Here is a 57,671-nt window from a genome sequence, read left to right on the forward strand (position 1 = left end):
ACAAGGGGGATCTGTAATGGCAAAACAGTGGCTGCGGCTCATGACGGAGCTATCATCGCGCAAGTGGGTGTGCCGGATTGTAGGCTCCTTCGCGCAAAGCGGTGCAAGCCGACTTTTTATCCCCACCTTTATACGTACGTACCAGATCCAGACGCATGAGGCGGAACAGGAATGGAAGGAATACCGTTCCCTAAACGCCTATTTTACACGCAAATTAAAAGCGGGCATGCGCCCGATTGATACGAACGCCGAGGTGATGACCAGTCCGGTGGATGCACGGATTACTTTCACTGGCCCAATTACGTCCGGCACTCTTTTGGATGTCAAAGGGCAGGACTATACGCTGGAAGAGCTTCTTAACCGCTCTCCGCGTCTTGAAAAATATACACACGGCTATGCATTTGTGCTCTATCTCAGCCCGACGGATTATCATCGCATTCACGCACCAGTATCCGGTACACTGGTAGAAAAAGAACATCTGCGCGGCAAGGTATACCCAGTGAATGACTTCGGCTTGCAACATATGCGAGCAGTTCTTAGCCGCAATGAACGACAGATTACGTACATTGCCCATAAATATGGTGAGGTGGCGGTCGTCAAGGTTGGCGCAATGAATGTGAGTAGCATCAAATATACGGATGATAAAGCCGTCTCATGGACAAAAGGAGACGATCTCGCCTATTTCGAATTTGGATCAACTGTCGTTTTGCTAACTGAAAACAGCACGTTTGATCCAGACCCCGCATTGAAGCCGGGGGATGCGGTGAAAATGGGACAACGTCTGGGTTGCTTTCGACATGATCCCAAAGCATAAGTGAATTTATCGTAACCATATTATAGCTACACATATGAGCATCGGGATCGGTTGATGCTAAATTGCTCATAAAAAAAGGACCCGGCGTAACTCCTCGGGTCCTTTTTGGAATTTATCCTTTATATTCGTTATTCGTTATTCCCAATTTGCCTAAATCCGAAACAGCTTGTCCACCGTCCGTAGCATTACCGGATCTCAGACGGACTTTTCCCCGTGTACTGCTTGAATTGGCGGCTGAAAAAAAAGATGTCACGATACCCCAGAGCCTCTGCCACCTCGGTCACATTCATTCCGGCATGTAGTAATAGATGCTGTGCACGCTCAATCCGCATGCTGATAATATGAGATTGCGCGGAAACACCCAGCAGCTCCTTGAATTTAATCGAAAAATAACGCGGTGACAGCCCCGCCCGTGCAGCCAAATCCTCGACGCGATGAGGAAGTCCCGGATGCTGACGCACATAGTTGGCCGTTTCCCGAATGACCTCGGTGAGCTGGTTACTGGCCTGTTGCTCCTGAGGCTCCTTGCGGTCCGCACGCAGCAGATGAATCATCAGTTGTTTCAGGATCAGCTTGCCTTCCTCGTCAGCTCCGTAAGCACGCTCCAGGCGTAGTCGAACGTATCTGGCAAGCATATGCTCTACCTCGAACGTTTCCTCCAACATACGGTAGCTTGCAGGGATAAGCTTTGGCTGTTCGATAAGATCAAAATGAATATAGGTAAGTATGAGCGGCTTTTGCGGGTTATGCGTGGCACGGGTATCATCCCCCGGCTTGAACAGGAAGCAACTCCCCTTGCTTACCGGATACGACGTCCCGTTTAAGACCACTGTTCCTTCTCCGCTCCATACATAAAATAAATCATAGTTTGGCATCGGCTTCTCGCGTACCTGCCACTTCCAGCCCGGCTCACACACAATTTTGGCGAAGGCCGACAACAGGATAAACGATGACGCAGATGTATCCAGCAAAATCTGCACCTCCTTTTGTTAATCTTTGGTTGTCCTTTATCCCGTTAATTTATAATATAAGCTCAGCGCCGTCATTAAGCAAAAAAATGCGTTTTTATGTTCCAGATGCTTTTGCGTGACGCTTACCGTGTGTAATGCTATAATATGTAATCAAAATGACTTGGAAGGATGAAACGGGAATGAATCCACTGGCAGCGCAGTTAAACCAAAACATTCAGACAGGCAACGAGCATGTATATCAAATGCTTTCTCTTTTAGGGAAAGAAATTTATTTCCCAAAAGAAGGGATTTTGAGTCAATCCGCAGAGGCAGGGAAGCTTGCTAAAAAGTACAACGCTACGATTGGCATTGCTACTGAAGGCAATGGTCCTATGCATTTGGAGGTCATTCAGGAGAAGCTGTCCGCTTACAATCCCAAGGATTTATACCCTTACGCTCCCCCTGCGGGCAAACCTGAACTTCGTAGTGTATGGCGTGACAAAATGCTGAAGGAAAACCCTTCATTGGCTGGAAAAAGTTACGGCCAACCCGTAGTTACGAACGCGCTGACCCACGGTTTGAGCATCGTTGCCGACCTGTTCACGGATGAAGGGGACGCTGTCATTTATCCAGACAAAAACTGGGAAAACTATGAGCTGACTTTCGGTATTCGCCGTCATGGACGTTTGGTGAATTTCCCGTTGTTCACAGAGGATCAACGTTTTAATAGTGATGGATTACGCGAGGCGCTACTGGCGCAGAAAGAATACGGCAAAGCGATCGTTGTGCTGAACTTCCCGAATAACCCGACAGGCTACACACCGGGAGTGGAAGAGGGTAAAGCAATTGTTGCTGCCATCCAGGAAGCCGCGGAAGCGGGCATCAATGTCGTAGTTGTGACGGATGACGCTTATTTTGGTCTGTTCTTCGAGGACTCCCTGCATGAATCACTATTCGGTCAGTTAGCTGGACTTCATCCGAGAATTCTACCAGTCAAAATTGACGGAGCTACCAAGGAAGAATTCGTTTGGGGCTTCCGTGTCGGATTTATTACCTTTGCTTCGGAACATCAGGATGTACTGAGCGCACTGGAACAAAAAACATTAGGGATTATCCGGGCAACGATTTCGAGCGGTCCTCACCCATCTCAAACCTTCGTCCTGGATGCCCTCAAGTCAACGGACTTTGAACAACAGAAGAAAGAAAAGTTCCAGATTATGAAGGGACGGGCTAACAAAGTCAAAGCGTTGCTCGATAGTGGAAAATACGGAGATGTATGGAGCTACTATCCTTTCAATTCGGGTTATTTTATGTGCCTCAAGCTGAACGGCTTGTCCGCTGAACGACTGCGCACACATTTGCTGGAACAATATGGGGTAGGAACGATTGCGCTGGGTGAATATGATCTCCGAATCGCATTCTCATGTATCGAGGAAGAGTATCTGGAAGACCTGTATGACATTGTTTACCGTGGCGCACAAGATTTGTTGAACACCTAATATGTAACAGATTAAATATAGCATCATTAGCGGTATGCCGGATGTTGAGGCATACCGCTTTTTAATGGGCTGAACCATTGTGAATCACACTTCGAAAGAAACTATCCTTCAGCAGCGAGCAAAGATTCCTGTGCGAGTGGCAGCAGGATGACTACCTCGGTTCCGACTCCGGGCTCACTCTCATAGTGTATACTTCCGTTCATGGCTTCAATGATTCGAAAGGAGACGACCGTTCCCAGTCCCGTTCCTACCTCTTTGGTTGAAAAAAATAAAGTACCCACTCGCTCCAGATGCTCCTGACTCATGCCTTTTCCCGTATCCCTAATATGCAGACATGCCTTCTCTTCCTGAATCGCCAGTTTTATGTATACCCTGCCTCCATCATCCGCAGCTTCGATCGCATTTTTCGTCACATGTATTAACGCCTGTAACAGCTGATTACGATCTGTATGTACGTATATTTCACTCCTTAGCTCAGTATACAGTCTTACGCCTTGCTTGGTTGCCATCGGTTTCAAAAGCAAAACAATCTGTTGAACCATGCCAGACAGATCCATCAGTTCTGTGTTCCCAATCTGCGGTCTGGATAAGTTCAGATAGTCGCTAATAATTCTTTCGGCCCGGTCGACCTCCGCTAGTGCCAAAGCAATATATCTGCGATTTTTCCCTTCTAGCCCTGACTGAACCATTTGTAGGAACCCTTTAACAACGGTCAACGGATTCCGCACTTCATGAGCCATAGAGGCAGCCAGTTCACCTAACGTATTCAGATGCTCAGCATATTTAACCTTCCTTCTCATTTCTTCCCGTTCCAAACTAAACTCCATCCAGAAAGAGGAGGCTCCAATGCTTAGGAATTGAATCACACCAAACCAGAGTATTGCCCGGATCAGCTCAATCTCATCCTTATCCAGCCTGCCATTGGCCCAGGAATGTATTAATAGAATTATAAGCATGGCAATATTGGTCCATATACTCATTAGCATATTCATGCCCACCCGAAGCAACATACTATTGAGCTGCATAAACTTCTTTCTCACCAAGAGAGGGCCCAAATAACACAACATCATGCTAGGAAATCCTACCACTATAGACTCAGGACCTATATACATACGAGCCATCACCATCAGCGTTATATTCAGAAGCCCTGCCTTAGGACCAAAATATAAAACAGAAAGGATCAGAGGTACATATCGGAGATCCCAATATAATCCATACCAGATGTACGAAAACATAAGGCAAAGCACAGAAGACACACCCAGCACCCCTCCCATAAGCAACGGGGTATGTTTCATATGCCGATGATCTGACAAAGCGCTATATACTAATAATGGTACAAACACAAGAAATATGTTCACGAGCAGCTTATCTACCAGCATCTCGTCTTTCCCACTTTCCAAGTGATAATGACTACGTACTTCTTCTATTCTCGATAATACGTGCCTTTTCCTCTCTCCTCCCCTACATCTGATGAAAAATATAAGGCGATTCGGCAACACAACTGAGCATTGGCCCACGCAATCTGAAAATTCACTTCATAAGATACGATGTATCCTTTATCACAATGACCGAGAGGAGACTGAGCATGGGAGCAGAAGAAACAAGAGGCGGTTACGGTGGTTACAGCGCATTTACAAGCACAGGAACAATTCTGGTACTGTTCATTTTATTAGTTATCATCAGCAAAACGATCTTCATATAAGCAGACGATTATCTGCACCCACGGCTACGATAGCAGTGAGCGTACAAAAAAAGGCTAATTCGCAGACAGCTCTTGCTGCTTGCGAATTAGCCTTTACTTTATTCACATAGATACACATTACACTTCTTCTTCATCCTGACCGTCCAAACGCCATTTTTTGGCTTGAGCGCCTCGTAACAGAAACACTACTGCAACTCCCCCAAGCAGCGTGAGCAGTGTAGACAGTAGATCTTCCTTTCCTTTTGCCAGAAAAGGAAGCCACAGAACCACAGCAGCCGGCAACGTCAACCGAACAACAAAGTCGAGAAAAGACGCACGACGACTATGCGCAGGAATCGGATATAACTGAAGCCATAACGAATCCTTGTGATACTGCCTTAGTGAAGTGACCTGTACACCAATGAGGAATATGAAAAATAAATATACTGCAATACCAATCCAGCTAGCATGGGTGATATATATAATTAACAACCCCAGAATTCCAAGCCGAATGACAATACCTGCTGGCTCTGTACGCAGGAACGTCTTAAACAGCAGGTAACGATACGCTCCCCTTCTGTTCCAAGGTATGTTACCTCCCAACCAGGACAGCCAACGACGTGGCGTCACTCTCTGCGTAAGGGCGGGCACATCGACAAACCAGCCCAAAGTGCGCATCACCCGAGCAGCCTGCATACCCTCTGTGCGAATCAGCTTTTCCCAAGCCACTAGCAGCTTGACCGGAAAACGCAGAACAAGCACGTACACCACACCGACCAATATGATAAATGGTATGCTGTGTAGTGGAGGCTGCCATAGCCATGCGGCTACCATCAGCACAGCCAACACCCACCGAAGCAGACGATAGCCTACACTTCCGCCAATCGATACCATGCGAAGCTCTTGCCAGCCGCCGTAGCTAAATAGCAGCTTTAACAGCACGAACAGTAGCAGGGTCAGTAGCAGCGGCTTAGGCGCGGCATCACTGCGAATATACAGCGGCCACACGATAATAGACAGCAATAGCAAACCGAATATTTTATACACCACACCCCGAATCCGGCTGGCCTTAAAATAATCGTGCATCGCGTGCTCCTGTGGACGGAGGAAAACAATATCCGCCGCGTTTAAATACGTACGAAAGCTCGCATGAGCAATCGGAATAGCCACAATAAGCATGATCCAGCGGATGGGCAAATCCGGTGGAGTATGCATCAGTAGCGACGTGTACCATGCGGCAAAGGCAATCAGTGCAAAGCCGAAGACCACCGCCAGACCGCTCTGAATGACATAGCCCAGATAGGGCAGCACCTGTCCCCAGAACGCTACACGTCTTTCTTTATGCAAACGTTGCAAATCCATGCTCATTCCCTGCCCTGTACCAGCTCATAAAATGCATCTTCCAGCGGCATGCCCGGCTTACCCGCCTGTGCTGTCACTTCGTCCAGCGTACCCTGTGCAATGATGGCACCCTGATGAAGTACAATGAAACGATCACAATAATTTTCAATCGTGGACAAAATATGAGAACTGAGCAGAATGGACGAACCCGAACGCTTCATCTCTAACATAAAGTCAAGCAGGGAACGAATACCAAGCGGGTCCAAACCCAAAAAAGGCTCATCTATGACATACAACGGCGGTCCCGCTAAAAATGCGCACATAATCATCACTTTCTGGCGCATCCCTTTAGACAGATGCATCGACATACTTCCACTTTTATCCCGCATACGGAACAAGTCCAGCATTTGATCACTGCGCGTGCGGAAATCTGCTTCGCTAACTCCATACGCTCTGGCCGTGAATTCCATATGCTCCATCACCGTCATTTCAGGATACAGCTCTGGAGATTCAGGTACAAAAGCAATGGCTCCCTGATACTCCTCGGGATTTTCATCCTGCTTATGACCCTGCACACGAATTTCTCCGGCCTGCGGTGTCATCAGGCCCAAAATATGCTTCATGGTCGTACTTTTCCCGGCCCCGTTCAGACCGATCAATCCTACCATTTCGCCCGGTTTCACATCCAGCGAAATCTGATGCAGCACCGGGCGCTTGGCGCTATATCCGCCGGTCAGTCCGTTAATTTGCAACACAGGCTGTTGTTCCATGGCTCCCCCTCTTCTCCCTTACTCGTTCGGTTTTGATCCTTTTTCCTTCAGCCATCTTGGTGCACCCTTGTTTTTGCGATCACGCTCGCGTTGTGCTTTTCCTGCTTTGGACAAGGCTGCTCCTTTGCTCTTGCCTGGAGCTGAACCGTTCGCGGAATTCCTGCCAGGACGTCCGTTTTCGGTACGAACAGGTGCCTTACGGTTTTCCGTCTGTGCTCCGTCAGATATGGATCTGGCCTCGGATGGTCTTACAGGTGCACGCTTGGCATCCGCCGGACGCGGCACAACTACTCGACCTCCGTGCAACGCACGCTCTGCGATGTCAATGCCCAGTTCACGGGAGAACTTACGCATGATGAACGTTTCACGGTCGGTAACAACCGACGCCACCAATCCTTTGCGTCCCATCCGTCCTGTCCGTCCTGCACGGTGAACATAAGCTTGACTATCCGTAGCCGGGTCAAAATGAATGACCATTTCAAGGCCCTCAATATCCAGACCACGGGCTGCCACATCCGAAGCGACCAGCACCTTGAGCTTGTCCTCGCGGAATCGGGCCAACACGTTGCTACGCGTGACTTTATCCGCATCTCCATACAAGGATGCCGTAGTCAGCCCCATATGCTTGAGCTTGGCTTCAATCTCCCCGATGGCATTGGTTGTATTCACGAACACCAGCGCTTTTCTTGGATTAAAATGACGTACCAGACGGCGCAGCATATCCACCTTATCCCGTTCTTCAGATACAAAGTAATAGTGTTCCAATCCACTGGCTGTCTTCTGGTCGGGATCAATCCCAATTTCTACGTAGTCACGCATCTCCCGTTTCGCCAGCGACTGGATCTCATCGTTCAGCGTCGCGGACAGGAATACCAATTGACGATCACGTTGGGCGGTGCCCAATATGTTTGTTACATCGCCTGCTCCGCCGAGCTGGAACATCTGATCCACCTCATCGATGACAATGGCTGTAATATTGTGCATTTTCAACTTTTTCGAAGCGATGAGTTCCCGTACACGTCCTGGTGTGCCCACGACAAGCTGTGGATGGTCCTTGAGCTTTTCGATTTGACGTTTGATAGCCGCCCCACCAATCAGACCGAGTACACGGATTCCGCGATGCTCTCCGTACCGCTGACCCTCACGTACAATTTGCATGGCCAGTTCCTGGCTTGGAGCTAGTATCAGCTTTTGCGTAGCCTTTTTCTGTGGATCAATCGCTTGCAACAGCGGCAACAAATAAGCCAGTGTCTTGCCTGTGCCAGTTTGTGAACGCGCCAAAACATGCTTTCCCTTCATTATTTCCGGTATAGCCTCTGCCTGAACTGGCGAAGGCTGTGTAATTTCATGCTCAGTCAATTTGTCCAACAGATCTTGTTCAACGCCGAGCGATTCAAAATTCAATGTCATGAAAAGGTCCAACCCCTATACGTAAATTCGTTACTCTCCATTATATGCGAAAATAGCCCTGTTACCAAATCACAAAAATAAAAGATGTCCCTCACCATAGCAAATGGCTTACGGGACATCTTTTATTTCTTATTCATCACACCATGACCCAGCCTGTCGGTTAGTCTGGGAGCTAACTGATACAGCTTGAGAAAAGGAGATACCCACCGTGGCAGATTAACCTCTTCCTTGCCAAGCTCCATCGCTCTTACGATATGCCGTGCTACCTTATCAGGTTTTAGCATAAACCAGCTTACATTGCGAACATATCCTCCTGTAGGATCTGCCAGCTCAAAAAACGGTGTGTCGATCGGCCCCGGATTAATCGTCGTTACAGTCACTCCACTCCCGCGTAGCTCTTGCCGGAGCGCATTGCTGAAACCGAGCAATGCATGCTTCGTCGCCGTGTAAGAAGACGATTTGGCTGTCCCGATTTTCCCAGCCATCGATGCTACATTGACAATCTGTCCATGGCCCCGCTCTGTCATTTGCGGCAGAAACGCCTTGATGCAGCGAACAACACCCATGTAGTTCACGTCCATCATTTGTTCGAACTCCGTCAGGTCGGTTTCATTAAAATATTCAAATTTTCCGTAGCCCGCATTGTTAAGCAATATATCGACCCGTCCGTACTGTTCCAATACTCGTGCAGCAACAGCCTCTACCTGCTCCTGGCGGGTGACGTCCAGTTGGATAAGCTCATGCCTGCCGCTGATTCCCGCAGATACTTGCTTCAGTCGCTCCTGCGAGCGTGCTGTTAAAATAGGAATCGCGCCCTTTTCACTTAACAACTGAGCGCAAAGGGCGCCAATTCCACTAGATGCACCTGTAATCACAACTATCTTGTCCTGTAGTATACTCACGGTCATCCCTCCACATTAAAGAAACTTGCTTCTTTAATATTAAGAGATCATCACCTGAATATCCAGCTCACCGATTCCTTCCACCGTGAGCGGAATATAAAGGGCACGCTGAGGCACAAAAGTGGTCAAGTTTTCTGATTTCATAACCTGCGGAGGCGTAATATCCACGACAATTCCCTGATTGGACAAAATCGTACTGGCATTACCACTAATCATATTGCCCAATTCTGAAATTGCGCTTTTTCCCATCTCATCAATTTCAGTCAACACAAATCCGCCCATCATCGCTGATACCATACGTAGCGCCACCTGTTCATTCAGGCCGAACACAATATTTCCGCTAAGCTGTCCGGTCATCCCGATCATAATCCAGATGTGGTCGTCCACCAGCTCGACATTTTTCACACCAAGATTTCCGGGTGAAGGAGATACTTGGATCAATTGTTCAATGACCCGTCGCGCCGACTCCAAAAAAGGATTTATCACTTCTGCCTTCACGATCAAAGCGCCCCTTTACGATGGGCTTTTAGACATACAACAAAAGTCCCATTTAAATTAGAATTTTTTAATTAAATATTACTGTAAAACACATCGATCCTCAACAAAATGCTCTCTCTATCACTTATCGACAGCTGCCCGGTAATTTTTTATAGCTAAACCACAAAAAATGTGAATAATGTCCTATATCTTTACTTCTTACCGGTTTTAGACTGATTATTTTTGAAGGATATCAGGACTTTAGTCTTTATTTCCCAATATACCATACTTTAAGGTGCTCTGCTTCGATTCATTGCCCTTCCTGCTCGAATAACCTATAATTTAATGAAATAAAGCATAACGACGGTTTTACATATGAACCTATGGATTGGCTAAAAATATTCATTCTATACAGCTGCGACAAGATTAAGAAAAGAGAGGAGGAACTTCATGAACATCAGTCAACTTGAAACACTTATCATGATTTCCAAAACGATGAGCTTCCGCAAAGCCGGAGAACTTCTCAATTTGACGCAGCCGGCGGTGTCCGCCCAAATTAAAAGTCTAGAGGATGAGTTCAAAACCATTCTGATTGACCGCAACCAGCCCGTCACCCTGACCGACCGGGGAGCTGTTTTTTTGGACCACGCCGAGCGCATATTGGAGGTTGTTGAGGAATTAAGACAAAAATTGTACGATCTAAACGAAACACCGCAGGGTCACATTGCGCTGGGTACCACAACATCCATCGCTATTCAAATTTTACCGCGCGTGCTTTCCTACTTTCAGGATCAGTTCCCTCTCATCAAAACCTCCATTCAATCCATGGCTTCCTCAATGATTTATCAGCAGGTGGAGAACGGACTTATTGATGTTGGCATCGGCTATCTGATCGAACGTAATCCCAACTTAAGCACTTCGGTTCTGTACTACGATTCCTTTGAGCTAGTCGTGTCTCCTACTCATCCACTGGCCTCACAACCACATGCTACCATTGAAGCCCTTCGGGAAATTCCGCTGATTCTGCTCTCTCCCGATACGGTGGGACGAAAATTCGTGGATGATGTATTTAAAAAGCACCAAATCGTACCTCATGTCGTGATCGAGTTGTCCAGCAGCGAGGAAGTCAAACGGATGGTCGAAATTAATCTCGGTGCTGCCATTATTTCCAGACTATCGGTCACTTCTGAACTGCGTGCAGGCACATTAAAAATGATCCATATTCCCGAGCTGGAAGTTAGTCATCCGGTAGGAGTGATTTATAAATCCGGCCGATATCTAAACTCAGCCATGCAGCAATTTTTAAGTGATCTGAAGGGGATGCCGGAGACGAATTTCACCAGTTCTGAATAACGTAATTCGCTATGAACACCATACGAAATATAAACCCTGATTACGAAAGGAAGACAGACTATGAAATTTGATCTGCACACCCATCATTTCCGCTGCGGTCATGCAGACGGAAACATTCGGGATTATATTGAAGCAGGTATTCAATCTGGCTTACAGGCTATTGGCATTTCGGATCATTCCCCCTTTCTATGTAGCGAACAGGATCAGGCTTTTCCTAAAATTTATATGGCTAAGTCACAGCTTGCTGAATACGTAGAAGAGGTACAACAGCTTAAAAAGGAATATGAAGGCCGTATTGACGTGCTCCTCGGATTGGAAACGGATTATTTTCCTGATTTTGCTGAATTATATCGTTCCACTCTGGCTCCTTATCCATTTGATTACCTCATTGGGTCGATTCACAATGTCGAAGGGGATAGCATTTTTAACCGTAACCGTTGGAACAAATTAAGCGACGCTCGTAAAATCGAGGTCAAACAAGCCTACTATACGCTCATTCAGGAATCTGCGCGAAGTGGCATGTTTCAGATTTTGGGTCATATTGACGCAATGAAGGGGAACTTCCCTGCCTTTTCAGACATTCCTGCCGATGAAGCCATTGATGAAACCTTGCAGGTAATTGCGGAATCCAATGTGGCGATTGAAATTAACACTTCGGGTAAAACCAAGCTAAGTGGCGGATGGTACCCGTCTGCTTCTATTTTAGAAAGAGCGCACCATTTTGGTGTAGAGGTTACTTTTGGTTCGGATGCCCATAAGCCTTCGCGGGTAGGCGATGATTGGGAAGAAGTAAAGGCAATGCTGAAGGATATCGGCTTCCGGGAATGGGTCTATTTTAAAGAAAAACGTAAAATTCCTGTGGCGCTTTAAAATTTAAGGTGGGTATTGCCGCTCCGCAAATCATTTGATCTTACGAACGCTGCTGCAATGGGATTGTTGGGGATTGTATTTATATGGTGATAATTCCATTGCAAAGGCGAACGCTTAGCAAGATTATGACATCTATGTGTGAGGAGAATTACATATGCACTTGGAAGATCCTATGGACAAGATCAAAAAGCTAAAGCATGACATCACGCGATTTATGCTAATTTATAAATTTGCGCTCGACGAAATGGAAACCAAGATTGAAATATTAAAGCAGGAATTTCAAGCATTACACGATTACAGCCCTATTGAGCATACCAAATCACGCCTTAAATCTCCTGAGAGCATCATGAACAAAATGCTTCGTAAAAATAGCGAGTTATCCCTGGATGCTGTCAAAAATCATATTAAGGATATCGCCGGCTTACGTATTACTTGCTCTTTTATTTCTGACATTTATGATGTCAGTAACATGCTTCAGAGACAGAGTGACTTGAAGGTGCTGGAAATTAAGGATTACATCAAGAATCCCAAGCCGAACGGTTACCAGAGCCTGCATTTGCTGGTTCAAGTTCCTGTATTCATGTCGGATTGTGAGGAGCTAGTCTGCGTAGAGGTGCAAATTCGAACCATTGCGATGGATTTCTGGGCCAGCCTGGAGCATAAAATCTTTTATAAGTACAACCAGTCCGTTCCCGAAAGTCTGACACGTGAATTAAAGAACGCAGCGGATTCCGCTAATGCGCTAGATCTCCAAATGGAGCGTCTACATCGTGAGATCAAGGAAATTAAAGACGCTAGAGGTCAAGAGGACTCCATAGAGGAGCTTCGGAAGATTATGATTAATAATCAGCAAATTACGGTGCCGGCCAATTTCTTGAAGCTTCTAGGAGAGTAAGATTAGGCGGTGCTCCACCGCTATGCGAATAATTTGATCTTATGATCGCTGCTGCAACGGGATTCAAATTCTCCACCCCACCTGCAGGAGACAAATTTATGATCAACGGATTGCATGCTTGTTCAAAAATGAAAGAATAGAATCATTGATTAAGATCGGCTTCTCTCTAAGCATGTGCGGTCGATGACTACAACCCAGAGCAATTAGATAACGTGAGTCTTGGACCCATGAGCAAATTCCAGAAGCTGCTCTTCGGTGGCAAAATCATCATGTTCACCCGCGATAAATAATGCAGGGCACGTAATGCTGCTTAGCTCATTACGTGTCAATTGCGGATATTGGCGCCAATCCTGTGCGCTCTGTCGCATAAATTCTTGCCAATTCCCCTGATGTGCCTCCTCATGCCGTTCCATCATTTGATGGATCATTTCATAACGTTCGTTTTTGATGAGCCACTCCGGTTCAAATTCATCTGCCCTCTCAGGACATGCGACTCCACTACAGCCTATGATCCTCCTCTTTTTACTTAATTGTTAGATGAACTATGTAAATAAACTAAGTATATGATAGATTGCAAAATGGCTCCGCACTAAGAGCACTTCATCAAAGTATGTTAAGCTCTTTTCATTCGCTCTGTACCCTTTACAGTCATTATTTCGTCTACCTTAATATCTGAGGATTTTGCAAAAAACCAATAAGCGACTGGAATCGAATTTTGCAAAATCCTGATCTATGAAAACAAGCTTATAAGGAGTGATAAAGTATGAAAAAGGTACTTGTATTGGGTGGAACGCGCTTTTTTGGCAAGAGACTGGTGGAACGTCTGCTGGAGAGTTCCGAGAACTCCGTTACCATCCTCACACGAGGCCAAACAAGCGATTCGTTTGGTGACCGCGTTCAGCGGATCTGTGCAGACCGTACCGACCCGCAAGCGCTCGCAGAGGCGGTAGGTGGGCAAGTGTGGGACGTTATTTATGATAATATTTGCTTTTCTCCAGATGAAGCCAGCGAAGCCTGCCGGATTTTTGATGCTAAAGCCAAGAGGTATATTGTGACCTCCAGCCTATCCGTCTATGATTCGAGCCCGGAAGTGCTGACAGAGAGCATCCTTGATCCTCAAACTTTCCCGGTTCGCAAGGGTGGGAAAGATGATTTTACATATCAGGAGGCTAAACGGCAGGCAGAAGCAGTTTTTATGCAACAAGCTACATTCCCTGTAGTGGCTGTTCGTTTTCCGATTGTATTGGGAACAGATGATTATACGAAAAGGCTTCATTTTCATATCGAACATGTTCGTGAAGGAACAGAAATCGGAGTACCTAATTCCACAGCACAAATCTCATTTATTCGTTCCGATGAAGCCGCAGATTTTCTACTTTGGCTCGGTCACACTTATTTAACAGGTCCTGTAAATGCTTGCTCCGACGGTACAGTGAGGATTGGAGAGATCATTTCGATGATTGAGCAGGCAACGGGAAAACAAGCTGTGGTGAAAGAAAAAACAGCAGACGAGCACATGTCTCCATTCGGTATTACACAATCGTGGTACATGGATACGTCCAAAGCTCAGTCAGAGGGGTACTCATTTCTCTCCCTAAATGAATGGCTTCCAGAGCTGATAACCAGCCTGAACCGTTCCTAAAATCATAAAAAAAGAGGACCCGAAGCTTCGGGTCCCAGCAATATATATAATTCAAAGGGGGTCATATCTATGTTGTACCCACTCTATGTTAAAGTAACTTTGCAGTTATGTTTCATCTTTGTAACAAAATGAAATGCAAATGAGTCCAGCCAAGGCAAGAAGACCACTCGCCGCCACAGAGGTAGAGAATGCCCTGATATAATCTGACAGATTAGCTTCTGAAAGCGGGTGATTGAGTGAGGAAGAGAACAAGATACCGATCAGAGCGACTCCCAACGAATTAGCCAAGTACATAAAGGTCGTAAACAAGCCTGAACCCGTTCCTGCCTCTTCAGCCGATACAGCACCAAGGACGACATGGGCCAGTGGCGTTGTGGCCATCCCGAGACCCAGACCATATCCCCCTAGTATCATGATATTTTGAATATGACATAAATGGATTGCATCTAGATGTAACGATCCAATGAGCAGAAAGCTACAAATCCCCATGATTAGCATACCTGATTTCAACACCTTGCTCCCCCACCTCTTTACTAGCCTGGACGACCATAATGAGGTGAGAAAAAAGCCAACACCAAGCGGCAAAAAGACCATGCTTGTGGATCGAACATTGTATTTCAAACCGGATTGTACATAATAATTTAAAATAAAGAAGAACGAAAACATACTAAGATAGATGACAATTACCGTCAATATCCCTGCGCCGAATGAACTCTTTCTAAATATAGATAGACGAATAAAAGGCGAGCCTCCCCTCTTTTCTTTTCCCATTTGCGTAACTATAAAAGCAACCAAAACCAGAATGGACAACAGCAGACACCCCCATGTCCATAAAGCCCAGCCCTGCTTTTGCTCGGTTGTCAACGGATAGACAAACAGCAATAAACCAAGAAGCAACAGAAAAGCCCCGCCCCAATCCATGTTTGGCACCGCTCTGCCATAAGACTCCGAAATAATAGGACAAAAGAGTAACACTAACAGCCCAAAGGGGACATTAAAAAAGAAAATGATGCGCCAGCCCAGGCCGAAAAGGTTCCAGTCTACCAAAAATCCACCCAGAATTAAACCAAGTGTAAACCCAACCCCAATGATAGCTCCGTAAATTGCAAATACCAGTCCCTTCTCTTTGGGAAGAAAGCTACTTTGCATGATAGATAGAACCTGGGGTTGAATCATGGCAGCTGATATCCCTTGAAGCACACGAATCATAATGATTAACGTAGGCTGCGATACGATCCCCCCTAACAGAGCCATCAATGTAAATCCCAACACCCCGATATATAATATGCGTCTTCTACCATACATATCTCCAAGTTTGCCGCCTAATATCAAGGCCACAGCCAATCCCAGAGAATATCCCGTAAATATGAGCTGTGCCTCGGAAAAACTGGCATGCAGGTCCACCTGCATCATCGGAAGGGCAACCTGCATCATATAGTTGTTCAGTGAAATTAATAAAGTAGGAAGTAAAATAAGAGCTAATGCGTACCAGCGACGCGAATCTACCTGCTGTACTGCTTGAGGATTAGTCATGGCTATGGCAAATCGATCTTTCATTGTAGTTCCTCCAACTCTATAATCGTCATCTTTAATCTTTTCATTTCTCATCTCAACTGATAACCATTATCATCTATAAAGCAAGGGGTTCTCTACCTGCAAAGGTATTTTCTATCCCTATAGAAGGAGCACCAATAAAAAATCCTCCAAACATGATGGACATGCTTGAAGGATTGTTTCATTAAAATTTATTCGTAAATGTATCTGGATTACGTATTTTTTTGATATATTCGCTAGGATTACAACCATAATACTTTCGAAAGGTTGTCGTAAAATTACTGGCGTTGCTGTACCCGATTGAAAATGCCGTCTCTCCAATGTTTAATTGTTCAACTTCCAAGTACCAGAGAGCTTTTTCCATTCTTTGCTTACGCACCATTTCAAAAATAGTCATTCCGAATAAATGGGGGAATCCTTTCTTTAGCTTGAATTCATTAAGCCCAACCTTTCGGGCCAACGCTTGAATCGACAGGGGGTGCTCAAAATGAAGAATGACGAATTCACGAGCCTTATGGAGCTTTGAAATATCTTCACTACTTATAAAATGGCTTGTCCCCCTTGTTACATGTCCATCCATCTCCCCAAACAATGCAATAAACTCCATTGCCTTACTTTCCATGTATAACCGTTTCATCGTCCCATTATAGTTACAATGTATCATGTCATAAACACACTTGTGCATGGCGGGCGTATCCGCGTAGGCGTCAATATTCCCTTTGTAACGCTGTAACCATGTTTCTATGCTATGCTTTTCTGCAATATCTCCGGCGTAAGAAAATAGCTCTTGTGGAGAACACCTTATTTCCACCATTTGGTGGTGAACGCCTGCCTTCTTTTCCTCATAAACCAGTTCATCCTCTAAATATAAAACATTCCCGGTCAACCGATTAGTATGACTTTCTTTGCCGTTCCATTCACAGTATATTTCACCGTTTAAGCAATAGCTGAGTTCAAAGAGCGGACAAGCCTCCTGAATATGAAGCTTCATATTCTGTTCAAAGGTGAGATCCGTGACCACGATTTCCATACCTGGACGAATCCGTGTGCGAGTCATACTTCCCTTACCCATATGCGGGGGAATCGTGAGTTGTTGCTCCGATTTTTTATGATGAATATGACCATCCACAAGCTCAGTGAATTGGTCAAATAAATGATGAATGTCTGCACTCCAAATATTCAAAGCCAATGACAGCCCTTCTTTCCTGTTCGGTTCTAACTATAGGATAACAAAAAAAGAGGACCCGAATCATCGGGTCCCAGCAACATATATTATTCAAAAGGGGGTCATGTCTGTATTGTACCCGTCCTGTGTTAGAGTTGTTTTGCAGTTATATTTCATCTTTGTAACAAAATATTCCACTGCCATTTCTACGCATAATCCCCTTGGGTCATCGAAAATACCAATACACTCGGTACCTCGCCTGAGGGATCATAAGCACCAATTGTACGCAGCAGGCGCATCTTATTTTTAATAAGCACGCGCATGGAAGCCTGATTATCCTCTTGGCAACGACTTTCGATCCGCTTGAGCTTCAAAGATCCGAAACCAAAATTCAGCATTTCTCCTACCACTTCTGTAGCCAGCCCCTGTCCCCAAAAAGGACGATCCAGAATATAGCCCAATTGCGCCTCACCCGTTCTTTCATTCCATTGCTGAAAAGAGACGATACCAAGCAACGGTGAGGAGGTAAGCTCATTGGATTCACCAAGTAGATTGCTTTCTCCTGTATTTCTCTGATGCCATTCCACCGCAAAATGCAGGGAATCTAGTGAATCAGCAGATATTTTAATTTGCGCAACCAGACGCCGCATTCGTGTATAGACTGGCTTGCGAATTCGATTCACATATTGGATCACCAATGGATCGGATAGGATCCGTTCCAGCGCGGGATAATCCTCCGCTCTTAGCTGGCGCAATCGGACTCGACGGGCGTAAAGCTCCGGTAGCCCAAGACGAAGCATTTCTCTGGTCAGCACAATGTCCCCTCCTGCGGATGGATTGGCTTTTAGAAATGAATGTTTCCATACTTAATCCAGGTCCTGAATCCCCCGGTAAATTCCTGTGCGCAGCTCTCGAATATAATACGGCAAAGAAGGCACAGCAGCTTCCTCCGCTTGTTTTACCGCCAGTTCTATATCATAAGGTACACGTACAAAATGAATGGAGAAGGACGTAGGCTGCTCCTCTCCCATCTCCCCCTCTAAAATGCAGTAGGAAGCCTGCGTAACATCCAACGGATTCCCGACACTACCGACGTTAAAAAGTGTTTTCCCCTGAAAATGCTGGATAAAAGCATTGTGCACATCACCATATCCCACAACATCCGGAGTAAAAGCAACTTTTCCATTTTCTTCTGCTAACTGATCGAACATGGCAAGCCGTTTTTCCGGCTCATCCCATGGCTGCACACGGTGATATACACTTTGCGGCGAGGCATGCACCAGACGGATACGGCGTCCGCTCATTCTGAAATCATAATGAAACGGTAACTGTGCCAAATACTGCACTCGTTCTGCCCCCAAGCGTTCGGCTTGCCAGCTAAAATTGAGATCATCCGTAATACTAACCAGCTCATCCCAATTCCCCCGCACGACCACTTCACAACGTTGACGGACAGCATCCAGAACCTCGCACGGGCTAGGCCCTTTGCCGATCAGATCCCCCAAACAAAACACACGGCTAATGCCTCGGGAAGCAATATCCTCCAGCACCGCCTCACAGGCAGGCCAATTGCCATGAATATCTGAAATGACAGCAATACGATCCATCTGAACCTCACTCCTTTGTCCGAAACGACTACATCTCTACACTACATTCAAGCCATCTTTATGTAGTTCCAACATATATGATAAAGATGAAAAAAAGATCATGGCCTATTGGCCGGATTTTAACGTAATGACACTAAGCTCCGGTCTGCACAGCACGCGAATCGGCAGATGTGTCATGCCAATGCCTCGGCTGACATACAGCGGCATTCTCCCCGTTCCCACATGAAATAATCCCTGGATGTACTTGCGTCCACCCGGAGGCGGCATCGGCGCTCCAATGACCGGCAAGCGTACCTGTCCTCCATGCGTATGCCCTGACAGTTGAAGATCAAAGGACATTTGCGCCGCCACATCTGCATAGTCCGGCTCATGCATCAGCAGGAGCTTGCACATCTCATCAGGTAGTCCGTGGATGGCACGCTGCGGATTGGGCTTGCCCATGATGTTATCCTCTAAACCGACCATGGCTACACGCTGTCCCGCAAGCTCTACAATCGCATGCTCGTTTCTCAGCAACGTAAACCCGGTTTTCGGATACAATTCCTGTACTCCGGCTGGTAAGCCTCTATAATCATGATTGCCCAGAATAGCAAATTTGCCAAGTGTGGCGTGCATAGAAGCCATAACTGGAACAGCAGCCTTCATGGATACTGCATAGTCATCCACAATATCGCCTGTAAAACAGAGCAAATCTGGCTTCAGACCTGCTATACGGTCTGCAAGCTCGCGTAGATCCTGCTCATCCATGTGAAAGCCTAAGTGCACATCACTAAAATGTACGACCCTGATTCCGTCAAAAGCAGACGGAAGACGAAGGAGAGACAAGTTGAAGCGTGTAATTTCCAAATGATTAGGCTCCCATAAGGAAGCATATCCTCCAGCCAGAAGCGCGGTTCCGGCTGTGGCTAAAGCCGCTTTTTTCAAAAAATGGCGGCGCGAAGGATTGGCTGGTTCATTTGAAATGGAACGCCGCGAAGAACCGGGAGGGATAGCGGACCCCTTATGCGGGCCATCCTGACTCTCGCGGCGGGTGTGCGGCGTCTTCTCCATATGCATTCCCCCTTGCAATCTATTCCTTGATCTCACTTTTCAGAAATTCTTAATGTCCAGAAGCTTTAGCGGTAGTTGGACAACCACTGCTCCGCATAGTCTACCAAATCACGTTGCCTCGCGAAAAAACATGAAGCCTCCCCAATGTTCACCTGCGTAAAAGCTGAGGGACAGTCCCGTTCAAAATCAAGTCCCAGCTTCTCAAAGTCATCTGAGGTAATATTAAAATCGTGAAAAGATACCCACGCTTTTGCTCCATCCACCATCATAGGAGCTTGATGCATGATCACTTCTCGTCCATTATAGGCTGTTCGATATTCCGCCAAATGCAAGGACGTGTTGCTGTCATGTCCGCAGCCCAACAGCAGTACATAGGCATCTGTCTCATACAGCTTTGCCAAGGGAGAATGCTCACCCAGCCCAAAATCAAGCTCATGCGCCTCCAGCAAGTCTGAAGCAGCAGGTCCACGTGCCGCCAGAGAAACATGCGGATGTCCGCTACGCTTGGTTCCCGGCAGACCGCGGAACGTTTCTACAATGACGCCCATCCCTCCGGTCAGCGTCCAGGCCGCATCATAAGCGGGCATTTCCTCGCGTACCAGTTCCCACCATGACTCATCCAGAGGCGGGTTCATCCAAGTCGAGGGATCAGTCAAGTCATGAGACTGTGTCGGCATTACCAGCGTCCCTTCCGGGCCAACCGCTTCGGTTAGCGCGGCAAGAATGGTCGAGGCCCCGCCTGGAACAAAGCGTCCAAAGCTGCGCATCGACGAGTGAACAAGCAATGTCATGCCGCTCCGAACTCCCAGATCCTTTAATCCCTTCATTACATCCGACCTAGTGACAGGTCGATTCGTTATCGGTTGCACAGTCACCTGTCCAGCCTCCTTTTCACCAAAAACGATACACAATACCATAATTATACCATAACTGCTATCCCGCGCTCCTTTCTCCATGTTACCCTCCATCATTCCTGAGCGCAAAAAAACAGGCTTTCTCCAGTTTGAGAAAAAGCCTGTTTGGGCATAACCTATACGCTGTCCAGTGCTATACAGTCAGCCAGCGCTTGAACATATGCTTGGTCGTTTCCTTGTTCATTTCGGCAATAGAAGTTGTCAACGGAATGCCTTTCGGGCAAGAACGTACGCAGTTTTGCGAGTTCCCGCACCCTTCCAGCCCGTCGTCCGTCATCAACGCCTCCAGCCGCTCTTCCTGATTCATTTCCCCTGTCGGATGGCTGTTGAACAGGCGAACCTGAGATATCGCCGCAGGTCCGATGAACGTCGTCTTCTCGTTGACGTTCGGGCAAGCTTCCAGACAGACACCGCAGGTCATGCACTTGGACAGCTCATACGCCCACTGACGCTTTTTCTCTGCCATTCTAGGACCAGGACCCAGATCGTAGGTACCGTCAATCGGAATCCACGCTTTGACCTTCTTGAGCGCATTAAACATCCGGCTGCGGTCGATGACCAAATCCCGAACTACCGGGAACGTGCTCATCGGCGCGATCGTAATCGGCTGCTCCAGCTTATCAACGAGCGCTGCACAGGCCTGACGCGGCTTGCCGTTAATCACCATGGAGCATGCTCCGCATACTTCCTCCAGGCAATTCGACTCCCAGCACACCGGAGCCGTCTCTTTACCGTGGCTGTCCACCGGGTTACGCTGAATTTCCATCAGCGCGCTAATCACATTCATCCCCGGACGATAAGCCAATTCAAATTCTTCCGTATAGGAACTGGCTTTAGGATCAGCTTGACGGGTCACAACGAACTTCACTGTTTTATTCGACTTCACTGCTTGCTCCGACATCTAAATACACTCCCTTCCGTTATTTGTTCTTGGAATAATCCCGAATACGCGGCTTGATCAGCGAAACATCCACCGCTTCATACGAGATTTGTGGTCCTTCCGGTGTCCAGTACGCAATCGTCGTTTTCAGGAAATCCTCATCGTTGCGATCCGGGAAGTCTGGTTTGTAATGGGCCCCGCGGCTTTCGTTGCGTAGTAGCGCACCTTTGGTCATCGCTTCGGCCAGCTCCATCATATTCCACAGTTGCCGTGTAAACGCCGCACCCGCATTGTTCCAGCGCGAAGCGTCATTGATGTTAATGTTAGAGTAACGCTCCTTCAGCTCCTTGATCTTGTGGATCGTAGCTTCCAGCTTGTCATTATAACGAACCACAGTCATGTTGTTCGTCATCCACTCGCCCAGCTCTTTATGAAGAACATAAGCATTTTCTTTTCCGTCCATATGCAAAATACGCTCATACTTCTCCGTCTGCTGATTAACTGCCGCATCAAATACGGAAGTAGCTATATCCTGTGCAGATTTTTTCAAGCCTTTGATATATTCCACAGCCTTAGGTCCAGCTACCATCCCGCCGTAAATGGCTGACAGCAACGAGTTCGCACCCAAACGGTTCGCTCCGTGATATTGGAATTCACACTCACCAGCCGCGAACAAGCCCGGTATATTCGTCATCTGATTGTAGTCGACCCACATGCCGCCCATTGAATAATGAACAGCCGGGAATATTTTCATCGGGATTTTGCGCGGATCGTCACCGACGAATTTTTCATAGATTTCAATAATGCCGCCCAGCTTTACATCCAGCTCTTTCGGGTCCTTGTGGGACAGATCGAGGTAGACCATGTTCTCGCCATTAATACCCAGTCCATCATCAACGCATACACTGAATATTTCACGTGTCGCAATATCGCGAGGAACCAAATTTCCATAAGCCGGATATTTTTCTTCGAGGAAATACCATGGCTTACCGTCCTTATACGTCCAAATACGACCGCCCTCTCCCCGTGCCGACTCGGACATGAGACGCAACTTGTCATCCCCTGGTATAGCCGTCGGATGAATCTGGATAAACTCACCGTTCGCATAGCGTACGCCTTGCTGATACACCGCACCAGCAGCTGTGCCCGTATTAATGACGGAATTCGTGGTTTTACCGAAAATAATCCCGGGGCCACCAGACGCCAAAATAACTGCATCCGCCGCAAAAGTCTTCACTTCCATCGTACGCAAATCCTGCCCGCAAATCCCTCGACAGATGCCTTCATCATCCAGTACAGCCTGTAAAAACTCCCAGTTTTCATACTTGGTCACCAAACCAGCAGATTCCCAGCGCCGTACCTGCTCATCGAGAGCGTACAGAAGCTGCTGTCCTGTCGTTGCACCAGCAAAGGCGGTCCGATGATGCTGGGTACCGCCGAAGCGGCGGAAGTCCAGCAGTCCTTCCGGTGTCCGGTTAAACATGACGCCCATGCGGTCCATGAGATGAATAATCCCCGGAGCCGCTTCGCACATCGCTTTTACCGGAGGCTGGTTGGCCAGAAAGTCCCCGCCATAGACCGAATCATCAAAGTGAATCCAGGGTGAGTCTCCCTCACCCTTGGTATTTACCGCACCATTGATGCCGCCTTGAGCACAAACGGAGTGGGACCTTTTGACCGGAACCAAAGAAAATAAATGAACGTGAACTCCCGCCTCTGCCGCCTTGATCGTAGCCATTAGACCTGCCAGACCGCCGCCCACGACGATAATGTTGGATGCTGCCATTTCTGCTCACTCCTTTTTTTCAGGATTTTAACCAAATCCCCTTTTACGTTTAAAAATAGAATCTCAACACGATGTATAATGGGTATGACTCATTTACAGTAGCTGTTTAAAAGCGCTGCATTGCACCAAGGCAGTTGCCGTTTCCTGAAATTCCGCGCTGCGGAATGCAAGCAGGGAAGCGATGAAGCCGATAGACACCACCACGAACAGGGTCATACAGATATAAGAAGATACTTTTTGCGCACGTGGTCCCACAGTAATCCCCCAACTGACCATAAATGCCCACAGTCCGTTAGCAAAGTGAAAGGATGCCGAAACGACACTGATTAAATACAAAATAAAATAAACCGGGTTCGTCACGATGCCATGCATGACACCGCCTAGCTCCTCATGGGTTACTTTACCCAGAGCCACCTGAAAACGTGTGTCGTATACGTGCCAGATAATAAATACAAATGTAATGACGCCAGAAATACGCTGGAACAGAAAGCGCCAGTTACGTGAATAGCCGAACCTTTTGACATTCGGGTCAGCCTGATAAGCGATATACAAGCCATAAATTCCGTGGAACAGTAATGGCAAGTAGATGAATAACGTTTCTAGCACAATAACCAGCGGCAAACCATTCAGGAAGGCCACGCTGCGATTAAATCCTTCCTTGCCGCCCTCCACCGCTGTGAAGTTCGTCACCAAATGCTCAACAAAAAATAGAGCCAACGGAATGACGCCAAGAAGCGAATGCAGCTTTCTGGAATAAAATCCTCTCATATAGGTCATGCTCCCTTCTCCCAATAATAGCGTTTTCAATAGTAATATAACATATAAAATGACAGTTCCCGACAGGAAATGTCCAACAAGGTGTCCCTTATAAGGAAAAACAAAAGTGTGAACATCTTGTGTCGCTTTCATGTTACTCCTTTTCGGCTTATAATGGAATTGCAATATACGTATTAATTATTATGTCTTTTTTGCATATAGAGAGGAAGTGGATGATTTGTTTGAGGATTTGAACGCTTTTGCCGTCATTGTCGAGCAGTCCAGCCTGAATAAAGCCTCCAAACTGCTGAATCTGTCCCAACCTGCCCTGTCTCGCAAAATTGCCAAGCTGGAGGAAGAGCTGGGTGTGAATCTTTTTGATCGTCGGGGCAAACGGCTCGAAATTACGTCCACTGGCCGATTTGTTTATACATTCGCGCTAGAGCAACGGCAACGACAGCTTCGCTTCTTACAAAAGCTGTCCCAGCACAAAAATGAAGCCCAGAGTATGCTTACACTCGGCGCAAGCCTCACGACACTCCAAACGACGCTGCCTACCCTCGTCGAAGCTTTCATGAGCAAGCATCCTCAAACCGAGCTGAAGCTGCTCACCGGTAAAACCCATGAAATCGTCGCCTTTGTACGTGATAAAAAAGCAGACGCCGGTATTGTCGGGTCTGCCATTCATGAAGCCGGACTGCGTTGCATTCCGCTATTTGATGATCATTTGGAGCTTGTTGTTCCCATTGGACATGAATTAACCGTCAAGACAGAAACGGCCTCGATGAAAGAACTACAAGGATTGCCGATGATTATATTCTCCAAAGGAACCTGGTACCGCAGTCTGACGGATGACTTGTTCCAGCGCAGCGGCATCATGCCGGATATCCGCATGGAAATCGACTCCTTCGAGGCAATTGTACGCCTGCTTCCAACCTGTAAGGCTTCTGCCTTGCTACCCAAATCCTATTTGCGCAGCGAACTGCTGCGGGATAATGGACTCACTGCATTGTACTTGCCCGATTTGAAGGAGACACGCCGAACGACCTCCCTCATTTACTCGGAGACGACCGATCTCGGTCCGACAGCACGACGCTGGATTAGCGAGACACGTGCGTCGTTTGCAGGCTACCGTATGGTGTAGAGGGTTAACCCTCTTCATTAACATTAACAACCTCATCCTCAAAGCGACCGATATTGTCATTCGAGCCGATGATAACCATAATATCGTCTGCTTTTAGCCGATCCATAGCCGTCGGTGCGATCAGGATACCGTTCGCCGTATGAAGCGCTACGACACTACAACCAAAGCGAGTACGGGCATTTAGCTCTGCTAGCGTTTTGCCATTCAGACATGCAGGTACATTGAGTTCCACAATACTGTATTCTTTGGACAACTCCAAATAATCGAGCAAATTAGGCGTGACTAGCTGATGAGCTACCCGGATACCCATATCCCGTTCTGGATAAATAATCCGGTCCACACCGAGCTTCTCTAACGCACGCCCGTGCAGCACAGATATGGCTTTGGCTACGACTTTTTTCACACCCAGCTCCTTCAGCAAAATGGCGGTCAGGATGCTTACTTGAATGTCATCACCAATAGCAACAATGCCGCAATCGAAATTCCGGATGCCCAGTGATCGCAATGAGTCTTCATCAGTAGCGTCCGCCACGACAGTATGTGTCAACATCTCACTCATACTGTCCACAACATCCTCATTCCGGTCAATGCCTAGCACCTCGCACCCCATATCCACCAATTGCAAAGCCAGGCTTGAGCCAAACCGCCCCAAGCCAATAACTACAAACTGCTGCGTTTTCATATCTACTCGAAAACTCCCTTATCTGAATCAATTTCATAAATGAGGATTTTGCAAAAATCCCATAAGCGACTTCCAATGAACAAGATATAGATCGAAATGGTTTAGTTCGTCTATATCTTGCACTTCGGAGCGACTGGTATCGAATTTTGCAAAATCCTGAAATGATTAAACCAACGAAATGTATACTACATATCATGAAATGATTCATCCTATAATCATTTTGCCTTCCGGATGACGATATAATTCTTTACCCTTTTTCGGCCCCAGTGCATAAGCTAGCGTGAGTGGCCCCAGTCTACCTGCAAACATCGTCAGGGTAATCACCAGCTTGCCTATGACTGTCAAATCAGGTGTAAGCCCTATCGACAGCCCCACCGTACCAAACGCAGACACTGTCTCGAACAAGATCATCAAAAAATGATGATCTTCGGTTGCCGACAAAATCATGGTCACCCCGATCACGAACAGCAGCCCCAGCAATGTAATGGTCAAAGCCTTGTAAATTCGTCCCTGCGCAAGTCGGTACCTGAACAGCACAATATCTTCACGTCCCCGCAGCATCGAAATCACGGCTCCAATGAGCAGCGCGAATGTTGTGGTCTTAATCCCGCCTCCAGTAGAGCCAGGAGAAGCGCCGATAAACATGAGTATGATGATAAAAAACTGCGTAGCCTGCCGCAAGCCTGCAATGTCCAGTGTATTGGCACCTGCGGTACGAGGGGTAACGGACTGGAATAAAGATCCCAGCAGTTTACCACCCCAATCAAGCGAGCCAAGAGTCTTTGGATTCGTAAATTCAAATACAAAAATCACGAGCGTGCCGACTACAATCAGAGCGCCCGTCATGCTGAGTACCACCTTAGTATGCAAGGACAGTCTCTTGCGCTTGCGATATTCTGCCAGGTCCGACATCACTACAAAACCAATGCCGCCTGAAATAATCAGGAACATAGCTGTAAAATTAACAATCGGATCATATACATAACCTGTCAGGCTGCGAAAGTGCCCGAATAAGTCAAAACCAGCATTGTTAAACATGGAGATGGCATGCCAAATCCCAAAATAAATCGCCCTGCCTACAGGCATATCAAACGACCAGCGAATCGCAAATATTGCAGCACATACGCCCTCAATGACCAGCGAGTACAGCAGCACCTTACGAATCAATCCGACAATTCCTTCGACAGAGGTCTGATTCATCGCTTCCTGTAAAATGAGGCGCTCCCGTAAGGAAATCCGACGTTTGAACACCAGCGCGATCAAGGTAGCCATAGTCATAAAGCCCAGGCCGCCGATCTGAATGAGCGCAGCGATAACAACTTGACCAAAGGTTGTAAAAAAGGTCCCCGTATCCTTTACGACAAGCCCTGTAACACAGGTCGCGGAAGCGGCAGTAAACAAAGCGTCTATAAACGCAAGTGGCTTTCCTGTTGTATTGGAGATCGGCAGCATTAACAATAAACTACCTATTAGAATGATAATGGCAAAGCCCGCAACGAATATCTGCGGTGGAGAAAGCCGGAGCCAGCTTGCATTGGGATTCATCTATTCATCACTTCTCTCCTACTTGGTGAATTATGAGCATGGAGATCGCTCCGGGTGCAGATTGTTCTTCCGATTGCTGTTACCCCCGGATACTTTTGCCTTTCAATACTCAATACTTCATACCTCACTACCTAATGAAACGTTTGGTGACTTTAAGGCAGGCAGCAGCGCAGCGGTCCATTTGAATCTGGAGAAGCGGTAGCGCTCGCCTTTGAGTCTGAATTTTAACCTTATTAGGGTTTCCTAATTCAATAAAATTCAGAGTCAACAGCGATCGGAAGATCAAATGGAACGCGCAGCGACTTAACTCAGCAAACTTTTACACGCACATATACGCACAAAAAAAGACACCGGAAAACCGAGTGCCTGACTTGGTTCCTGCTCACAGCCTACGAGGTTAGCTGACGGATTCGGGCAGCACAGTATGCCCTATTTACACTTCCGATCCACCAGGATCGGCTGTAAAATTCACCCCAGTAACATGGTTCCCCCGTTTTCCCATAGAAATTCGGCTCAACTGTATATCATTACCTATGTATTTCATAGGCATTGCCTCAAGATTATAATCCTTCTCTATCCAGATCACAAAACCGATTTCGCCGAAAAAACGTGAAATTGGCTTTATTTTGCGAATGGGCATCGTTTAATCGCAGCTTATCTTATTTTATTGGAACTTTAAAGTGCTTTCACTCTATTTTCATGAATATCGCTGGTCTGTTGGCGGGAACCTGTGCAGTATGATATCTTTAATGGATGTTCTTATTTACAGATTAAGGAGGAAACTCATGAATCCTATCGGGAAACCGGTCGTGCTCACGGCCAACTTCAAAAAATTAGGCTTGCTGGGCGGGATTGGCCTGATTTGCTTTTTTATCTTTCAATTGCTTATTCCCTCGCTTAGCAATCCGAGTCCAGAATCAGTAATGAACGCAAAGGTCATCAGCAAACAAGAAGCGGTCATACACGCATTGGACTTTGCCCGCTCCGAGTTGGGCTATACTGAATCACAGCCAGAGGAGCCTGTCGTGACCTATCAGGCCGAAACAGATTTGTACGGTTATTTATCTAGAGAAAAACTGCTTCAACAGTACGACCGTACATGGAAGAAAAATTACCCTTACGAAACCTTTCGGGTCGATCTGCCTGAATCCTCAGCGAAGAGCAAACTGCAAATTCATGTGGATTTATCCACTGGGAAGGTCGTTAGCTTTAAACGGATCACCTCCAGTACCAATTACACACAGGCTGATATTTCTACGGATGAACAAGCACGTAACAGGCTTGTACGTGTGGCTGAGGACGGCATGACGCTCGAAGCCAAGGAGCAGACAGCCGCAGTATGGGTCAAGCGCTTTGGCTTTAAGCCGTCGGATTTGAAGCTCGCGACCACTGAAAAAGAAGGCGGATTAAAGTATACCGTAGACGATAAAAAAATCGGCGCCTCGGTACTTACACTGGCTTTTACTTTCGAAGACGGTGATGTTCGCTCCTTCTCTCAAAGCTTTTCGGCCCCGTCGTCCTATACCGATTATATCGAAAAGCAAACATTTTGGGCGAATTGGATGACCTATGCGGGTTATGCCCTATTTAGTTTTGTGCTGGGTGTACTTGCCATTGTGTATGCGTCACTCACCCGACGACATACTTCATTTGTACGCGGCATTGTTCTGTCAATTATATACTTCATTGCTAGTATAGCTGGGACAATGAACATGCTGCCTTTATTGCAAGCAGAAGCAGGCGGTAAGGGCATGCTTATATTTCTTATGGTGTTCCAGATTGGTGTTACCTTCTTCATGGCGGTAGCGCTCTACTTCTCCTTGGTCGGCGGTGACGGACTTATGCGTCAGGTTGGACTGAATGCATGGCCGCGTGCGAAAGAGCCAGGCTACGGGCTGTATGTGCTTCGCAGTATGTATGTTGGCTACTTGTGGGCCTTTATTTTACTCGGGGTACAATCCATCTTATTCTTTATACTGGAGCGCACATTTAATACATTCTCCACAACAGATGCCACGCAATCCCCTTACAATATGGCTTATCCATGGTTACTGCCGATTATGGCCTGGATGGCAGGTATTGGAGAAGAGACTGTCTACCGTCTGTTTGGTATTCCGATGGTCAAAAAAATAGTAAAAAACACTTTTGTTGCTTGTCTGATCACCACGCTGATTTGGGCACTGGGACATACACTTTATCCGATCTATCCGGTGATTTCTAGACCTATTGAGCTGACTTTTCTTGGTTTACTGTTCAGTTTTGTGTTCCTGCGTTACGGCTTTATTGCCGCCATGTTCAGCCACGTTATTTTTGACAGCATTCTAATGGGGCTTAGTGTGATGAGTCTGGGAGACACTGTGAATGTGAGCGCTGGTCTATTCTGGATCTTACTTCCAGCCATTGTGGGTTACATCATTTATTGGTTTAGTCCTAAAAAGCCAAATCGAATTATGTTTGAACCTATTAAAAAAGAGGAGCCGTATTCTACGACTCCTCCTCCCGAAGGGCAGCTATAATCTGACGCGCAAGCTTATCCCCAATAGAGAGAGGCCGGAATTCTTCGACGCTGGCCTCTCTTATTTTTTTGAGTGATCCAAAATGCTTAAGCAGTAACTTACGCCGTTTCTCGCCGATGCCTGGAATAGAGTCCAGCCGGGAAGTTACCATAGATTTGCCGCGTTGCTCGCGGTGGAACGTGATGGCAAAACGGTGAACCTCGTCCTGAATCCGTTGCAGCAGATAAAATTCTTCACTATTGCGTGCAAGTGTCACGGCCTCAGAGGACTCTCCCACTAATAGTTGGGAAGTTCTATGTTTGGCATCCTTCACCAGACCACACACAGGAATGAACAAACCCAGCTCATTTTGCAGTACATCGGTCGCCGCCTTAATTTGTCCACGTCCACCATCCACAACGATCAAGTCGGGACGTTCCAGATTTTCCTTAAGCACACGTTCATATCTACGCCGAATAACCTCACGCATCGTTTCATAATCATCTGGTCCCTGCACAGAACGGATCTTATATTTTCGATACTCCTTCTTGGCAGGCTTGCCATCAATAAACACGATCATGGCGGAGACTGGATCGGAACCCTGGATGTTGGAGTTATCAAATGCCTCCACCCGGTGCAAGCTATCCAGCCCAATGGCACGTCCGAGATTGCTTGCAGCTTTGGATGTCCGTTCCTCATCCCGCTCGATCAGCTTAAACTTCTCATCCAAAGCAACACGTGCATTTTCCGTCGCCATGCCTGTCATTTGCTTTTTCAGTCCACGCTGCGGCACGAGTACCTTTACATCCAGCCATTCAGCCAGAGCGAGAGCCGCCGTAGACGGGTCCTCCAGTCCACCGGATAGTTGGGTTTCTGTTTCCTTTATTCCGGCATCTTGGTCACCAACTTGGCCTTGATTCGTTGCTGCTGCATAAGTTGCTCGTTCTTCAGCCACCAGCAGTGAGTCAGCAGAATGCTCTAACGAATATTGTACGTTTGACGCATCTGGTGCTATTTCCGTTTGTATCGCTTTGTCATCTGTCTGTCCGGTAACATCGGCTGTAGGTGCACTGTGGAGTGCAGTTTCTGCCGCAACCGGTTGATCGACATTGACCTGTTCCGCCTGCATCAGCTTAGGAGAATCTGGCAGCAATATTTCTTGCGGCACTGCCGGGTTGTCACTATAATATTGCGTCACATAGGACATAAAATCACTGTAAGCCTCACCGTAGAAAGGAAAAGTCGACATATGGCGCTCGATCATTTTACCTTTACGGACATATAGGATTTGTACACACATCCAGCCCTTATCTACTGAAAAACCGAATACATCTCGATCTTTCGCATCCGATGTGGTGATTTTCTGCTTTTCCATCATCGCGTCGATGCTGATAATCTGATCTCGCAGCTCCTTGGCCCGCTCAAAGTACAATTCATCTGCGGCCTCCTGCATTTTACGCTGAAGATCCTTTTTAATTTCCTCATGTCCCCCGCTCAAAAAGGAACCAATCTCCTGACCAATCTGGTCATACGTTTCCTTCTCGACCTCTTTCACACAAGGCCCCAAACATTGATGCATGTGATAATACAGACACACTTCCTTGGGCATCACACCACACTTGCGTAACGGATACATACGATCCAGCAGCTTCTTCGTCTGATGCGCCGCGTAGGAATTGGGGTACGGTCCAAAATATTTTGCTTTATCCTTCAGAACGCGACGGGTCACCTCCAGCTTGGGGTGTGCCTCGTTCGTAATTTTCAAATACGGAAAGGTTTTATCATCCTTCAATAGCACGTTATAGCGCGGCTGGTACTTTTTAATGAGGTTGCACTCCAAAATGAGCGCCTCCATATTACTGCCTGTAACGATATATTCAAAATCACGGATATCGGAAACCAGTCGCTGCGTCTTGCCGTTATGGCTACCTGTAAAATAGGAACGGACCCGGTTTTTCAACACTTTGGCCTTGCCGACATAAATAATGGTGCCTTCGCTATTCTTCATCAGGTAACAGCCTGATGCATCCGGCAGTAACGCTAATTTGTGCCGTATGTTCTCCAGCGCCTTCTCCTGATTCTGCAAGTCCTCCGCATAAGGTTTCATTCGCCCGGTTCCTCCTTCCATTCTTAATGATTACTCAACTAACTACTTATAATATATAGGAATAATACACAAAAACGCCCCCGGTATTTACAACCGGAGGCATTGACCTTTCATGGCCGCTCCACCAAGCCCCCGCAGGAGCATGGGTCACATGCGATGATTATTGGTGTTTAGTAAGCATGCTTTTCAGCGCTTCTTTGGAGTTCAGACCTACCACTTTATCAACAGGCTGTCCGTCTTTGAAAACGATCAGGGTAGGAATGCTCATCACGCCGAAACGGGAAGCAGACTCTGGATTTTCATCCACGTTCACCTTCGCGATTTTGACGCTGTCGCCAACTTCTGTGGACAGATCCTCCAGAATAGGAGCGATCATTTTGCAAGGACCGCACCATGGCGCCCAAAAATCAACCAAAACGGTTCCTGTGCCTTCGACTTCTGCGTTGAAGGATTGATCGGACACGTTAACAATTGCCATTGTATGTTCCTCCTTTATAGAAAAGTCAAGATTATTATAACCTGTAATGTCTGTTTCGACACCTTTTAATTATATCACAATAGTCTTTTAATTGTAAGATATCAAAATAGCAGACGGAAAAACGCTTACCCCCGCTGATTTTTTCCCTTTACGGTAATGACATCCACAAAAGGACGAATCCGGTCCATCAAGCGTTGTCCTTTGTACATTTCCTCTCCGTCCTTGCTCGTAAAGCTAAGATGCTTCTCCAGCCCCTGCAACGAATAATTGGAGGTATAAAAAGTAGGTTTGCGGTTCATTCGGTAATTCAATATAGAACCCATCACATGGTCCCGTACCCACGGGCTTAAATTTTCGGCACCAATATCGTCAAATACGAGCAGATCACAATTTTTGAGCATTTCGGTCGTTTCCTTCAGCTTCTGCCCGTCCTGAATCATGGACTTTAAGTCCTCCACAAAATCAGGCATATACACGATCACACCGTTCAGACCTGACAGAGCCAACTCGTGCAATAGATAGCCCATCAAAAAAGTTTTACCCGTACCAAACGTACCTTCCAGATACAGTCCTTTTTTGGATAGACCCTGACTTTTCGTTTCTTCAATGTAGCGGAATAGCTGTGTGACGGCAGGCATACGTTGTGAATCTTTGCGTGCAATTTCAAGAGCGTTATATCCCTCCAGAAGTGCGCGTTCATCCACATAAAAGCTTTTAATTCTCTGACGCACCTGTTGTTCATGTTGGGAAGCAACCAGCTTCGCACATGGGGTCCGAATGTCCACGATTTCGGCTGTTCCATTCGGATATTCCACGCCCAGCTTACAAAAGTGGCCCTGAAAATCGTTAGGACACCGTTCCAGCCCCGGACAATTGTCGCAATTTCGACGATCCCGGGCATACTGAAAGAGCATGCTCATGTTGAGTCGCAATTGTGTTTCGTCCACATCAGGATGCGCAGCACAAAACTCCTGCACGAGCGGATCATTTAGAACTTGATCGGCTACATTGCGAGTGCGCTGGCGAAACGAAGGGTTCTGCATCTGCTGTAGCAAATCGCCCAGTGATTCCAAGAACGCTCCTCCTTTCTAAAATGTGCAGAGTTATGGAGGGAGACGACGCTACGCGTGCAGATTGTTCTTCCGATTGCTGTTATCTCCGGATTTCTGAATTATAATTTCAAAAGTTGAAATCCGGGGATAAAGGCAAACGCTTCGCTTCTTCAGAACAATTCTGCCCGCTCCGCTGCCGACCGCCATAAAGTCGACATCTATTTGAATTGGCTTCGCTTAATAGTTTTATAAAACCTAAAATTCACTAGACTTTTTTCTGTTTTCCGGATTGCATTCGTTCGGCCAGACGCAGCAGTTCATCCAATTCTTCCTCAGATACAGACTCCTCGGAAGGGTGATCCTGAACGATTGGAATGGATGGCTTGGCTGGCCCGTTATTTTTGGCATATGCGCGGGATCGGCCGCCGGAAGGAGAAGCAGAGGACTGTTTTCCTTTTACCTTGGCTTGATCCCTTATATATTGAACGGCTTTTTCGTAAGTGTTTACCTGCTTAAGCAGCATGTTGGAAGCAACGGCCTCGACAAAGTTTCGGTTAATCCGCTGATCGCTCCCAGATACGAGCAGTGACATCAAATAATGGATCAGCACGTTGATGACTTCACCGGGCAGCTTATAGCTGATATCAATTTTCTCGAATATATCCAGCAGGTTACCGGGAACCGTGCCGGGGAAAAAGGTTTGCAGCAAACGACGATAAGGCTCGTTGCGCAACATCATATTATATTGGTGAATGTCACATTTGGCTGTGAATTGTGGTGGAACCTCCACATAAAATTCCATTTCCACAGCCTGTTCTGCAGGCGGCTCTTCAGATGTGGAAGTTTCCCTCTGGCGCAAGGCGACCACTTTGGCGGCCTGTACCTGCTGTTCCTCCTGACGCTTCCGATCCTGTCTGGAGTGCTGACTAGCCCGAAGCTGAAGCTCGTCAAGCAACAAATCGCCTGCTTCGGTAAAAATACCATCCTCATCCAGCAAGCGACTAATATCCTGTACAGAAAGGTCAAATTTGCGAACAACGTAATTGACCATGCCTAACTGCTCGTGCTCAAACCGGAGACGCTCCACATGCTTGCGATTGGCAGATTCACGCGGAAAACGGAGAATAATATCTGCATAATTCAATGCTTCCTCCGATTCTGACGCTAGTGGTCCAGTCTGACGGCTAGTGGACACCTCGGACAGCGCCTGTTCCAGTTCATAATCTATAACATGGGTATTCAATTCAAATAACTCGTAGAAAGGAATCGAAATATTCTCTTTATTATAGGAAGATTGCGACCATTCGCTAGATTCCCTGCTCCACAACGATTCTCTCAGAGAGAGCACTGCAAACTTACCGATCTTGTCTCTCAACAAAAGGGTGAGATGCTGTGTTCTGAAAAATTCAGCAGGTGCGAGCGGCGGCTGCATCTCATATTCATACATATAGTCGTCCGTTTCGGGTGCATACAGCCTGGACGTCTGTAACAGACCGACGGCCTCCAGCTTGGAGGTCTGTTCAATCAAATACTTGCGTCCCTTCTCACTCGGCTCCAGTCCCAGTGTCAGAAAAAGGCGACGCTGCTGTTCCAACGGCGAATAACCGATTTGTCCGACTGGCACATGCTGGAACAACAGTCGATACAGACTGACCGCAAATGCGCCTACCATCGGCTGATAGACGCTTCCCAGCATCAATTCATCCAGTGCGCTCAAGCCAAATTCCCGATAAACGCAGTAGCGGTGGTTCTCAGTATAGTGCAGCAGGTTTTTCATCCGCATTCCAACATTCTTCCTTTCCTGACATAACGGTCTCCAAGATGTTTTTCTATTCTATCATACTTGCCTTCTCGTGGGACCAACAAAATAAGGGCAATTGTTCTCCTTTTTGGCAGCCGTATTCGTCTGAGTTCTACTTTTTTCGAGAATACTAACTATTTTAAGACTTTGTGACCTGTATCATGGTAAAAATAAAATTCTTCACACTTCTTTCATTGGTGAAAAGCTTTACTTTGAGCTACAATATAATGGTTAAGCATCACGTATTGGATACAGGAATGATATAAGGAAGTACACATATTTCGGCTAAGCCGATTATCATTTACAGACGTAAAGGAGTGTAGATCGTGAGTCAACATCAACCTCAACAAACCCCAGCAACTCCCAACGAAGTAGCCTCCACACTGGAAGGCTGGTATGCGCTTCACGATTTCCGGTCCATCAACTGGACAGCATGGAAGACCGCAGACGATGAAGAGCGCGCCGGAGCACTGGACGAGCTTCAAGAGTTTATGAAGGAATGGAACGTTACCGAGGAAGCGGGTCTGGGCAGTTCAGCTGTCTATACTGTTGTCGGACAAAAGGCTGATTTTGTCATGATGCACCTGCGCGAAACGCTGGAAGACCTCAATAAGCTGGAAAATGACTTTAACAAAACAACCTTCGCCAAATATACAACCAAAACCTATTCTTATGTGAGTGTGGTGGAACTAAGTAATTATTTGAGCAAAGATGAAGATCCCATGCAAAATCCACAAATTGTCGCACGCTTGAAGCCCGTATTAAACAAGGCCCGTTATATTTGCTTCTATCCAATGAACAAAAAACGTGACCTGGACGATAACTGGTACATGCTTTCGATGGACGAGCGCCGCACCTTGATGCGCAGCCACGGTTTAATTGGACGCAGCTATGCTGGCAAAGTAAAGCAAATCATTTCCGGTTCCGTCGGCTTTGACGATTGGGAATGGGGCGTAACACTGTTCTCCGATGACGCACTTCAGTTCAAGAAGCTAATCTACGAAATGCGTTTTGATGAAGTCAGCGCCCGTTACGGTGAATTCGGCTCCTTCTATGTCGGCAGCGTGTTGAATGAAGAGACATTTGAAGACATGTTGAAGCTGTAAGACGCAGACCTCAGAACTCTTTACAGAATAAAACCGAGGATTTCGTGAACTCCCACTTTCGGGACGACGGAATCCTTTTTTATATACCTCAATGCGCCAGCTTTCTTTTCTCCAAAGCGATCAGAATAAAGATAATAAGCAGCAAACCACTTAGTAAGATCAAAAAGCCTCCCAACTCGGGAATAAAATATTTTAAGCTCCCACCTTTAAAGCCCATACCTCTCAAAAACTTGAAATGCCAGGTCAATGGAAGGATGTTACTTACATATTGCAGCGATGGAGGCAGCATAGCCACTGGCAATTGAGCGCCGCTCAGTAAAAACGAAGGCAGTATAATTAGCATAAGGCGTGGGGAAGCTTTTCCAGGATTGGCCGCATTCCATCCTAAAGCCATCGCAAACAAACCCAACGTAATCGTGTACAGGAGAAATGGAATACTGAGCTGCCATACATTCGCTTCAAAGCGTAATCCGCCAATTTGCTTAAGTAAACCAATGGACAGGTAAAAGGACACACATCCTACTAACGCATACGGCAACACCCTGAGAATCAACCCATACGAATGCTGAAGCTCCTCTTTTAATCTTCCTTGCTCCCGCAATCGCGGGACAATTGTCAGTACAGTAGCACCAATCAGTGAAATCATGACCGTATTAATGAACCCCATAACCGAGGTCATCAAAGTAGCATTGGTAGGATTATATAACAGGCGCTGCTGAAGCAGCATATTGGAAGTAAGCCCTGTAACCTGACTGTCACTCATTCCCATCCCCTTTAATCCACCACCAGCCAGCATCGCATTTTCCGTCGCCATGATCTCTGTGACTGCCGAGCGTAGATTTCCAGTAGCCTGACCTACCGTATTATCTACATAAAAACCGATGTTGCTTTGAACTCCTTTAATCCTATTTTCCTCCAACCCAGCTGGAAGGTAAATCACCGCAAAAAACTTTTCATTATATAAAAGTAAATTCGGATCGGTTTCGTTCTCTTGCACATGGCGTACATCAATATACTGTGATGCATCTAATTTATTAATAAGCTGTCGGCTATAACTGCTATGATCTAAATCGACTACAGCTACAGAAGCATCGTTAAGCTGATTATTTTTAAAAACAAATCCAAAGGCAACAGCTACCACGATAGGAACGAGCAGCATAATAAAAACCATTTTGCCGCTGATCATCAGCTTCCATTCTTCTATAAACGCCTTCATTTCGTCACAACCTCTACCGTCATTCCAGGCAATAATTCAGATGTTCGCTGGACATCCACCCGTACTTGGAAGGAGCTTATATCCGACAGACCTTTGTCCCGACTCATTCTCATGTTGGTATACTGAGGGGCAGAAGTAATGTACCTCACCTTGCCTTGGACACCTTTATCTAAAGCTACAACGTGCGAAGTCACATTTCCCCCAGCTTTAAATTGTGATATGGAATCCTCGCCCACATAAATATCGTAGTATAGCTGATTGGTTTCAATAACGGCGCCCGTTGCCCCCGTAGAAACGATCTCTCCCATTTTAGGTACAATACGTGCCACCTTACCATCTGTAGATGCCTTCAGCACCATACGTCCGCGCTGCAATTCCAAAGTTTTGAGTTGAACACTCAATGCCTGCTTTTGTTGAGCCAGAAGATCCACATTGTATGCGCTATTCTTAACATCTTTTCGTGTTTGTGAGGTTTGAGTCAAGGCTTCCTTGGCTTTTTCTGTTTTGATACGAGCCTGCTGGCGTTCCTCAGCAGTTGCGCCAGCCTCCATTTTATCCAAAGCGGTTTGCTGCTGAGCGATCCCATTTTTGGCAATGTCCGATTGTTTGCTAGCCGCTGTAATCTGGTTGTTGGCAATTTCAACCTGATCCTTAGCTGTATCTAACGCGATTTGGGCATTATCCAGTTGGTTTTTGGCGTTATCCAGTTCTGCTTTGGTTCCAGCTCCGGCATCATATAACGCTTGGATACGATTGTAATTCACTTTAGCCAAGTCCAGAGCCTGTTGTCTGGATGCTACTGTTTTTTGCGCGATTTCCGCATTTCTTTTGGCTGTCTCTACTCCTGTCAGAGCTGCGTCCAACGATTGCTGTGCTGCTTCAATAGCCAGCTTTTGTCTTACAATGTCCTCCGCACGTGTGCCTTGGTTTAATAAGGACTCTCCCGCTTGTGCGGCTTGAATGTCCAATTGCCCCTGTTTTTCTGAATTCGAAATTTTCTCCGACTGATTTTGCAACCCGTCTTTAGCCTGTTTTATTTTCACATCAGCCTGTGCGATATCCGTTTTTAATTTCTCAATTTGCAAATCAAGGTCTACAGGATCGAGGGTCATGAGCACATCCCCTTTTTTCACCTGTTGTTCTTCCTTCACCTCAATCGTGTTTACTCTTCCCCCTACGCCCTGAAAAGCAACATTCACGGTATCTGCCGTAAGCAGTGTATTTTTTTGTTGGGCTGCCATACTCACAGCATCCTTGCCGCTCATTGCCATTAGCGTACCCCCAGTACCTAACGCGACAACAAGTAATACGTACACGATGATCTTTTTGTTCATTACAATAAACTCTCCTTCATGATGATTTAGCAATAATAGTTAAAAATTAATAGTCGAAAACTAATAAGGAACCTGATAGTACGACGTCTAACTATTTGAGTTGGGAAATTTTTTTATTCCCGTTTTATCTGTTCAAGTCCTGAGGAAAGCTTATTTAATAACGTAGCAAAAAGAATATGATCTTCCTTCGTAAATTCATTCATCAAATCAGCAAAAAGCTGCATAAACAACGGAATTCTTTCCGTCATTAACTGTTTACCTTCATTAGTCAAGGAGATTGCAGTCATACGTCGATCCGTCAGCGTACTTCTCCGGATGATGCCGTCTCGTTCCAGCTTATCAATTACACTGGTTACTGTTGAACGAGTAACTCCTGAATATTCAGCCAGCTCGGATGGAGTCAATGCACGTTCATGAAGAAACAATGGCATTAAAATTTTCAGGTTGCCTACAGATAGCCCATATTCCGACAGTCTGGAAGACACTCCATTGTACACTTCATGCGCTGCCTGCACGAAAAGTACCAACGTATTCAACGATTGGGAGTCCGCATTTGGAAACTTTTCTGCCAATAAATTTATTCTCTTGGGATCAGCATTGATATTAAAATCAGAATTCAATCTGAAGCTCCCCCTCTGTAATTAGTAACCATACTATACGTCGTCAAATAGTTATGAGTCAATACCTTTTTTTGTTCGCCTAAATAAAAAAGGTCTCCATGCTCCCTTTTAGGAGTCAAGGAAACCTTTCTACCTTTAGAAAAACCGTCCTTTTTTCAGTACCAGTGGAATTCCGCCAATGATGAACAGATAGCGGAGATCCACAATTTTTTTCAATTGTGCGGCCACCCAACCTTTTATTTTGCGTTTGCCCACCACGGCGACAGCTTCGCCTTTTCCAAGGGAAGCAACCGTCCCTTTGTTGGAAAATACGAACTTGTGCAGCTCCTTTTTGCGAAGAGTAGCGGCCAGATTTTTGGCACAAAGGACCCCTTGCTGCATCGCAATTTGGGCAGTCGGTGGATAAGGGCGTCCTTCAGGATTAAACATCAGGGAGCTGTCCCCGATAATAAAAATATCATCGTGGCCTGGTGCACGCAGAAAATCGTCGATTTTCACCCTTCCGCGCATCACTTCGAATCCAGCTTTCTCGATTAATCCGTTCCCACGGATCCCTCCCGTCCAGACCACCGTGCAGGCTTCGATTTTCTCACCCTCACCAACGATTACACCATCCTGCAAGCATTCCTTAATCGGAATTCCAATGCGGAAGGTGATCCCTTTATGCTTAAGGACATCCATCGCATACTCCACCAGCTCAGGATCGAACCCTGGCAGTGCCGTAGGAGCTGCCTCGACGTTAATGATTTGAATCCGGTTAAAATCGATGTCATAGGCTCTGGCCAGCTGTGGCAATCGATCCGCCAACTCCGCTACAAACTCAATGCCGCTAAAACCAGCGCCTCCTACGACGAAATTGAGGCGACCTGGTTTACCGTCATTTTTATACAGGGCCAGCTGGTATTCAATATGCTCACGAATTAGGCGAACCGAGTTAATACTGCGAATCGTCAGCGCGAACTTATCCATTCCCGGAATACCGAATGTTTCTGGCTCCCCGCCTAGTCCGATGACCAAATAATCGTAGGATAGCGAGCCATCCTCCAGCACGATTTTTTTCTCCTTTGGTATGATTTCCTTAACCGTTCCTTTGACTAAATCAACCTTGAACTCATCGATTAGCTGGGCAATCGGAATCCTTGAATGCTCAATCGTATCCGTACCTGCCGCAGGCATATGAAGATGTGTCGTAATATAGTGGTAATCATGACGATTGATCAGCGTGACATCCGCCTCATTGTGCTTGAGCTCCTTTTGCAATTGCTGAGCCGTCAATATACCGCCATATCCAGCGCCCACAATGACAATTTTGGGAATACTGCTCATGCTTCTACCCCTTCCGATATACATAATCATTAATTATTCACAGCTGTTCTCTCAAAACGGTTAATTTATACTCATAGAAAAGTCTTCATCAAATATTAATCGCTTTAACTTTGCAAGCGGAACCCAGCAGTTTATAATGATAAACAGTGAATCATGCGTTCGGCGGCTATCTGAACCTCTATGCGGCTGATTCAATATCTACAAATCCCATACTATCCCTTTCGGAGGTGTTTTTAGAGTGACAGCTCAATCCACAGGTGCGGAGATCCGCGATCTGATTATTATCGGAGGCGGTCCAGCCGGTATTTTCGCCGCTTTTTACGGAGGAATGCGTCAGGCATCCGTCACCTTAATTGAAAGTATGCCCCAACTGGGCGGCCAGCTTGCAGCCCTTTATCCTGAAAAATATATTTATGACGTCGCTGGCTTTCCTAAAGTGACTGCACAAGAACTGGTTAACAATTTGGTTCAACAAATGAACCACTTTAATCCAGAGGTGCAGCTAGAAGAGAAAGTCGTATCGTTAGAGAAAAAGGAAGAACGCCACTTCATCGTAAAAACAGACAAAGGTGGCGAGTATCATGGTAAAGCGGTTATTATTACCGCTGGTGTGGGTGCTTTCGAGCCGCGCAGACTGGAGCTTCCAGGTGCCGAACGTTTTGAAAAAACGAACCTGCATTACTTTGTCAGCGATCTGAGCAAATTTGCAGGCCGAAAAGTGCTAATCAGCGGTGGTGGTGACTCTGCTGTAGACTGGGCACTTATGCTGGAACCGATTGCAGAGCAGGTTACATTGATTCACCGCCGTGACAAATTCCGTGCGCATGAACACAGTGTCGAAAACCTCCTCGCTTCCAAAGTAAACGTTATTACACCAACGGAAATTACAGAATTGCATGGAGAAGACACGATTACGAAAGTCACTCTTGCTCATGTAAAAACCAAAGAAACACAGGAAATCGAAGTGGACGATGTGATCGTTAACTTTGGATTTGTATCCACACTTGGCCCGATTGCTGAATGGGGAATTGAAATCGAAAGTAACTCTATCGTGGTCGATTCTCGCCAGGAAACAAATATTCCCGGCATTTTCGCCGCAGGGGACATTACGACCTATCCAGGCAAGCTCAAGCTGATTGCGGTCGGCTTTGGTGAAGCTCCTACGGCAGTCAACAACGCCAAGGTCTATGTAGATCCAGATGCCAAGTTGTCTCCCGGTCACAGCAGTAACATGAAGTTGTAGTCTAGTTTAGACTATGACAAAAAAGGGTATTTTACTCCAAATTTGAATCTTTGGAGTGAAATACCCTTTTTTACGGTGTGCCTATTCGTTGCAGTGATTGTCCGTAAAATCATTCGAACCCTGAATGACTTTACAGTCGCAGTACGAGAGCTTGTCCGGTCTAATGAAGGACTACGGCTGTATTCATCTCTAGATTTCTTTTGTGAATCTCAGCCAGCAACAGTGCAATGAAGTCACATTCAAGTTTAAGCTCGATTGCCATCTGATAGGAATCCAAAAGCATCTCATCCGTCAGCATAGCCATCCTCGACACAACCTTTCCTTTTATTTCAAAATCTATTCTATCAAAATACCAAAAACGGAACAAGCGTTCTGTTATCCACAGTCAATTGTGGAAATCCTGTGTATAAATTGTTGGTAAGTGTCGTTAACCCATATATGTGACAGGGGATAATGTGGACAATATTTATACACAGAATTTTTACGCTTGAACACAAAAAAAATATTTTTATTATTTATATAAATATATTATATTTAGCGTCTTGTTAATAGATTATATTGGAATTTTTTTAAAGAAATCAGAAATTTATTGAGGTCTTGTATTAACCTCTAAAATCCATACCCGTCCACTCTGATCAAGCCCGTAATCAAATCCCAGTTGTCCGATCCCAGGAAATCTTCTTTCCAGTACAGGAATACAGCGTTGTGTAAGTTGAATGATTTCTCGCCGCTTTTGAATAGCAAGCCGCCGGGGATATATCATCCGAAGCGCCTCTGTTCCCTTCAGCAAAGTTCCCCCTTTGCACAGATTTGTAATGACCAGTCCGGGACGAGCATGACGTGCAACCACCGCACGAAAATCCCATCTCTGCCCTTCCTTCACGACTTTGACTCGATAGTCGACAGGTCTACCTTGAATACTTGCCAGTTGGATGCCTTGTTGAATGAGATATGGACGTTGGATTCGGAGCTTATTGATTCCGAATACAAGTGCTCTAAAATGACTGAACCGATGTGTATGCTCCATACGCGTACAGGCGTATCCTCTACGCTCCTTTGCCACACGCATGACTCCGATTCCTCCGCCTCCTTTTACAGGTTTTATAAATACAAAAGCATGCCGCCGCAGCATCATGCGCAATTGATCTTCACTATATAGACAGGTTTCCGGTATATAAACGGCGGTATGTGGATGGTACAGCAGCGCCTTCGTCTTGAGCCATTTGCTTGCAAGTTGCCTCATCTAACCCTCTCCTTTCGCCGTCAGGTATACTTATACATACTCAACAGGAATGTTCTATTCTTGGATGATTGTCGGCGGCATGTGTCTATTTCGACAAGATCATGGCGAACGGTAGCATGCACCGAACATCACTGGTACAATGACAATAATCTACTACCATTTGCACGGAGCAGCGGAAATTACCGGCAAATCGTTTGTTCAACAAGGAGGTCAACTCATGAATAGCAAAATTGGCATCATGGACATTGGCTCAAACTCCATACGTCTGGTGATCTATGAAATGACAGAGACAGGAGCCTATCGAATTGTGCAGGAATGCAAAGAAGCTGCCCGACTGAGCGAAAAGGTTGGGGCCAACGGCCGTATGGAACGAGAGGCGATTCGAAGCATCGCTCCATTGCTGCGCCAATTTATGGCGGTATGCCATATGCACGGGGTTGTCCGTATGCGTGCAGCAGCAACAGCAGCCATCCGCAATGCCACGAATTCGGACGAAATCGTCCAATGGATCGCGGAGGAGACAAATTTAACACTGGAAATACTGAGCGGAGAGCAAGAAGGCTATGCCGGTTTTCTGGGCGTAGTGAACACTATGAATGTGAGTGACGGAATCATTATTGATATCGGGGGTGGCAGTACCGAAATTACGTTGTTCCGTGATCGAAAGCGACTGCATACCGTTTCATTTCCCTTTGGCGCCGTCAATATGAATTGGCGCTTTGGACGTGAGGTCAAGAATGGCGAATGGTCTCCTCAGCAGATTGAGGAAATGGAGAGCTTTGTCCGTTCTTCCCTGCAAAATCATGATTGGATCTTCTCCAATCCGGGTCTGCCATTCATCGGGCTAGGTGGAACCCTGCGTACTTTGGCTAAAATCAATCAGAAACGATTGGATTACTCACTTCCTGTGACGCACCATTACGAAATGACGATAGAAGATGTCAATTACTTCTATGGAAGTCTGCCCCATCTGCCCTATGAAAAACGCAAAAAAACAGCCGGCCTGTCCAAGGACAGAGCCGACATCATTGTACCGGGTCTTATTATATTGAAAACGATATTTGAAGCTGCTCAAGGCTCCGCGTATTTGGTCAGTGGAGCGGGTCTGCGAGACGGCCTATTTCATGAGCTGGTCAACGCTGAACAGCCCGTGGTAGCTAATCCGCTTATCACATCCATTCGCAATATCCTTTCGTTTGCTGTCCCGGTTAGCGAAGCGCATGTCAAGCGAGTTAACGAGTACGCCGTCCGGCTCTATGACACATTAGCTAGCGGAACCTCAGCTGCTATGGACAAACGCTTGTTACTGACCGCAGCAACTCTTTACAAAACGGGAGCTGCCTTGAATTACTATCATTTCCGCCAGAATTCCGTATTCTGGATCTTACATGCAGGCATTGGCGGTTTATCCCATAGGGAAACGGTACTAGCCGCGTTGATCGCGGATTACCATCCCAAGAACCGGACACCCCGTTTGCTACGCACACATGCGGATATTTTGGAGCCTTCCGACGAGGAACGTGTACATCGGCTCGGCTCGCTGCTCCAGCTCGCGATTGGCATGGATCGGAGTGAGTCCGGAATGATTAGCAGCATCAATCCCACTACAGGGGATGATGCACTGCATCTTCGTCTGGAAAGCAAGAGTGAACCCATATTAGAACAACGGGAGCTAGAATCGGTTGCCAAAGATTTCCAAAAGGCATGGAATCTTACATTGTCGTGGTCCATTCTACCTTCTTCCAATTTCTAACCTTCATCGCTTCAGATTGGCTCCTGATGGGAGCCTCTTTGTCGTTTCTGGACACAAATTGATAGCTGCCGTTAGGCAAAAGCTGGCGCGCCTTCACATTATCTCTTAACGATAAATGCAGAATATCTGCCAGCATTTCTTTGATCCCGTCATCATAAATCGGGCACATCAGTTCAATTCGGCGGGTCAAATTGCGCGTCATCCAATCCGCGCTGGACAGAAACAACTCGGAATTGCCTCCATTTTCAAAATAAAACAATCTGGAATGCTCCAGGAAGCGGTCTACAATACTGATGACACGTATGTTCTCGCTGAATCCTTCCACACCCGGACGCAAACAGCAGACCCCTCTAATGATAAGATCAATCTTCACACCTGCTTGGGAAGCCGCATATAGTTCATCGATCATCTCCTGATTGGATAAGGAGTTGATCTTGGCAATAATCCGGGCGGGCTTACCTGCCAATGCTTGCTCAGCTTCCCTACGGATGAGTTCAAACAGCTTGTTCTTCATTCCCGTTGGAGCCACCGTAAAAGCTTGCAAAGTCTTGAGCGCAGAGAATCCGGTAATTTCATTAAACAGTTCAGAGGCATCCTCGCCAAGTACCGGATCCGACGTAAACAATCCGATATCCGTATACACGCGCGCCGTGCTTTCATTATAATTGCCTGTGCCTACGTGCACATATCGTTTGAGTGCGTTGCGCTCATGGCGTATAACAAGAATGATTTTGGCGTGCGTCTTCAAGCCAACCAGCCCATACACTACGTGACAGCCTGCTTTTTCAAGCGTACGCGCCCAGGCAATATTACGTTCCTCATCAAAACGGGCTTTCAGCTCCACCACCACCGTTACCTGCTTACCCGATTCGGCCGCACGTGCCAATGCCGGAATCAGCTTCGATTCCCCGTTGACACGGTACAGGGTCATTTTGATTGCCATCACATCCGGGTCCTCTGATGCCTCAATGATAAAATCAGTTACCGCATCGAATGATTCATACGGATGGTACACGAGCACGTCCCGTTTGCGAAGCACGTTGAAAATATCCTCTTGCGGGGGTAGTTCTTCCGGATACAGTGGTTTGATTGCCGGAAATTTCAAATGCGAATACCCCTCCAAATGATCGGCAAAAGACGACAAAAACGTCAGATCCAACGGCCCGTCCATCTCAAACACATGATCGAACAGCTTGAATTCGCGTTGAAGCTCCATCAGGGCATAGGGATGAATCCCTTTTTCTACTTCCAGTCTTACCGGCGCCCCCCGTCGTCTTCGACGCAGCTCTTTTTCAATCTCTTCGAGCAAATCTTCGATCTCTTCTTCATTAATGGACAAATCGGAGTTACGCGTAACACGAAAGGCATGAACCGCCTCTGGAACATATCCGGTGAACAGCGTTTGAATGTGATGCTTGATTAGTTCCTCAATTAAAATAAATGATTTCTTCTTGCTGTTCGACCGCAAAGGCACCGTAACAACACGTGGAATATTCGAAGGCACCTGCACAATGGCAAAAAGTGGTTTATCCTCCTCTGTATCCCCGGGACGTCTCAAGACGACCGCTAAATATACGTATTTATTGTGAACGAGTGGAAAAGGACGGCTCTGATCGACCGCCATCGGCGTGAGCACCGGAAATATAATTTCATGAAAATATGCATCCAGCGACTTGCGCTGTGTCGTATTTAAGTCTTCATATTCGAACAGTAAAAGACCCTTTTTCGTCAAGAGGCGAGAAATATCACGATAGGTCCGGTATTGTTCCGATACCATTGAGACGGTACGCTTGATCAGGCGTTTGTACAAACCGGAGGGGGTATATCCCGTAAAATCCTTTTGCATAAAACCCGCCTTGATCTTCTCGCGCGTCTCTGCAACACGAACAGCCATAAACTCATCCAAATTGCTAGATACAATCGCCAAAAATTTGGCTCTCTCCAGCAACGGTGTATCTGCATCCTGAGCTTCCTGAAGCACACGGCGATTAAATTCAATCCAGCTTAAATCTCGGTTAAAGTAACGTTCTGACCCGGCTTTATCCTTATTCTGACTCTCTATCAACATATGGCCTCCATCAATTCATGCAGTATAGTTACCCTTTATTGTACTATTAGATGAAACGCACTAGCATCACAGCAGTGTAAACGCAATGTAAAATGTGTGTAAACACAAACTGGATGTTTGAAAAGGTCAATCGGATGCTTTACAAAAATAGCATTAAGCGGTACAGTGTTTACGTCTGTTTCATAGAGTAGATTGACGAACCGTTCCTTTTCCAGTTGTTTATGTTCATTATGATGTGTAGTAACCACTTAGTAGCCACGTTCAATTGCTGATTTTCAAATGGCATGATATAGGGAGGATTTACGTTATGGAACCCAAGAAAACGCCACGCGTACTGCAAAAAAACATCGAATTTTTCACCGCGGCGCTGTCTCAACACCTCGTTTCAGTCTGGCAAGAGGACCCTACAGGTGTATACTGTGAGATTGGCTGTGGATATATCGAGTTATTCAGTAGCGAGATGATTCGGGTGCGCAATCAAGATGGAACCCCAAGCCATTATGACCGCAATATTACTATGTTTCAGCTAATCACGAAGGATCAGCCGATATAATTATTATATGCTATGCCTGCGCTGTTCTTCCAGATTAGAATTGCTTTATGTTTACAACTACCGATTTTCATATCTGCTGAATCTTGCAGTTTTTCCAAAAAGCGCCTCAGAGCGCTTTTTTTGTCGACTTTTTTTGAACATCGTTTCGAAAAGCAGTATGATAAGGGAGCATATTACCTAAATTTAAAGGGGAATCAACCGATGGAGCATACAACATCAGATGGGCGCATCCTGGTTATGACCGCGGTTGAAGGCGAACGGGAAGCAGTATTGCGGGGCCTGAAAGGCGACACCCGTTTTGTGGTCGAGCTGGCTGGCGTGGGCGCTCCGTCCGCAGCGGCTTCAACCGCGCTAGCACTGGCTGCGGCTGGTGACTATCGGCTGGTTATCAGCGCCGGAATTGGTGGCGGCTTCGCGGAGGTCGCTGCACTGGAGAGCGTCGTTGTTGCTGACGCGATCATTGCCGCCGACCTGGGGGCAGAGACGACAGAGGGCTTCAGCAGCGTGGACGAGCTGGGTTTCGGCTCAAGCCGAATTGCCGTGAACGTTGCTAACGCGCAGCGATTCGTTCAAGCGTTGCGCGCCGCCGGACAGGCTGCTGTCGCGGGGCCGATCCTGACTGTCTCAACAGCCACCGGCACGGCGGCAACAGCGGAACGGCTGACCAAGCGCGTTCCCGGAGCCGCTGCGGAAGCGATGGAAGGCTACGGCGTAGCCGTGGCGGCAAATAGGCTGGAACTGCCGACGATGGAAATCCGCACGATTTCCAATGCTGTCGGTCCACGTGACCGTGCAGCCTGGCGCATCAAAGAGGCTTTGCAAGCGTTGGAAGCCGCATTTTCTACATTAACGGAGGTTATATAGATGCAAATTGCTTTTTCACCTTGTCCCAACGACACTTTTGTCTTCCATGCCCTGGCGCATGGATTGATTCCGGGCGCACCCGCGCTGGACATTACATTTGCCGATATCGACATCACCAACAATCTGGCGATCACACCAGACGGACTGGATATCATGAAAATTTCGTATGCTGCACTCCCTTGGGTGCTAGATGAATATGCCCTGTTGCCTTGCGGGGGCGCACTGGGCCGGGGTTGTGGGCCGCTCGTGCTGACCAGGGAAGGTTCCACGATCGAAGGCCCGGAAGCCCTGTCTGGCAAGCGTGTAGCCGTTCCGAGTGAACGTTCCACTGCCTATCTGCTGTTCCGCCTGTGGGCAGCCAAGCATGTGCCTGGGGGTGTCGGCGAGATCGTCGTGATGCCGTTCGACCAAATCATGCCTGCTGTCCGTGACGGGGAGATAGATGCCGGACTGGTTATTCATGAAGCACGGTTCACGTATCCGTCCTACGGACTTAGTAAGCAAGTCGATCTGGGGAACTGGTGGGAAGAAGATACAGGGCTGCCGATCCCGCTCGGAGCTATCATTGCCCGCCGTACGCTAGATCTGGATGCGATCACAAACTGGATACGCGCCTCTGTCGAATATGCTTGGAAGCATCCTGAAGCTTCGCGTGAATATGTATTGTCTCATGCGCAGGAACTTTCACCCGATGTCGCCCAATCGCATATCGACCTTTACGTAAACGATTTTACCGCCAATCTGGGAGACAGCGGATATGCCGCCATCGAAGCTTTGCTTGGTCGCGCTGCGCAGGAAGGGCTGGTACCTTCGTTTGATTTAGCCCAACTGCGCCCTACTTTTATAACAACACGTTAAAAGGGACAGACATGCCATGCATGTTTTCATGCTGAATAGAGTAGTTTAAACATATAAAACCTCCCGAACGAGCACATGGCCTAGCCAGGCGCCCCATTCGGGAGGTTTTATCATTTCATATGGCGAATCCTCATTCGGACTCGCTTGATCCTTATTCTTAGTTCTGTTCCTGCTCCACAACCTCGGTCTTAAATACGTTATCCAGTTTGGTACCCAATCTTTTGACCAGCGGCACCTTGATATCCCGGCTCAGCTCCTTGAAAAAAGCGTCCATGTCACAATTAATCTTATCCAACACGACCTTCACGGTACCCTCTTCCAAGATCTGCTCATTCAGATCCTCCGGTACGGTAACCGAGATATCATACTTCTTGCTTAACGTTTTAATGTAGCGGGTAAAGATTTCGATAAGCTCCTCATTGTTGAACTTCTCAACTGCAACTTGCCCTTTGTTAGTAAATTTCAAATTCACTCTCACGTTAGCATTTCCCCTTTTCCTTTTGACCATTTATTTTGGATAAACGTTGAACCTTTCAGAGGCTCTTCAAAGAAAGGGCCTTACCGGTCGTTTTAGACTCTTGTCCTTTGATATACTAAGTATAACACATTAAGGCCGTTTTCATTTCCCAACTTGTCGTTTTATGATAAAAAATGATACAATTTGCGCATTTTCAGCATAAATTCTTTCTTTTCATGCCAATCATTAGAAATAGTTTATACACAAATACACAAAAAAACGCCTATCTCGCAAAAGAAAGACGTTTCCGTATAGATGCCTAAGTGGTATGCATTTACAGAGGTTTCGTACATTCCCAACCGTGTGAACGATACTCACGCACAGCGTCTCGTATATCCTCAATATCATCAGAATGCAGCAAAACGGCAGGTAGAATTACCCAATATTCATTCTCCGCTAGATCAATAAATACGTCCTCGACATCGTAATATTGCATATCGCCAAATGCCGTATCCCTAATTTTCTGTCCAACCAAAGGTGTAAACTGGGAATCAAATGTTTTCATCACCTTCGTATATTCCTTCACGCCCGTTGCCGAGATCTGCTGTGAAATAATGACGCTCAATGCTGTTACCTCCCTGACCTAATAATGCTCATTATACCCTTCTCTCAGACCTTCTACAAAACCTTGTGCAAAAAAAATCATAAAAATCAATAGGCCGATGCCAATAGCTACGGAGCTGATTACGATAATGAAGATACCCTGCGTGTCTCTTTGTTCCATCTTTTTAGTCAAAATTCCGAAAACAAGACCTATGATCCCCAACAAGCCTCCAACGACAAAAAAACTAAATACGAACCCCAAACCTGCAAAAATCCAGCCAAATAGAGCGAGCACCCAGCCCTGCGGCTGTGGCTCACTCTGTTTCATCTGCCAGCGTTCCCTCGCTGTAGGTGTATATCTGTCCATTCCTTAGCTCCCCCGCTCCACTTGCATTCCTTAAGACAAAAATTCGCTCGCCTTCTCCCGATGGACAGGCTTGATATGCATGTCCAACACTTTCAAAGCTGCTAGCACAACCCCCGCATCATCTGTAAAACCCAACATCGGAATAACATCTGATATAGCATCTAATGGAGAAATAAAATACGCTAAGGCTCCGAATGCTACCCCTTTGGCATAAAGAGGCGTTTCAGGATCTATCGCACAATAGTACATAGCCACCGCATCCTTCACAAAGGGAACTTTTCCAGCCGTGGACTTCACCTTGTTGAAAAATCCCTTTTTCACCTGTTCTTCCTGTTTTGGATCATACTTGGCTTTGGTTACGTCAAAATCCTTCATTAGGTTCCTCCTATTGCTGACCGGTGAGTTTGAAAGTGCCACCTTCCCGCTTACCAAGCGGATAATTTTGAACCGTCATTTCCACTTTCGTGTTCTTATCCCATACCGGAAGCTTGTCAGATGTACCGTACCCTTTCATAGCTATGTTTATGACTTCCTCCGCCTTCTTCGTCAATGCAGCAGAGGACATATTATATTTACCATAACCTTGATAAGCACCGCCAAAACCGAGATTAGGTTGATTGTTCACATTCAGTAGTACACCCTTCAACGTGCCATCTTCTGTTACATCAAAAGTCACTTTTTCCAATACAAAATCATCGGTGACGACAGATGTCTGCTCTAACATATGCGTTATGGCTGACAGGTTTGCTGTTAATCTAACTCGTTCCAGTAGCGCCGCTGTATCGTTTTGTTGCTTCGTTAATACTTGTGTTGTCTTATTTAGTGAAGCGTTCGCACTAGTTAAAGTACTTACCTTCGTATTCAGATTATAATTCCATACCCCCAAGGCTATACATCCTAGTACGGCTACTCCTGAAATGACTGTTGCTACAACTGCGAGCTTACGAACAGAATGTGTTTGCGGCTCCACAGACTGAGTATGACTGCTTAATTCTCCCATACCAAACTTCCTCTCTACTTATATAGTCATATTTTACTATCCCCCTCTCTGATAATCTAGTATATTTTTCCTAATTCCATATTTCTATGCATTTGCACAGGAATTCGTTTCATCAGCCTTTGAGCTTCGGTTCTTTCGTTTTCCGGGAGATGCTGTATTTACCAGATACACACTGCCTGCAATCAGCACCAGCCCCACAACAAACGTCAAAGTAAGTGATTCCTTAAGCATTACCATACTAAAGATTGTAGACAGTACCGGAATCATAAACGTATATGAGCCGACGGTTCCCGCATCACCGTTGTCGATCAGTTTAAAATAAATCATCCAGCCCATCGCAATCACAAATATCGAAATAAACAATAAAATTGCGATAAAGGAGGTCGTCCAGTGAATATCGCTCCATTTCTCGGTCGTAAATCCAATCCCATTGAGTATAATTCCTCCCAAAACGAGCTGCATCGTCACCGCCCAAATGGAGTCCAGCTGCTGGCTTTTTTTCTTCATATAAATCGTTCCGAGCGCCCAGCACAGTCCTGAAGCTAGCCCCAACACAATGCCCAGTACCGATAAATGCCCTGCCATCCCACCAGAGCTAATCACGATTACCCCGCCAAAACCCAGTACCAGTCCAATGACCTTCAGGGGAAACATGCGCTCCCCCAACCACATCCAGGAGAATAATCCCAACAAGATCGGCTGAAGGAACACTAAAGTGGAAAATAATCCAGCAGGCAAATAATGCAGCCCTACCGTCTGCAAGCCATAGTAGCCTGCAATATTAAATATGGCCAGCACAAGATAAGTCCACCCATTCTGTCTAAGGCGCAAGGTTTCCCGGCGACGCATAGCGAACAATAGCAGAATCACACCACCCAGTAGGGTACGGATTCCTGAAAAAAATATCGGCGGTGTATCTGGCAAAGCCAGCTTGGTCAACGGCCAGTTGATCCCCCATACCATCACTAATATCAAGACAAGCCACAGTGTAGCTCTAGGTGTTAATTTTTTCATAGATGTCTTCTCTCCCTTAAATTTTCATCGCTCATTGTTACGACTAAAATCTGAATAGCCGTTTGCAAAGTTTTGCTTTACTAGCGTATACTGTGATCACTAATAAATAAAATGAATGTTTTCAATAAGGGAGATAACTTTTCACTTATGACCATTACTCAAATTATGATCTTCGTTCGCGTAGCTGAAACGCTAAGCTTCACCCAAACTGCCCATGAGCTGCATATGACGCAGCCCGCGGTCAGCCATGCCATCGCCAGCATAGAAAACGAGCTGGATGTCCAGCTATTGCTGCGCGACCGAAAAAAAGGAGTGCTGCTGACAGATATCGGGAACAAGGTACTGCTGCAATTCCGTATGATGCTGCAAAGCATGGAAAAGGTACAGCAGCAAGTGGCTGCTGAAAAAGGTCTAGACGTTGGCACGATCACGATCGGTGCCTTTCCTTCTGCCTCAGCCTATTTTCTGCCCCCGATTATTCATCATATTCGTCAGCATTATCCGAACCTTGTTTTCGATCTACATGAAGGCTCCACGAATGAAGTCAAGGAGTGGGTTCATACTAGAGAAATCGAAGCGGGTATCATCCTGTTACCAGACCCTCAGGTAGATGTCATCCCTTTATGTCAGGATGACATGGTTATTCTCCTGCCAGACGGTCACCCCCTACAATCGCACAATAAAATCGCCATTCGAGACTTGAATGAGCAGGATATGATCTTTTGTAAAGGTGGACATGAGGTCGCCATTATGGAAGGTTTTGAACGCGAACAAAGTCAGTTGCAGGCACAGTTCATTACTCATAATATCAGCACCTTGGTCAGCATGGTTCGACAGGGACTAGGTATGGGTATTGTCTCTTCGCTCGCCTTGTCCACGTTCCCCCATGATCTGACCGTCAAGGAGACTTCACCTCTGATCACACGCCAAATCGGTATCGCTGTACCATCCCTGCATGATGCTTCACTTGCTGTACAGTTATTTGTGCGGACCGCGCAGGAGCTATTTACGGATTCGAAGCAGTAGAAGCATTGGATTATGATCATAAGGAGGTCTATTCATATGCAGAGAAATCAAATCATTCGACCAAATAGCTAAATTTATGACCTATTTACGGTGGTTTTAGGTAAGTAAGGAAAAAATATAGCAAGGATTTCGTCGCATACGCAAAGTAGCTGCACAACTACAAGAACGCACAGGCAAGGCTCCAGTTGTTGTATTAGAAGTTGTGGCTGAAATCGGAGTTGCGAGACAATTCGTGGGGCCGAAACAATTGGTTGCCTATACTGGACTACGACAAAGAGCAAATCAAAAATTAAAGGTCTATTAAGAAATGTAAAAGAAAGAAGACAAGCCTTACAAGGTAGCTGGGATCGCCTGCGCCAACAAGCTTATACATAACATATAATACATTAATTCCACTGGTATATTAATCTAGTGCGGCGGGTAACCTATATGCTGAATACCTGCAATTTTTAAACTAGGAGGGTTTTGCATGGACCATCTCGTTATTTTGATCAGAAGTTTTTCTGCATTCGTTATCCTCATGCTAATTGGGAGAATACTGGGGAAGCAAACCCTCTCCAATATGAACTTTCACGAATTCGTGACGGCAGTCATATTAGGGGCTATAGCAGCCAACTTTGCCTTTAACGAAAAAATAGAAGTTGTCCACCTATTAATAGCCCTGTCTGTTTTTACAATTACTTCTTATGTTTTATCCAAGTTTTTTTTGAAATTCAGAAACTTTAAGATGTGGACAGAGGGAGCACCCACCGTTCTCATAGAAGGAGGGTTCATTCTCGAAGATAACTTAAAAAAAAATAATATGACATTAGATTCTTTAAATCAGCAGCTTCGCCAGAAAGAAATTTTTAATATAGAGGAAGTGGAGTACGCCCTCCTTGAGATTAACGGAAAACTATCTGTTCAAAAGAAAAAGGAACTGCAAGCCGTGACATTAAAAGACCTGCAGTTGAATGCAGGTAATGCCACACAGTTCCCAATTGAGCTTGTAATCGACGGACAGCTTTTGCATGGCAATTTAAACTCCAATCATATCCCCGAATCATGGCTGCTGTCTCAACTGAAGGCCCGCGACAAAAAGTTAGAGGACGTATTCTATGCCGTTAAAGGCAGCAACGGCCAACTCTATGTGGATGAATATAAGGATAAAATCCAGCATCCAATTGATGTGGAGTAGTATTGACTTGCGGTCAATAGTTACCTGAGATTCAACGTAATCAGATAATTGTATTTAGCAGCGTGCTTAAGCTCATCCAAAATGATACCGTACACTGTGTCCTTATAGATGCCAGCAGGCAAACCAAACCAGATGTTGCGATACCGTTCCACCGCACCCAACTCTCCCATCAAGGCGCGCTGTAAACCTTCTGTATAGGATTGCACCCTCTCATATTGCTCACTACTGTTGCCTGTAATTTCCTGTCCTGTCAAAGCCCGATACATCTCTCTGAACATTTTATTGTGACCGCGCTCATCATTACGGATGCTTTCAATAATAGCCACCTGCTCTTGTGAGGGGGCCAAATTGATCAATTCATCGTAGAACAACTCATCGTTACGCTCCCCTTGTACCGCTTCCTTTATCATTTGTACTGCTTTCGGAAATCCTGTGTTCCAGATAGGTACAAAATTGGCCCGCATATAGTATGAATTTCCCCAGTAAGAAGGTACTTGATACAAGTTTATCTCCTCCCGATGTTAGTTTTTAGAAAGTATATGCGCATCTGCCCATGTCGGTTCCTAACATTAGGAAAATATACTGATGATAGCTAACACCGGGGAAGAACTCACTAAAAAATCAATTACAATTTGTGTCATAGTTGAAAGCGCTACTTCTATTGCTTCCAGATAATCAAAAGCACCTATTAATGTCCATACTGCTTGTTTCGAGGTGATACGGGTACGCAAGCTATAAGCTACAGAGAAATAGACGCGGGACTCCTTGACAAACATTAGCTGGTTTTCTTGTCTTAATATGGTCTACTAAAAAATAAAAAAAGAGTTTCCCATAAACGGAAAACTCTTTCGCACTTTAAACAATCTGCTTCTATACTTTCTTCAATGTCGGACCAATCCACCAGCCAAATCATCCCATCGCCAAGAAACCTCATGTCCATGGAGATGCAGCCCCCCAAACCACTCGTCGATTCCTTGAACTGCAATGCGGTCCACTGATCCATTCAGTACCTCATTACCCAACTCTGTAAGAATTACCTTTCGGTTCAGAAAATCCGGAATTTGTCTGAAATCCAAGCCGACCTCATCCCCGTCAATGATCAGCAAAGGATGTTCGCCTTGCGCCAAAGCAAGAATAAATTTCCAGTATTCGAGATCACCCATGCCAAGCACATGCAGAACGTCAGTTACCTGACGAAACAATTCCAATGCCGTATTCACTCCATTATGAACGGCCTGAAGCGTGGTCTGTTCCACAATGCCAAGACCATTCTGCTCCGAGGGCAGCCGCTTGAGATGCGCTGTGAAAGCTTCATAGGCAAAAGGCAGGCCGGATGCTGCCAATTCTGCCTTCTTGTCTTCCAGCAGATTAGCCATTTGAACAGGATCAGGAGAAGCATACGCCTGCCAAAGCTCGCTTCCGAGTTCCATTTCTTGTCGCCCAATAGTCCGCCAGGTACCGGATAATGTCTGAAGCTGTGCCGGAGTGAGCTGTCCCAGACCATGAAACCGTTCGATTCCCGGAAACTCCCCAATACAGAGCAGGCTCAGCTTCGTGCGGCCCAGTTTCTGTCTTTTGAACCAGTGGAGCAGATAGGCGAGCATGCTCTGATCAAACAGGTCATGCTCAAACCACAACACGACTTCATCATACTTAATAAATTCACGAAGTTTCTGCTCTTGTTCCTCACAACCCGTAATATATTCGTTGGTCGGAATACCCATCGTTTCTTCCAAGACCCGGGCCCGCAATGCCCGTTCTTCCACCCCCGCTGGATTTGCAAATATCGGTCCTGCCGGATATACCTCTCTCCATACAAGCACATCACCCTGTACAACCCCCTGCTTCAACATCTGGCCTACAACATCACCGTTAACAATATGTAGCATGTTTTGCCCTCCCTCATACAAATGATTGAACACGGAAACGAGGTCAGCTACCGGGAGTGTACCTTTTAACTTTCGGCGGGCATCGTGCAGCCGCTTCTTAAGCGTCGGGACCGGAGTGCCCAGATAATCGGAAATTTCCTGCAGAGAGTAGCCGTAAAAATAAAACAATCGCAGAGGCACGCGCAGCTTGGCAGACAGTGCCTTCACCGATTGTTGCAGAACTTGGCTCTCCTCCCTACGCTCCGCAATTTCTGCTACACCCGGTACTCCTCCGGAAACCTGCACAGCCTCATCCAGAGGAAGCATCGAATGATGCTTACGCCGCAGCATCCGC

At 46.4% G+C, this 57,671-nt stretch carries 57 protein-coding genes and 1 riboswitch (1 of these 58 running past the window's edge); of the genes, 19 read left to right on the plus strand and 38 right to left on the minus strand.

Features of this window, described 5'->3' with window-relative positions; all coding sequences use genetic code 11:
* The first annotated feature begins 16 nt into the window (after nt 1–16).
* A complete protein-coding gene (gene asd, locus KAI36_RS21300; protein ID WP_220025958.1) occupies nt 17–814 on the plus strand; it encodes an archaetidylserine decarboxylase in 798 nt (265 codons plus the stop codon).
* Between the two features lie 185 nt (nt 815–999).
* Here asd and KAI36_RS21305 read toward each other — a convergent pair whose 3' ends face one another.
* Nucleotides 1,000–1,785 carry a helix-turn-helix domain-containing protein gene (locus tag KAI36_RS21305; RefSeq protein ID WP_061830088.1) on the minus strand — a complete coding sequence of 262 codons (786 nt, stop codon included), beginning with the start codon at nt 1,783–1,785 and terminating at the stop codon, nt 1,000–1,002.
* Nucleotides 1,786–1,964: 179 nt separating this feature from the next.
* On the opposite strand from KAI36_RS21305, the gene KAI36_RS21310 reads away from it, so the two are divergent.
* Nucleotides 1,965–3,263: an aminotransferase class I/II-fold pyridoxal phosphate-dependent enzyme gene (locus KAI36_RS21310; RefSeq protein ID WP_025722360.1), complete on the plus strand. Its 1,299-nt coding sequence runs from the start codon at nt 1,965–1,967 to the stop codon at nt 3,261–3,263.
* 101 nt (nt 3,264–3,364) lie between these two features.
* On the opposite strand, the gene KAI36_RS21315 is transcribed toward KAI36_RS21310, so the two are convergent.
* A complete protein-coding gene (locus tag KAI36_RS21315) occupies nt 3,365–4,642 on the minus strand; it encodes a sensor histidine kinase (RefSeq protein WP_025722361.1) in 1,278 nt (425 codons plus the stop codon).
* Nucleotides 4,643–4,848: 206 nt separating this feature from the next.
* On the opposite strand from KAI36_RS21315, the gene KAI36_RS21320 reads away from it, so the two are divergent.
* Entirely contained in the window at nt 4,849–4,965 is a 117-nt protein-coding gene (locus tag KAI36_RS21320) for a YjcZ family sporulation protein (protein WP_220025959.1), read from the plus strand.
* A gap of 117 nt (nt 4,966–5,082) precedes the next feature.
* Here the strand turns inward: KAI36_RS21320 and KAI36_RS21325 are convergent, their stop codons facing one another.
* From KAI36_RS21325 to KAI36_RS21345, 5 genes are all read right to left on the minus strand, one after another.
* Entirely contained in the window at nt 5,083–6,306 is a 1,224-nt protein-coding gene (locus tag KAI36_RS21325) for an ABC transporter permease (RefSeq protein WP_025722362.1), read from the minus strand.
* A 2-nt stretch (nt 6,307–6,308) separates the two neighbouring features.
* Nucleotides 6,309–7,055 carry an ABC transporter ATP-binding protein gene (locus KAI36_RS21330; protein ID WP_013311782.1) on the minus strand — a complete coding sequence of 249 codons (747 nt, stop codon included), beginning with the start codon at nt 7,053–7,055 and terminating at the stop codon, nt 6,309–6,311.
* A gap of 18 nt (nt 7,056–7,073) precedes the next feature.
* Nucleotides 7,074–8,465, minus strand: coding sequence for a DEAD/DEAH box helicase (locus tag KAI36_RS21335; RefSeq protein ID WP_025722363.1), 1,392 nt, complete (start codon nt 8,463–8,465; stop codon nt 7,074–7,076).
* A gap of 122 nt (nt 8,466–8,587) precedes the next feature.
* Nucleotides 8,588–9,367, minus strand: coding sequence for an SDR family NAD(P)-dependent oxidoreductase (locus KAI36_RS21340; RefSeq protein WP_025722364.1), 780 nt, complete (start codon nt 9,365–9,367; stop codon nt 8,588–8,590).
* Between the two features lie 39 nt (nt 9,368–9,406).
* Nucleotides 9,407–9,865, minus strand: coding sequence for a chemotaxis protein CheX (locus tag KAI36_RS21345; RefSeq protein WP_023990131.1), 459 nt, complete (start codon nt 9,863–9,865; stop codon nt 9,407–9,409).
* Nucleotides 9,866–10,294: 429 nt separating this feature from the next.
* On the opposite strand from KAI36_RS21345, the gene KAI36_RS21350 reads away from it, so the two are divergent.
* The 3 genes from KAI36_RS21350 to KAI36_RS21360 all read left to right on the plus strand — a co-directional run bounded on the left by KAI36_RS21350 (nt 10,295) and on the right by KAI36_RS21360 (nt 12,962).
* Nucleotides 10,295–11,197, plus strand: coding sequence for a LysR family transcriptional regulator (locus KAI36_RS21350; protein WP_220025960.1), 903 nt, complete (start codon nt 10,295–10,297; stop codon nt 11,195–11,197).
* 60 nt (nt 11,198–11,257) lie between these two features.
* Entirely contained in the window at nt 11,258–12,067 is an 810-nt protein-coding gene (locus tag KAI36_RS21355) for a histidinol-phosphatase (RefSeq protein WP_220025961.1), read from the plus strand.
* A gap of 154 nt (nt 12,068–12,221) precedes the next feature.
* Entirely contained in the window at nt 12,222–12,962 is a 741-nt protein-coding gene (locus KAI36_RS21360; protein ID WP_025724023.1) for a GTP pyrophosphokinase, read from the plus strand.
* Nucleotides 12,963–13,165: 203 nt separating this feature from the next.
* Here KAI36_RS21360 and KAI36_RS27460 read toward each other — a convergent pair whose 3' ends face one another.
* The gene (locus tag KAI36_RS27460) at nt 13,166–13,390 is read right to left on the minus strand and encodes an alpha/beta hydrolase (RefSeq protein WP_230486421.1); all 225 of its coding nucleotides are present in this window, start codon (nt 13,388–13,390) and stop codon (nt 13,166–13,168) included.
* A gap of 335 nt (nt 13,391–13,725) precedes the next feature.
* On the opposite strand from KAI36_RS27460, the gene KAI36_RS21370 reads away from it, so the two are divergent.
* Nucleotides 13,726–14,604 (plus strand): NAD-dependent epimerase/dehydratase family protein, encoded by an 879-nt coding sequence (locus KAI36_RS21370; protein WP_025724024.1) that lies wholly within the window; start codon nt 13,726–13,728, stop codon nt 14,602–14,604.
* A 105-nt stretch (nt 14,605–14,709) separates the two neighbouring features.
* Here the strand turns inward: KAI36_RS21370 and KAI36_RS21375 are convergent, their stop codons facing one another.
* From KAI36_RS21375 to KAI36_RS21415, 9 genes are all read right to left on the minus strand, one after another.
* A complete protein-coding gene (locus KAI36_RS21375) occupies nt 14,710–16,161 on the minus strand; it encodes an MFS transporter (RefSeq protein ID WP_025724025.1) in 1,452 nt (483 codons plus the stop codon).
* A gap of 181 nt (nt 16,162–16,342) precedes the next feature.
* The gene (locus tag KAI36_RS21380; protein WP_220025962.1) at nt 16,343–17,347 is read right to left on the minus strand and encodes a helix-turn-helix transcriptional regulator; all 1,005 of its coding nucleotides are present in this window, start codon (nt 17,345–17,347) and stop codon (nt 16,343–16,345) included.
* A gap of 182 nt (nt 17,348–17,529) precedes the next feature.
* The gene (locus tag KAI36_RS21385) at nt 17,530–18,138 is read right to left on the minus strand and encodes a GNAT family N-acetyltransferase (protein ID WP_220025963.1); all 609 of its coding nucleotides are present in this window, start codon (nt 18,136–18,138) and stop codon (nt 17,530–17,532) included.
* Nucleotides 18,139–18,189: 51 nt separating this feature from the next.
* Complete coding sequence (locus KAI36_RS21390; RefSeq protein ID WP_220025964.1) at nt 18,190–18,930, minus strand: metallophosphoesterase family protein; 741 nt, start codon at nt 18,928–18,930, stop codon at nt 18,190–18,192.
* Between the two features lie 105 nt (nt 18,931–19,035).
* Nucleotides 19,036–19,980 carry a metallophosphoesterase gene (locus tag KAI36_RS21395; protein ID WP_220025965.1) on the minus strand — a complete coding sequence of 315 codons (945 nt, stop codon included), beginning with the start codon at nt 19,978–19,980 and terminating at the stop codon, nt 19,036–19,038.
* Nucleotides 19,981–20,045: 65 nt separating this feature from the next.
* Complete coding sequence (locus tag KAI36_RS21400; RefSeq protein ID WP_220028183.1) at nt 20,046–20,855, minus strand: AAC(3) family N-acetyltransferase; 810 nt, start codon at nt 20,853–20,855, stop codon at nt 20,046–20,048.
* Between the two features lie 172 nt (nt 20,856–21,027).
* Nucleotides 21,028–21,795: a succinate dehydrogenase iron-sulfur subunit gene (gene sdhB / locus KAI36_RS21405; protein ID WP_023990143.1), complete on the minus strand. Its 768-nt coding sequence runs from the start codon at nt 21,793–21,795 to the stop codon at nt 21,028–21,030.
* A gap of 19 nt (nt 21,796–21,814) precedes the next feature.
* Entirely contained in the window at nt 21,815–23,560 is a 1,746-nt protein-coding gene (gene sdhA / locus KAI36_RS21410; protein WP_220025966.1) for a succinate dehydrogenase flavoprotein subunit, read from the minus strand.
* 93 nt (nt 23,561–23,653) lie between these two features.
* Complete coding sequence (locus KAI36_RS21415; RefSeq protein ID WP_023990144.1) at nt 23,654–24,328, minus strand: succinate dehydrogenase cytochrome b558 subunit; 675 nt, start codon at nt 24,326–24,328, stop codon at nt 23,654–23,656.
* A 226-nt stretch (nt 24,329–24,554) separates the two neighbouring features.
* Here KAI36_RS21415 and KAI36_RS21420 point away from each other — a divergent pair, with 226 nt between their 5' ends.
* On the plus strand, nt 24,555–25,460 hold the full coding sequence (locus KAI36_RS21420) for a LysR family transcriptional regulator (protein WP_220025967.1): 906 nt from the start codon (nt 24,555–24,557) through the stop codon (nt 25,458–25,460).
* Between the two features lie 4 nt (nt 25,461–25,464).
* On the opposite strand, the gene KAI36_RS21425 is transcribed toward KAI36_RS21420, so the two are convergent.
* Both KAI36_RS21425 and KAI36_RS21430 read right to left on the minus strand, forming a co-directional pair.
* On the minus strand, nt 25,465–26,142 hold the full coding sequence (locus KAI36_RS21425; protein WP_023990146.1) for a potassium channel family protein: 678 nt from the start codon (nt 26,140–26,142) through the stop codon (nt 25,465–25,467).
* Nucleotides 26,143–26,346: 204 nt separating this feature from the next.
* Nucleotides 26,347–27,687, minus strand: a complete 1,341-nt coding sequence (locus tag KAI36_RS21430; protein WP_025724032.1) for a TrkH family potassium uptake protein — start codon at nt 27,685–27,687, stop codon at nt 26,347–26,349.
* Between KAI36_RS21430 and KAI36_RS21435 the strand changes: the two genes are divergently transcribed.
* Both KAI36_RS21435 and KAI36_RS21445 read left to right on the plus strand, forming a co-directional pair.
* Nucleotides 27,617–27,889, plus strand: coding sequence for a hypothetical protein (locus tag KAI36_RS21435; RefSeq protein ID WP_220028222.1), 273 nt, complete (start codon nt 27,617–27,619; stop codon nt 27,887–27,889). The genes KAI36_RS21430 and KAI36_RS21435 overlap by 71 nt on opposite strands.
* Before the next feature lie 169 nt (nt 27,890–28,058).
* Nucleotides 28,059–28,211, minus strand: a riboswitch (cyclic di-AMP (ydaO/yuaA leader).
* A 261-nt stretch (nt 28,212–28,472) separates the two neighbouring features.
* Nucleotides 28,473–30,203 (plus strand): CPBP family intramembrane glutamic endopeptidase, encoded by a 1,731-nt coding sequence (locus tag KAI36_RS21445; RefSeq protein ID WP_220025969.1) that lies wholly within the window; start codon nt 28,473–28,475, stop codon nt 30,201–30,203.
* Here KAI36_RS21445 and uvrC read toward each other — a convergent pair.
* The 4 genes from uvrC to KAI36_RS21465 all read right to left on the minus strand — a co-directional run bounded on the left by uvrC (nt 30,172) and on the right by KAI36_RS21465 (nt 35,602).
* Nucleotides 30,172–32,289: an excinuclease ABC subunit UvrC gene (gene uvrC, locus KAI36_RS21450; RefSeq protein WP_220025970.1), complete on the minus strand. Its 2,118-nt coding sequence runs from the start codon at nt 32,287–32,289 to the stop codon at nt 30,172–30,174. The genes KAI36_RS21445 and uvrC overlap by 32 nt on opposite strands.
* Before the next feature lie 160 nt (nt 32,290–32,449).
* Complete coding sequence (gene trxA / locus KAI36_RS21455) at nt 32,450–32,767, minus strand: thioredoxin (RefSeq protein WP_010347861.1); 318 nt, start codon at nt 32,765–32,767, stop codon at nt 32,450–32,452.
* 125 nt (nt 32,768–32,892) lie between these two features.
* Complete coding sequence (gene dnaI, locus KAI36_RS21460; protein WP_220025971.1) at nt 32,893–33,840, minus strand: primosomal protein DnaI; 948 nt, start codon at nt 33,838–33,840, stop codon at nt 32,893–32,895.
* Between the two features lie 244 nt (nt 33,841–34,084).
* Nucleotides 34,085–35,602: a replication initiation and membrane attachment family protein gene (locus KAI36_RS21465; protein ID WP_220025972.1), complete on the minus strand. Its 1,518-nt coding sequence runs from the start codon at nt 35,600–35,602 to the stop codon at nt 34,085–34,087.
* A 344-nt stretch (nt 35,603–35,946) separates the two neighbouring features.
* Between KAI36_RS21465 and hemQ the strand changes: the two genes are divergently transcribed.
* Complete coding sequence (hemQ, locus tag KAI36_RS21470) at nt 35,947–36,726, plus strand: hydrogen peroxide-dependent heme synthase (RefSeq protein WP_023990152.1); 780 nt, start codon at nt 35,947–35,949, stop codon at nt 36,724–36,726.
* Nucleotides 36,727–36,814: 88 nt separating this feature from the next.
* On the opposite strand, the gene KAI36_RS21475 is transcribed toward hemQ, so the two are convergent.
* From KAI36_RS21475 to KAI36_RS21490, 4 genes are all read right to left on the minus strand, one after another.
* Entirely contained in the window at nt 36,815–37,942 is a 1,128-nt protein-coding gene (locus KAI36_RS21475) for an ABC transporter permease (RefSeq protein ID WP_220025973.1), read from the minus strand.
* A complete protein-coding gene (locus KAI36_RS21480) occupies nt 37,939–39,276 on the minus strand; it encodes an HlyD family secretion protein (RefSeq protein ID WP_220025974.1) in 1,338 nt (445 codons plus the stop codon). The genes KAI36_RS21475 and KAI36_RS21480 overlap by 4 nt, the downstream gene beginning before the upstream one ends.
* A gap of 113 nt (nt 39,277–39,389) precedes the next feature.
* Nucleotides 39,390–39,896: a MarR family winged helix-turn-helix transcriptional regulator gene (locus KAI36_RS21485; protein WP_023990155.1), complete on the minus strand. Its 507-nt coding sequence runs from the start codon at nt 39,894–39,896 to the stop codon at nt 39,390–39,392.
* 135 nt (nt 39,897–40,031) lie between these two features.
* Complete coding sequence (locus KAI36_RS21490; RefSeq protein WP_220025975.1) at nt 40,032–41,222, minus strand: NAD(P)/FAD-dependent oxidoreductase; 1,191 nt, start codon at nt 41,220–41,222, stop codon at nt 40,032–40,034.
* A 238-nt stretch (nt 41,223–41,460) separates the two neighbouring features.
* Here KAI36_RS21490 and KAI36_RS21495 point away from each other — a divergent pair, with 238 nt between their 5' ends.
* Nucleotides 41,461–42,465, plus strand: coding sequence for an NAD(P)/FAD-dependent oxidoreductase (locus tag KAI36_RS21495; RefSeq protein WP_023990157.1), 1,005 nt, complete (start codon nt 41,461–41,463; stop codon nt 42,463–42,465).
* Nucleotides 42,466–42,625: 160 nt separating this feature from the next.
* Here the strand turns inward: KAI36_RS21495 and sda are convergent, their stop codons facing one another.
* A complete protein-coding gene (gene sda, locus KAI36_RS21500; RefSeq protein WP_007431918.1) occupies nt 42,626–42,769 on the minus strand; it encodes a sporulation histidine kinase inhibitor Sda in 144 nt (47 codons plus the stop codon).
* Between the two features lie 282 nt (nt 42,770–43,051).
* Nucleotides 43,052–43,708, minus strand: coding sequence for a YheC/YheD family protein (locus KAI36_RS21505; protein ID WP_220025976.1), 657 nt, complete (start codon nt 43,706–43,708; stop codon nt 43,052–43,054).
* 217 nt (nt 43,709–43,925) lie between these two features.
* Between KAI36_RS21505 and KAI36_RS21510 the strand changes: the two genes are divergently transcribed.
* Nucleotides 43,926–45,461 (plus strand): Ppx/GppA phosphatase family protein, encoded by a 1,536-nt coding sequence (locus tag KAI36_RS21510; protein WP_220025977.1) that lies wholly within the window; start codon nt 43,926–43,928, stop codon nt 45,459–45,461.
* Here KAI36_RS21510 and ppk1 read toward each other — a convergent pair.
* Nucleotides 45,421–47,529: a polyphosphate kinase 1 gene (ppk1, locus tag KAI36_RS21515; RefSeq protein WP_220025978.1), complete on the minus strand. Its 2,109-nt coding sequence runs from the start codon at nt 47,527–47,529 to the stop codon at nt 45,421–45,423. The two genes, KAI36_RS21510 and ppk1, sit on opposite strands and share 41 nt — an antisense overlap.
* Nucleotides 47,530–47,836: 307 nt before the next feature.
* Here ppk1 and KAI36_RS21520 point away from each other — a divergent pair, with 307 nt between their 5' ends.
* The 3 genes from KAI36_RS21520 (at nt 47,837) to KAI36_RS21530 (ending at nt 49,804) form a co-directional block, all read left to right on the plus strand.
* On the plus strand, nt 47,837–48,082 hold the full coding sequence (locus tag KAI36_RS21520; protein WP_007431922.1) for a hypothetical protein: 246 nt from the start codon (nt 47,837–47,839) through the stop codon (nt 48,080–48,082).
* Between the two features lie 201 nt (nt 48,083–48,283).
* A complete protein-coding gene (locus KAI36_RS21525) occupies nt 48,284–48,946 on the plus strand; it encodes a futalosine hydrolase (RefSeq protein ID WP_076294226.1) in 663 nt (220 codons plus the stop codon).
* The gene (locus tag KAI36_RS21530) at nt 48,947–49,804 is read left to right on the plus strand and encodes a 1,4-dihydroxy-6-naphtoate synthase (protein ID WP_076295548.1); all 858 of its coding nucleotides are present in this window, start codon (nt 48,947–48,949) and stop codon (nt 49,802–49,804) included. It abuts the gene before it with no gap.
* Between the two features lie 157 nt (nt 49,805–49,961).
* Here the strand turns inward: KAI36_RS21530 and KAI36_RS21535 are convergent, their stop codons facing one another.
* The 6 genes from KAI36_RS21535 to KAI36_RS21560 all read right to left on the minus strand — a co-directional run bounded on the left by KAI36_RS21535 (nt 49,962) and on the right by KAI36_RS21560 (nt 53,245).
* A complete protein-coding gene (locus KAI36_RS21535; protein WP_023990165.1) occupies nt 49,962–50,282 on the minus strand; it encodes a hypothetical protein in 321 nt (106 codons plus the stop codon).
* A gap of 313 nt (nt 50,283–50,595) precedes the next feature.
* A complete protein-coding gene (locus KAI36_RS21540) occupies nt 50,596–50,886 on the minus strand; it encodes a hypothetical protein (protein WP_013311821.1) in 291 nt (96 codons plus the stop codon).
* Nucleotides 50,887–50,904: 18 nt separating this feature from the next.
* Nucleotides 50,905–51,231, minus strand: a complete 327-nt coding sequence (locus tag KAI36_RS21545) for a hypothetical protein (RefSeq protein WP_023990166.1) — start codon at nt 51,229–51,231, stop codon at nt 50,905–50,907.
* 30 nt (nt 51,232–51,261) lie between these two features.
* Nucleotides 51,262–51,606, minus strand: coding sequence for a YkvA family protein (locus tag KAI36_RS21550; RefSeq protein WP_013311822.1), 345 nt, complete (start codon nt 51,604–51,606; stop codon nt 51,262–51,264).
* 10 nt (nt 51,607–51,616) lie between these two features.
* A complete protein-coding gene (locus KAI36_RS21555) occupies nt 51,617–52,231 on the minus strand; it encodes a hypothetical protein (RefSeq protein WP_220025979.1) in 615 nt (204 codons plus the stop codon).
* An 84-nt stretch (nt 52,232–52,315) separates the two neighbouring features.
* A complete protein-coding gene (locus tag KAI36_RS21560; RefSeq protein ID WP_220025980.1) occupies nt 52,316–53,245 on the minus strand; it encodes a DMT family transporter in 930 nt (309 codons plus the stop codon).
* 147 nt (nt 53,246–53,392) lie between these two features.
* Between KAI36_RS21560 and KAI36_RS21565 the strand changes: the two genes are divergently transcribed.
* The 3 genes from KAI36_RS21565 to KAI36_RS21575 all read left to right on the plus strand — a co-directional run bounded on the left by KAI36_RS21565 (nt 53,393) and on the right by KAI36_RS21575 (nt 55,448).
* Nucleotides 53,393–54,271 (plus strand): LysR family transcriptional regulator, encoded by an 879-nt coding sequence (locus KAI36_RS21565; protein WP_220025981.1) that lies wholly within the window; start codon nt 53,393–53,395, stop codon nt 54,269–54,271.
* A gap of 136 nt (nt 54,272–54,407) precedes the next feature.
* Complete coding sequence (locus KAI36_RS27635; RefSeq protein WP_220028184.1) at nt 54,408–54,575, plus strand: transposase; 168 nt, start codon at nt 54,408–54,410, stop codon at nt 54,573–54,575.
* A gap of 165 nt (nt 54,576–54,740) precedes the next feature.
* Nucleotides 54,741–55,448, plus strand: a complete 708-nt coding sequence (locus KAI36_RS21575; RefSeq protein WP_071642818.1) for a DUF421 domain-containing protein — start codon at nt 54,741–54,743, stop codon at nt 55,446–55,448.
* Between the two features lie 20 nt (nt 55,449–55,468).
* Here KAI36_RS21575 and KAI36_RS21580 read toward each other — a convergent pair whose 3' ends face one another.
* Complete coding sequence (locus KAI36_RS21580) at nt 55,469–55,912, minus strand: ferritin-like domain-containing protein (protein WP_220028185.1); 444 nt, start codon at nt 55,910–55,912, stop codon at nt 55,469–55,471.
* Nucleotides 55,913–56,329: 417 nt separating this feature from the next.
* On the minus strand, nt 56,330–57,671 hold the 3' portion of the coding sequence (locus KAI36_RS21585; RefSeq protein WP_220025982.1) for a sigma-70 family RNA polymerase sigma factor. Its footprint extends 233 nt past the window's final position; 1,342 of the gene's 1,575 nt are visible here — the last part of the coding sequence; its start codon lies off the right edge, out of view; its stop codon occupies nt 56,330–56,332.

This window comes from Paenibacillus sp. S02 (assembly GCF_019454065.1).
Lineage (GTDB): Bacteria > Bacillota > Bacilli > Paenibacillales > Paenibacillaceae > Paenibacillus > Paenibacillus polymyxa_B.

Coding starts and splice junctions, on each gene's coding strand:
- KAI36_RS21575 (WP_071642818.1), top strand. CDS start 54,741: ATGGACCATCTCGTTATTTTGATCAGAAGTTTTTCTGCATTCGTTATC.
- KAI36_RS21315 (WP_025722361.1), bottom strand. CDS start 4,642: ATGCTGGTAGATAAGCTGCTCGTGAACATATTTCTTGTGTTTGTACCA.
- KAI36_RS21360 (WP_025724023.1), top strand. CDS start 12,222: ATGCACTTGGAAGATCCTATGGACAAGATCAAAAAGCTAAAGCATGAC.
- KAI36_RS21555 (WP_220025979.1), bottom strand. CDS start 52,231: ATGGGAGAATTAAGCAGTCATACTCAGTCTGTGGAGCCGCAAACACAT.
- KAI36_RS21565 (WP_220025981.1), top strand. CDS start 53,393: ATGACCATTACTCAAATTATGATCTTCGTTCGCGTAGCTGAAACGCTA.
- ppk1 (WP_220025978.1), bottom strand. CDS start 47,529: ATGTTGATAGAGAGTCAGAATAAGGATAAAGCCGGGTCAGAACGTTAC.
- KAI36_RS21330 (WP_013311782.1), bottom strand. CDS start 7,055: ATGGAACAACAGCCTGTGTTGCAAATTAACGGACTGACCGGCGGATAT.
- asd (WP_220025958.1), top strand. CDS start 17: ATGGCAAAACAGTGGCTGCGGCTCATGACGGAGCTATCATCGCGCAAG.
- KAI36_RS21375 (WP_025724025.1), bottom strand. CDS start 16,161: ATGAAAGATCGATTTGCCATAGCCATGACTAATCCTCAAGCAGTACAG.
- KAI36_RS27460 (WP_230486421.1), bottom strand. CDS start 13,390: ATGATCCATCAAATGATGGAACGGCATGAGGAGGCACATCAGGGGAAT.
- KAI36_RS21320 (WP_220025959.1), top strand. CDS start 4,849: ATGGGAGCAGAAGAAACAAGAGGCGGTTACGGTGGTTACAGCGCATTT.
- sda (WP_007431918.1), bottom strand. CDS start 42,769: ATGGCTATGCTGACGGATGAGATGCTTTTGGATTCCTATCAGATGGCA.
- KAI36_RS21475 (WP_220025973.1), bottom strand. CDS start 37,942: ATGAAGGCGTTTATAGAAGAATGGAAGCTGATGATCAGCGGCAAAATG.
- KAI36_RS21545 (WP_023990166.1), bottom strand. CDS start 51,231: ATGGACAGATATACACCTACAGCGAGGGAACGCTGGCAGATGAAACAG.
- KAI36_RS21580 (WP_220028185.1), bottom strand. CDS start 55,912: ATGCGGGCCAATTTTGTACCTATCTGGAACACAGGATTTCCGAAAGCA.
- KAI36_RS21510 (WP_220025977.1), top strand. CDS start 43,926: ATGAATAGCAAAATTGGCATCATGGACATTGGCTCAAACTCCATACGT.
- KAI36_RS21350 (WP_220025960.1), top strand. CDS start 10,295: ATGAACATCAGTCAACTTGAAACACTTATCATGATTTCCAAAACGATG.
- KAI36_RS21430 (WP_025724032.1), bottom strand. CDS start 27,687: ATGAATCCCAATGCAAGCTGGCTCCGGCTTTCTCCACCGCAGATATTC.
- KAI36_RS21310 (WP_025722360.1), top strand. CDS start 1,965: ATGAATCCACTGGCAGCGCAGTTAAACCAAAACATTCAGACAGGCAAC.
- KAI36_RS21520 (WP_007431922.1), top strand. CDS start 47,837: ATGGAACCCAAGAAAACGCCACGCGTACTGCAAAAAAACATCGAATTT.
- KAI36_RS21335 (WP_025722363.1), bottom strand. CDS start 8,465: ATGACATTGAATTTTGAATCGCTCGGCGTTGAACAAGATCTGTTGGAC.
- KAI36_RS21505 (WP_220025976.1), bottom strand. CDS start 43,708: ATGAGGCAACTTGCAAGCAAATGGCTCAAGACGAAGGCGCTGCTGTAC.
- KAI36_RS21465 (WP_220025972.1), bottom strand. CDS start 35,602: ATGCGGATGAAAAACCTGCTGCACTATACTGAGAACCACCGCTACTGC.
- KAI36_RS21435 (WP_220028222.1), top strand. CDS start 27,617: ATGATAATGGCAAAGCCCGCAACGAATATCTGCGGTGGAGAAAGCCGG.
- sdhB (WP_023990143.1), bottom strand. CDS start 21,795: ATGTCGGAGCAAGCAGTGAAGTCGAATAAAACAGTGAAGTTCGTTGTG.
- KAI36_RS21415 (WP_023990144.1), bottom strand. CDS start 24,328: ATGAGAGGATTTTATTCCAGAAAGCTGCATTCGCTTCTTGGCGTCATT.
- KAI36_RS21525 (WP_076294226.1), top strand. CDS start 48,284: ATGGAGCATACAACATCAGATGGGCGCATCCTGGTTATGACCGCGGTT.
- KAI36_RS21550 (WP_013311822.1), bottom strand. CDS start 51,606: ATGAAGGATTTTGACGTAACCAAAGCCAAGTATGATCCAAAACAGGAA.
- KAI36_RS21445 (WP_220025969.1), top strand. CDS start 28,473: ATGAATCCTATCGGGAAACCGGTCGTGCTCACGGCCAACTTCAAAAAA.
- KAI36_RS21370 (WP_025724024.1), top strand. CDS start 13,726: ATGAAAAAGGTACTTGTATTGGGTGGAACGCGCTTTTTTGGCAAGAGA.
- KAI36_RS21325 (WP_025722362.1), bottom strand. CDS start 6,306: ATGGATTTGCAACGTTTGCATAAAGAAAGACGTGTAGCGTTCTGGGGA.
- KAI36_RS21530 (WP_076295548.1), top strand. CDS start 48,947: ATGCAAATTGCTTTTTCACCTTGTCCCAACGACACTTTTGTCTTCCAT.
- uvrC (WP_220025970.1), bottom strand. CDS start 32,289: ATGAAACCTTATGCGGAGGACTTGCAGAATCAGGAGAAGGCGCTGGAG.
- KAI36_RS21480 (WP_220025974.1), bottom strand. CDS start 39,276: ATGAACAAAAAGATCATCGTGTACGTATTACTTGTTGTCGCGTTAGGT.
- KAI36_RS21355 (WP_220025961.1), top strand. CDS start 11,258: ATGAAATTTGATCTGCACACCCATCATTTCCGCTGCGGTCATGCAGAC.
- KAI36_RS21425 (WP_023990146.1), bottom strand. CDS start 26,142: ATGAAAACGCAGCAGTTTGTAGTTATTGGCTTGGGGCGGTTTGGCTCA.
- sdhA (WP_220025966.1), bottom strand. CDS start 23,560: ATGGCAGCATCCAACATTATCGTCGTGGGCGGCGGTCTGGCAGGTCTA.
- trxA (WP_010347861.1), bottom strand. CDS start 32,767: ATGGCAATTGTTAACGTGTCCGATCAATCCTTCAACGCAGAAGTCGAA.
- KAI36_RS21390 (WP_220025964.1), bottom strand. CDS start 18,930: ATGGATCGTATTGCTGTCATTTCAGATATTCATGGCAATTGGCCTGCC.
- KAI36_RS21395 (WP_220025965.1), bottom strand. CDS start 19,980: ATGGAGAAGACGCCGCACACCCGCCGCGAGAGTCAGGATGGCCCGCAT.
- KAI36_RS21560 (WP_220025980.1), bottom strand. CDS start 53,245: ATGAAAAAATTAACACCTAGAGCTACACTGTGGCTTGTCTTGATATTA.
- KAI36_RS21490 (WP_220025975.1), bottom strand. CDS start 41,222: ATGAGCAGTATTCCCAAAATTGTCATTGTGGGCGCTGGATATGGCGGT.